This is a genomic window from Nocardiopsis sp. TSRI0078, from assembly GCF_001905145.1.
Lineage (GTDB): Bacteria > Actinomycetota > Actinomycetes > Streptosporangiales > Streptosporangiaceae > Nocardiopsis.
The window spans coordinates 151,707-207,832 of record NZ_LWLB01000032.1 but is presented as its reverse complement, the minus strand read 5'-3'; the positions used below and the strand labels follow the sequence as shown (position 1 = coordinate 207,832).

The 56,126-nt window shown below is 73.3% G+C and carries 53 protein-coding genes (2 of these 53 cut by a window edge); 25 read left to right on the top strand and 28 right to left on the bottom strand.

The features are described 5' to 3' along the window. Together A6A08_RS17985 and A6A08_RS17980 are read left to right on the top strand one after the other, a co-directional pair. Positions 1–369, top strand: partial view of an alpha/beta hydrolase gene (locus A6A08_RS17985; protein WP_073703770.1) — the 3' end only. Its footprint begins 567 nt before the window's first position; only the last 369 of its 936 coding nucleotides appear in the window; the start codon falls outside the window, past its left edge; the stop codon is at positions 367–369. 176 nt (positions 370–545) lie between these two features. Then, the gene (locus A6A08_RS17980; protein WP_073703769.1) at positions 546–1,730 is read left to right on the top strand and encodes an MFS transporter; all 1,185 of its coding nucleotides are present in this window, start codon (positions 546–548) and stop codon (positions 1,728–1,730) included. Between the two features lie 88 nt (positions 1,731–1,818). Here the strand turns inward: A6A08_RS17980 and A6A08_RS17975 are convergent, their stop codons facing one another. Further along, complete coding sequence (locus A6A08_RS17975; protein ID WP_073703768.1) at positions 1,819–3,390, bottom strand: cation:proton antiporter family protein; 1,572 nt, start codon at positions 3,388–3,390, stop codon at positions 1,819–1,821. A gap of 575 nt (positions 3,391–3,965) precedes the next feature. Here A6A08_RS17975 and A6A08_RS17970 point away from each other — a divergent pair. Next, on the top strand, positions 3,966–4,442 hold the full coding sequence (locus A6A08_RS17970; protein ID WP_073703767.1) for a hypothetical protein: 477 nt from the start codon (positions 3,966–3,968) through the stop codon (positions 4,440–4,442). Positions 4,443–4,524: 82 nt separating this feature from the next. Here the strand turns inward: A6A08_RS17970 and A6A08_RS17965 are convergent, their stop codons facing one another. After that, positions 4,525–5,046: a hypothetical protein gene (locus tag A6A08_RS17965; protein WP_073703766.1), complete on the bottom strand. Its 522-nt coding sequence runs from the start codon at positions 5,044–5,046 to the stop codon at positions 4,525–4,527. Between the two features lie 234 nt (positions 5,047–5,280). After that, entirely contained in the window at positions 5,281–6,045 is a 765-nt protein-coding gene (aztA, locus tag A6A08_RS17960) for a zinc ABC transporter ATP-binding protein AztA (RefSeq protein ID WP_083609171.1), read from the bottom strand. A gap of 51 nt (positions 6,046–6,096) precedes the next feature. On the opposite strand from aztA, the gene aztB reads away from it, so the two are divergent. The 4 genes from aztB (at position 6,097) to aztD (ending at position 10,510) form a co-directional block, all read left to right on the top strand. After that, a complete protein-coding gene (gene aztB, locus A6A08_RS17955; RefSeq protein WP_073703765.1) occupies positions 6,097–7,002 on the top strand; it encodes a zinc ABC transporter permease AztB in 906 nt (301 codons plus the stop codon). Further along, positions 6,992–8,191 carry an ABC transporter gene (locus tag A6A08_RS17950; protein ID WP_073703764.1) on the top strand — a complete coding sequence of 400 codons (1,200 nt, stop codon included), beginning with the start codon at positions 6,992–6,994 and terminating at the stop codon, positions 8,189–8,191. The genes aztB and A6A08_RS17950 overlap by 11 nt, the downstream gene beginning before the upstream one ends. Positions 8,192–8,196: 5 nt before the next feature. Then, positions 8,197–9,231: a zinc ABC transporter substrate-binding protein AztC gene (gene aztC, locus A6A08_RS17945; RefSeq protein ID WP_073703994.1), complete on the top strand. Its 1,035-nt coding sequence runs from the start codon at positions 8,197–8,199 to the stop codon at positions 9,229–9,231. A gap of 88 nt (positions 9,232–9,319) precedes the next feature. Beyond that, positions 9,320–10,510, top strand: coding sequence for a zinc metallochaperone AztD (gene aztD, locus A6A08_RS17940; RefSeq protein WP_073703763.1), 1,191 nt, complete (start codon positions 9,320–9,322; stop codon positions 10,508–10,510). A gap of 127 nt (positions 10,511–10,637) precedes the next feature. Here aztD and A6A08_RS17935 read toward each other — a convergent pair whose 3' ends face one another. Then, a complete protein-coding gene (locus A6A08_RS17935) occupies positions 10,638–11,444 on the bottom strand; it encodes a hypothetical protein (protein WP_073703762.1) in 807 nt (268 codons plus the stop codon). A 265-nt stretch (positions 11,445–11,709) separates the two neighbouring features. On the opposite strand from A6A08_RS17935, the gene A6A08_RS29165 reads away from it, so the two are divergent. Then, positions 11,710–12,861, top strand: a complete 1,152-nt coding sequence (locus A6A08_RS29165) for a DUF4232 domain-containing protein (protein ID WP_073703761.1) — start codon at positions 11,710–11,712, stop codon at positions 12,859–12,861. A gap of 7 nt (positions 12,862–12,868) precedes the next feature. Here A6A08_RS29165 and manD read toward each other — a convergent pair whose 3' ends face one another. Beyond that, entirely contained in the window at positions 12,869–14,083 is a 1,215-nt protein-coding gene (gene manD / locus A6A08_RS17925) for a D-mannonate dehydratase ManD (protein ID WP_073703760.1), read from the bottom strand. A 764-nt stretch (positions 14,084–14,847) separates the two neighbouring features. On the opposite strand from manD, the gene A6A08_RS17920 reads away from it, so the two are divergent. The 3 genes from A6A08_RS17920 (at position 14,848) to A6A08_RS17910 (ending at position 19,111) form a co-directional block, all read left to right on the top strand. Beyond that, positions 14,848–15,888, top strand: a complete 1,041-nt coding sequence (locus A6A08_RS17920; RefSeq protein WP_073703759.1) for a LacI family DNA-binding transcriptional regulator — start codon at positions 14,848–14,850, stop codon at positions 15,886–15,888. A gap of 680 nt (positions 15,889–16,568) precedes the next feature. After that, a complete protein-coding gene (locus A6A08_RS28885) occupies positions 16,569–17,123 on the top strand; it encodes a hypothetical protein (RefSeq protein ID WP_242422709.1) in 555 nt (184 codons plus the stop codon). Positions 17,124–17,542: 419 nt separating this feature from the next. Then, the gene (locus A6A08_RS17910; RefSeq protein ID WP_073703993.1) at positions 17,543–19,111 is read left to right on the top strand and encodes a glycoside hydrolase family 10 protein; all 1,569 of its coding nucleotides are present in this window, start codon (positions 17,543–17,545) and stop codon (positions 19,109–19,111) included. 185 nt (positions 19,112–19,296) lie between these two features. Here A6A08_RS17910 and A6A08_RS17905 read toward each other — a convergent pair whose 3' ends face one another. From A6A08_RS17905 to A6A08_RS17885, 5 genes are all read right to left on the bottom strand, one after another. Beyond that, positions 19,297–19,869: a suppressor of fused domain protein gene (locus A6A08_RS17905; RefSeq protein ID WP_073703758.1), complete on the bottom strand. Its 573-nt coding sequence runs from the start codon at positions 19,867–19,869 to the stop codon at positions 19,297–19,299. A 532-nt stretch (positions 19,870–20,401) separates the two neighbouring features. Continuing rightward, positions 20,402–21,001 carry a hypothetical protein gene (locus tag A6A08_RS17900; RefSeq protein WP_073703757.1) on the bottom strand — a complete coding sequence of 200 codons (600 nt, stop codon included), beginning with the start codon at positions 20,999–21,001 and terminating at the stop codon, positions 20,402–20,404. Next, the gene (locus A6A08_RS29400) at positions 20,989–21,318 is read right to left on the bottom strand and encodes a barstar family protein (protein ID WP_378699757.1); all 330 of its coding nucleotides are present in this window, start codon (positions 21,316–21,318) and stop codon (positions 20,989–20,991) included. The genes A6A08_RS17900 and A6A08_RS29400 overlap by 13 nt, the downstream gene beginning before the upstream one ends. Before the next feature lie 72 nt (positions 21,319–21,390). Further along, positions 21,391–21,975, bottom strand: a complete 585-nt coding sequence (locus A6A08_RS17890; protein ID WP_073703755.1) for a DUF4240 domain-containing protein — start codon at positions 21,973–21,975, stop codon at positions 21,391–21,393. A 192-nt stretch (positions 21,976–22,167) separates the two neighbouring features. Further along, positions 22,168–22,641, bottom strand: a complete 474-nt coding sequence (locus A6A08_RS17885; protein ID WP_073703754.1) for a hemerythrin domain-containing protein — start codon at positions 22,639–22,641, stop codon at positions 22,168–22,170. Between the two features lie 147 nt (positions 22,642–22,788). On the opposite strand from A6A08_RS17885, the gene A6A08_RS17880 reads away from it, so the two are divergent. The 6 genes from A6A08_RS17880 to A6A08_RS17855 all read left to right on the top strand — a co-directional run bounded on the left by A6A08_RS17880 (position 22,789) and on the right by A6A08_RS17855 (position 30,124). Next, entirely contained in the window at positions 22,789–23,460 is a 672-nt protein-coding gene (locus A6A08_RS17880; RefSeq protein WP_073703753.1) for a TetR/AcrR family transcriptional regulator, read from the top strand. 207 nt (positions 23,461–23,667) lie between these two features. Further along, complete coding sequence (locus A6A08_RS17875; RefSeq protein WP_073703752.1) at positions 23,668–23,889, top strand: DUF2945 domain-containing protein; 222 nt, start codon at positions 23,668–23,670, stop codon at positions 23,887–23,889. Between the two features lie 5 nt (positions 23,890–23,894). Continuing rightward, entirely contained in the window at positions 23,895–24,482 is a 588-nt protein-coding gene (locus A6A08_RS17870) for a DUF488 family protein (protein WP_073703751.1), read from the top strand. A 291-nt stretch (positions 24,483–24,773) separates the two neighbouring features. Continuing rightward, positions 24,774–28,151 (top strand): pyruvate carboxylase, encoded by a 3,378-nt coding sequence (locus tag A6A08_RS17865; protein WP_073703992.1) that lies wholly within the window; start codon positions 24,774–24,776, stop codon positions 28,149–28,151. A 236-nt stretch (positions 28,152–28,387) separates the two neighbouring features. Next, positions 28,388–29,179 (top strand): hypothetical protein, encoded by a 792-nt coding sequence (locus A6A08_RS17860; protein ID WP_073703750.1) that lies wholly within the window; start codon positions 28,388–28,390, stop codon positions 29,177–29,179. A 51-nt stretch (positions 29,180–29,230) separates the two neighbouring features. Continuing rightward, on the top strand, positions 29,231–30,124 hold the full coding sequence (locus A6A08_RS17855) for an NAD-dependent protein deacetylase (protein WP_242422707.1): 894 nt from the start codon (positions 29,231–29,233) through the stop codon (positions 30,122–30,124). 7 nt (positions 30,125–30,131) lie between these two features. On the opposite strand, the gene A6A08_RS17850 is transcribed toward A6A08_RS17855, so the two are convergent. After that, positions 30,132–31,115, bottom strand: coding sequence for an alpha/beta fold hydrolase (locus A6A08_RS17850; RefSeq protein WP_073703749.1), 984 nt, complete (start codon positions 31,113–31,115; stop codon positions 30,132–30,134). A gap of 287 nt (positions 31,116–31,402) precedes the next feature. Between A6A08_RS17850 and A6A08_RS17845 the strand changes: the two genes are divergently transcribed. After that, positions 31,403–32,359, top strand: a complete 957-nt coding sequence (locus tag A6A08_RS17845; protein WP_073703748.1) for an SDR family NAD(P)-dependent oxidoreductase — start codon at positions 31,403–31,405, stop codon at positions 32,357–32,359. Positions 32,360–32,451: 92 nt separating this feature from the next. Here the strand turns inward: A6A08_RS17845 and A6A08_RS17840 are convergent, their stop codons facing one another. After that, complete coding sequence (locus tag A6A08_RS17840) at positions 32,452–33,018, bottom strand: PadR family transcriptional regulator (RefSeq protein ID WP_073703747.1); 567 nt, start codon at positions 33,016–33,018, stop codon at positions 32,452–32,454. Between the two features lie 648 nt (positions 33,019–33,666). Between A6A08_RS17840 and A6A08_RS17835 the strand changes: the two genes are divergently transcribed. Then, positions 33,667–34,887, top strand: a complete 1,221-nt coding sequence (locus tag A6A08_RS17835) for a cytochrome P450 (protein WP_073703746.1) — start codon at positions 33,667–33,669, stop codon at positions 34,885–34,887. A 94-nt stretch (positions 34,888–34,981) separates the two neighbouring features. Here the strand turns inward: A6A08_RS17835 and A6A08_RS17830 are convergent, their stop codons facing one another. From A6A08_RS17830 to A6A08_RS17795, 8 genes are all read right to left on the bottom strand, one after another. After that, the gene (locus tag A6A08_RS17830; RefSeq protein WP_073703745.1) at positions 34,982–36,244 is read right to left on the bottom strand and encodes a cytochrome P450; all 1,263 of its coding nucleotides are present in this window, start codon (positions 36,242–36,244) and stop codon (positions 34,982–34,984) included. Then, on the bottom strand, positions 36,241–36,879 hold the full coding sequence (locus tag A6A08_RS17825) for an ATP/GTP-binding protein (RefSeq protein WP_073703744.1): 639 nt from the start codon (positions 36,877–36,879) through the stop codon (positions 36,241–36,243). The genes A6A08_RS17830 and A6A08_RS17825 overlap by 4 nt, the downstream gene beginning before the upstream one ends. Then, positions 36,860–37,219 (bottom strand): DUF742 domain-containing protein, encoded by a 360-nt coding sequence (locus tag A6A08_RS17820; protein ID WP_073703743.1) that lies wholly within the window; start codon positions 37,217–37,219, stop codon positions 36,860–36,862. Before A6A08_RS17820 ends, A6A08_RS17825 begins: the two co-directional genes overlap by 20 nt. Beyond that, on the bottom strand, positions 37,216–37,689 hold the full coding sequence (locus tag A6A08_RS17815; RefSeq protein ID WP_338013133.1) for a roadblock/LC7 domain-containing protein: 474 nt from the start codon (positions 37,687–37,689) through the stop codon (positions 37,216–37,218). Before A6A08_RS17815 ends, A6A08_RS17820 begins: the two co-directional genes overlap by 4 nt. A gap of 99 nt (positions 37,690–37,788) precedes the next feature. Next, on the bottom strand, positions 37,789–39,420 hold the full coding sequence (locus A6A08_RS17810; RefSeq protein WP_073703741.1) for a sensor histidine kinase KdpD: 1,632 nt from the start codon (positions 39,418–39,420) through the stop codon (positions 37,789–37,791). Positions 39,421–39,680: 260 nt separating this feature from the next. After that, positions 39,681–40,067: a hypothetical protein gene (locus A6A08_RS17805; protein ID WP_073703740.1), complete on the bottom strand. Its 387-nt coding sequence runs from the start codon at positions 40,065–40,067 to the stop codon at positions 39,681–39,683. Continuing rightward, complete coding sequence (locus A6A08_RS17800; protein WP_073703739.1) at positions 40,067–41,140, bottom strand: serine hydrolase; 1,074 nt, start codon at positions 41,138–41,140, stop codon at positions 40,067–40,069. The genes A6A08_RS17805 and A6A08_RS17800 overlap by 1 nt, the downstream gene beginning before the upstream one ends. A gap of 22 nt (positions 41,141–41,162) precedes the next feature. Then, positions 41,163–41,687: a helix-turn-helix transcriptional regulator gene (locus A6A08_RS17795; RefSeq protein WP_073703738.1), complete on the bottom strand. Its 525-nt coding sequence runs from the start codon at positions 41,685–41,687 to the stop codon at positions 41,163–41,165. 214 nt (positions 41,688–41,901) lie between these two features. Here A6A08_RS17795 and A6A08_RS17790 point away from each other — a divergent pair, with 214 nt between their 5' ends. Continuing rightward, complete coding sequence (locus tag A6A08_RS17790; protein WP_073703737.1) at positions 41,902–42,414, top strand: hypothetical protein; 513 nt, start codon at positions 41,902–41,904, stop codon at positions 42,412–42,414. 639 nt (positions 42,415–43,053) lie between these two features. Here the strand turns inward: A6A08_RS17790 and A6A08_RS17785 are convergent. Next, a complete protein-coding gene (locus A6A08_RS17785) occupies positions 43,054–43,500 on the bottom strand; it encodes a carboxymuconolactone decarboxylase family protein (protein ID WP_073703736.1) in 447 nt (148 codons plus the stop codon). A 259-nt stretch (positions 43,501–43,759) separates the two neighbouring features. On the opposite strand from A6A08_RS17785, the gene A6A08_RS17780 reads away from it, so the two are divergent. Beyond that, positions 43,760–45,115 carry an MATE family efflux transporter gene (locus A6A08_RS17780; protein WP_073703735.1) on the top strand — a complete coding sequence of 452 codons (1,356 nt, stop codon included), beginning with the start codon at positions 43,760–43,762 and terminating at the stop codon, positions 45,113–45,115. Positions 45,116–45,185: 70 nt separating this feature from the next. On the opposite strand, the gene A6A08_RS17775 is transcribed toward A6A08_RS17780, so the two are convergent. Further along, complete coding sequence (locus A6A08_RS17775) at positions 45,186–45,629, bottom strand: nitroreductase family deazaflavin-dependent oxidoreductase (protein ID WP_073703990.1); 444 nt, start codon at positions 45,627–45,629, stop codon at positions 45,186–45,188. A gap of 191 nt (positions 45,630–45,820) precedes the next feature. Continuing rightward, entirely contained in the window at positions 45,821–47,008 is a 1,188-nt protein-coding gene (locus A6A08_RS17770; RefSeq protein WP_073703734.1) for an MFS transporter, read from the bottom strand. 63 nt (positions 47,009–47,071) lie between these two features. Between A6A08_RS17770 and A6A08_RS17765 the strand changes: the two genes are divergently transcribed. Next, positions 47,072–47,653: a TetR/AcrR family transcriptional regulator gene (locus A6A08_RS17765; RefSeq protein WP_073703733.1), complete on the top strand. Its 582-nt coding sequence runs from the start codon at positions 47,072–47,074 to the stop codon at positions 47,651–47,653. Here the strand turns inward: A6A08_RS17765 and A6A08_RS17760 are convergent. Further along, on the bottom strand, positions 47,637–48,272 hold the full coding sequence (locus A6A08_RS17760; protein WP_073703732.1) for a TetR/AcrR family transcriptional regulator: 636 nt from the start codon (positions 48,270–48,272) through the stop codon (positions 47,637–47,639). The genes A6A08_RS17765 and A6A08_RS17760 overlap by 17 nt on opposite strands. 258 nt (positions 48,273–48,530) lie before the next feature. Between A6A08_RS17760 and A6A08_RS17755 the strand changes: the two genes are divergently transcribed. Further along, the gene (locus A6A08_RS17755; protein WP_073703731.1) at positions 48,531–49,706 is read left to right on the top strand and encodes an acyl-CoA dehydrogenase family protein; all 1,176 of its coding nucleotides are present in this window, start codon (positions 48,531–48,533) and stop codon (positions 49,704–49,706) included. Between the two features lie 134 nt (positions 49,707–49,840). Here A6A08_RS17755 and A6A08_RS17750 read toward each other — a convergent pair whose 3' ends face one another. Continuing rightward, the gene (locus A6A08_RS17750) at positions 49,841–50,215 is read right to left on the bottom strand and encodes an FKBP-type peptidyl-prolyl cis-trans isomerase (protein ID WP_073703730.1); all 375 of its coding nucleotides are present in this window, start codon (positions 50,213–50,215) and stop codon (positions 49,841–49,843) included. A gap of 101 nt (positions 50,216–50,316) precedes the next feature. Then, positions 50,317–51,501, bottom strand: coding sequence for a mannose-6-phosphate isomerase, class I (gene manA, locus A6A08_RS17745; protein ID WP_073703729.1), 1,185 nt, complete (start codon positions 51,499–51,501; stop codon positions 50,317–50,319). A gap of 397 nt (positions 51,502–51,898) precedes the next feature. On the opposite strand from manA, the gene A6A08_RS17740 reads away from it, so the two are divergent. Further along, the gene (locus A6A08_RS17740; protein ID WP_073703728.1) at positions 51,899–52,396 is read left to right on the top strand and encodes a GNAT family N-acetyltransferase; all 498 of its coding nucleotides are present in this window, start codon (positions 51,899–51,901) and stop codon (positions 52,394–52,396) included. A gap of 21 nt (positions 52,397–52,417) precedes the next feature. Here the strand turns inward: A6A08_RS17740 and A6A08_RS17735 are convergent, their stop codons facing one another. Beyond that, positions 52,418–52,969 (bottom strand): TetR/AcrR family transcriptional regulator, encoded by a 552-nt coding sequence (locus A6A08_RS17735; protein WP_073703727.1) that lies wholly within the window; start codon positions 52,967–52,969, stop codon positions 52,418–52,420. A gap of 190 nt (positions 52,970–53,159) precedes the next feature. On the opposite strand from A6A08_RS17735, the gene A6A08_RS17730 reads away from it, so the two are divergent. Beyond that, a complete protein-coding gene (locus A6A08_RS17730) occupies positions 53,160–54,944 on the top strand; it encodes an MFS transporter (protein WP_083609169.1) in 1,785 nt (594 codons plus the stop codon). 202 nt (positions 54,945–55,146) lie between these two features. Here A6A08_RS17730 and A6A08_RS17725 read toward each other — a convergent pair whose 3' ends face one another. Next, positions 55,147–56,126: the 3' portion of a molybdopterin molybdotransferase MoeA gene (locus tag A6A08_RS17725; RefSeq protein WP_073703726.1), read on the bottom strand. Its footprint extends 190 nt past the window's final position; 980 of the gene's 1,170 nt are visible here — the last part of the coding sequence; its start codon lies off the right edge, out of view — the gene reads right to left on this strand; the stop codon is at positions 55,147–55,149.

The following is a 56,126-nucleotide window of genomic DNA, read 5'->3' as shown; positions in this document are numbered from 1 at the left end:
GACCTGGACGGAGTCCGCCACTACATGTGGAACAACAGGGCCGACCGCTTCGGCTGGCGCTCCTACCTCGCCGCCGAACCCGGTTCGTCCACCCTGCCGCGGTACGCCGTCCCCGCGCGGCGGGAGGACCTCAGCGGGCTTCCGCCCGCCTGGATCGGCGTCGGCGACATCGACCTCTTCCACGACGAGTCCCGTGAGTACGCGCGGAGGCTGGGGGACGCGGGCGTCGGCACCGCCTTCCACCCCGTGCCCGGGGCGCCCCACGGGTTCGAGTCCTGGGCGCCCGGCACCGGCGTCGCCCGCGACCACCTCGCGACGGCCCGGGCGTGGTTGGGGCGGGCCCTGGTGCGGGGAGCCGGCCGCTCCTGAACGCCGGGACCGGCGGCCGCGCCCCGGAGAGCGGCGACTTCCCGGGGCCGCCGACCGAGCGCGAGGCGGACACCGTGTAGAACCGAGTGGCCACGTCATCGGATGACCCCGGGGCCCCGCAGGTCCCCGGGGCGCCGCGGCGTCGGACGGGGAGCGCACGGACAGGGGGGACGACGTTGGGAAGAGGTCGCGTCACCGGGGCGTCGTGGATCTGGCCGCTGCTGGTGAGCGTCGTGTTCACCCACACCGCCCTCAACCTCGCCCGCCCCCTGGTCTCCTACCGGACGATCGCCCTGGGCGGGGACGCCGTGGCGGTCGGGCTGGTCACCGCCGCCTACGCGCTGCTCCCCCTGCTGGTGGCGGTCCCCCTGGGGCGGGCGACCGACCGGGCCCGGCGAACGGCGTGGATCGTCGGCCTGGGCGCGGCGATCCTCGGTACGGGGTGCCTGCTGCTCGCCCACGGCCCCGGCCTGCTCGCGATCGCCGCGGCCAGCACCGTGCTGGGCATGGGCCACCTGCTGTGCATGGTCGCCGGGCAGGGGCTCATCGCCCGGCTGTCCGCGCCGGAGCACCTGGACCGCGACTTCGGGTGGTTCACCGCTGCGGCCTCCCTCGGCCAGCTCGCGGGCCCCCTGCTGTCCGGAGCGATCCTGGCCGACGCCTCGGGGGACGCGCTGCTGTCGGCCACCTCGTCCGCCCTGCTCGTCGCCGCGGCGACCGGCGGCCTGGGGCTGGTGCCGATCCTGGCCCTGGCCCGGGTGCGCATGCCCCCGCCCTCCCGGAGGAAGGGGTCGGCGAGGACCCCCGCGAGGGACCTGCTGCGCAGACCGGGCCTGCCCTCGGGGCTGCTCGCCAGCCTCGCGCTGCTCTCGGCCGTGGACATCCTCACCGCCTACCTGCCGCTGGTCGCCGAGAACCGGGGGATCCCGCCGGTGCTGGTCGGCGTCCTGCTGAGCCTGCGCGCCGGATTCTCCCTCCTCTCCCGCCTGGTGCTGTCCAGGCTGGTGCTCCGGTGGTCGCGCGAGACGCTGATCGCGGTGAGCACCGCCGCCGCGGGCCTGTCCATGGCGGCGGTGGCGCTGCCCGTCAGCGACCCGTTCGTGCTGGGCACCGTGCTGTCCGTCGGTGGCTTCCTGCTCGGCCTCGGCCAGCCGCTGACGATGTCGGCGGTGGCCACGGCCGCCCCGGAGGGCTCGCGCGGCGCCGCCCTGGCGCTGCGCATCTGGGGGAACAGGCTCGGGCAGGTGGGGATCCCCGCCGTCGGTGCGGGGGTCGCGGGCGCGGTGGGCGCCTCGGGGGCCCTGTGGTTCGCGGCGGCCGTGCTGATGGCGTCGGCGGTCACCGCGGCCAGACGCGTGTGAGCCGCCGTGCCGTGCGGGACCGGGGAGACGCACGGCGGACACCGGCCCCGGAAGCCGTGCGGGACCGCCGCGCCAGCCACCGCCGGGGTCAGGTGGCGGGGCGCCTCAGGGCGTCGTCGACCAGGGCGCGCCCCGCCTCGCCGTACAGGTGGAAGACCGCGTCGGCGCCCCGTTCGTACAACTGCGCGATCTCGTCCTCGTGGGTGACCACTCCCGCGATCCTCGCCCGGCAGTCCGTTCCGCGGAGCTGGTCCAGCGCCGCCAGGTTTCCCCGCTGGTGCGGCATGGCCAGCACGATCAGCTCCACCTCCGGGTCGAGGCTGAGGCGCTCCCAGAAGTCGGAGTCGGTGGCGTCGCCCTCCAGCACCCGGTATCCCCGTGCGCGCAGTCCGGCCACGGTGGCGGGATCGTGCTCCACCCCCACCGCCGGAACCATGTGCTCCTCGACCAGCCGGTCGTAGGCGCCGCGTCCGACGCGTCCCATGCCCAGGACCACCGCACGGGCGTCGCCGATGTCGATGGGCCGGTCGCTCTCCAGGAGGTCGGGGCGCTCGTACCGGCCCAGCCTCGGCGCGGACGCCCGGTAGACGGACTCTCCCCACGTGTTCAGCGGCGCCGAGGCGGCGAAGCTGAGCGCCACCGCGAGGGCCAGCACCACCAGCCATTCGTCCGACAGCCATCCCTGGGAGGCCGCCACCGCTCCGACGATGAGGCCGAACTCGGAGAAGTTGCCCAGGGCCATACCCGCGAGCAGGGAGGTGCGGTAGCGCAGGCGGGAGCGCAGGAACAGCGCCGTGAAGAGCACCGCCTTGAGCGGGACCAGCAGGAGCAGGAGCAGCGCCGCCAGCAGGGTCTCTCCGGTGGGCAGGGCGGTGAGGCCGATGCTCAGGAAGAATCCGACGAGCAGGAGTTCCTTCACCGACAGCAGGGACTTGGCCAGGGGCGCGGCGTTGGCCGACGGAGCGAGCAGGAGGCCGAGGACCAGCGCGCCCAGGTCGCCCTTGAGGCCCACCAGGTCGAACAGGGCGTAACCCGCCACCAGGGCCGTGGCCACGCCGAAGAGCACCTGCACCTCCCCGTGACCGATCCGGTCCAGCAGGTACCGCAGCACCGGGGCCGCGGGCAGCAGGAGGAACAGGAGCAGCGCCCAGGGAGTGGGAGGCGCCCCCGAGAAGGCGGAGAGGAACACGACGGCGAACACGTCCTGCATGACGAGCACGCCGATGGCCAGGCGCCCGTAGAGCGATCCGGACTCGCTGCGCGCCTCCAGGACCTTGACGGCGAACACCGTGCTGGAGAAGGACAGGGCGAAGCCCAGCAGGAGCAGTGTCGGCCAGCCGGTGCCCTGGAGGAGTGACAGCCCCGTGAACTTCAGCGCCCCGACGAACACGGCGATCGACAGTGTGGAGGCGAGCATGTGGACGGTGGCGGTCCCCCACACCTGGCGGTGCAGCAGGGAGCGCACGTCCAGTTTCAGCCCGATGCTGAAGAGCAGCAGGGTGACGCCGAGGTCGGCGACGGTCCCGAGCGCCGGTGTGAGGCCGTAGCCCAGGGCGTTGAGGACGAACCCCGCCGCCAGGAAACCGACCATGGGGGGCAGGCGCAGTGCCAGGGCCGTGAGGCCTCCGGCGAGCGCGGCCACGATGAAGGCGGGTTCCATGTCCCCTTCGCTTCGTCGGTGTCTCGTTCGGGGCGGAAGGGCGCGACCTCCCGTGTGCGTGTCCGCCCTCCGTCCGGCCGTACGCCGGCCTCCGCCCGGGGCCCGGCCTCCCCGCCTGCGACGGGACGGTCCTCCTCCGCGCGGTGCCGATCGCCGAGCAAACGGGAGGGTACACGGTCCGGCGTCCCGCCGTCCGCACCGGGCCCCTCCGTGCCCGCCGTCATCGCTGACCGGCGGTGGGGCGCCGATGCCGCCCCTCCTGGCGATCGTGCGGCGGCGTGGGCGGTCACCGCGGCCGGACGCGGATGCACCGTCTATCATGCGGGGCCGGTGGGGGCACAGGAGAACGCAGGTGCCGGAAGCCGTGCGGGCTGCACCGGGGAGTGGGAGACGCGTGGGACTTATGGGGGTCGTGTGCCCTGGGAGTCGCGTGAGTCCACGGGTTCCGCTGTGTCCGACGGAGTCCTCGCGTCTTCCGTTTCCTGCCGTTCTGCCCTGATCCGAGGAATGGATTGTCGGCGATCAGGGAAGGCCCTCTCCGACAACGGTCAACAAATGGTCAAGAGGCGGAAGTCATGTGGACTTTGGATGGTCCGGATCCGATCGTGCGCGCGCTGACGGCCCTGGGCCTTCCACCGGTCTTCGACCCCGAACACCGGCCCGGCGGCGCCCGGGACGAGGACGAACCCGTGCTGGCCGAGAGCCTGATCGCCGCGGGCGAGATGCGGGCCGGCCCCGCCCCGGTGCCCGGACGCGGCGGCGCGGCGGGCCCCTGGGGCGACACCGTGCAGGACCGCGAATTCGGCCAGGCCCTGCTGTACCGGCGTCTGGAGCGCACCATCGCCGACTGGCAGTGGGCCACCGACGCCGCCCCCTCACGCGCCGGCGCGGCGGCCGAGGCCGCGATGTTCGCGGCCCACGCCCTCGTCGCCGCGCACGCCGACCCGGACTCCGAGCACACCGAGGACGACCTGGCAGAAGCCGAGGAGTCCCTCCAGGCCGCCCTGGTCCTGGTACGGGCCGCCCGGCCCGCACCGCAGAACCAGGACTGAGCGAACCCCCGGTCCTGGCACCGGCCTCCGGAGCGGTCGGCGACGGCCGCATGCTGGGCCGGGGCTCCGAGGCCGCACGGTGTCAGGCCCCGGGGGAAAGCGGTCCGACGTCGGTGTGGCGGCCCGGCCGGACCCGGGCGTGGCGCTGCCCGGGTCCGGGCCCGGAGCGGGCGGCGAGAGCGTCCGCGACGACACCGGTGGTGAATCCGTAGACCGTCTTGTGCAGCAGGTCCACGGCCAGTTCCGGGCGCGGCCAGGTCTGCGGGGGCGCGCCGACGCCGGTGGCGTTCTCCAGGAGTTGGTCGGCGGTCAGCCTGACGACGGAGAACATGGCCGAGGACCACGGACCCCGGAGGCCGGCGTGCGCCATCGCCGAGCGCAGCACCCCCAGCGCCGCCGCCTGGCCGAAGTGCATGGCCCAGTTCACCGGAACCGGTGGGGGCCCGGGCCGCTCGGCCGCCCCCGTCACGCGCTGGAGGGTCCGCGCGGGCACATACGAGTCGGGGCGCCCGGTCAGCCCCTGCTCCGCCTTCTCTCCCAGGGTCATCACCACCGCCCCCATGGACCCGGCGGCCAAGCCCTGCCACAACAGACGTCCGATCATGTCCTGCGCCTACCCCCGCGCACCGCATCCAACCCAGTACCAGCACGGACCCGTGGCGAGCCCCGGTGAGGCGTGCGCAGGCGTGCCCCGCCGGCGGACGTGCGGCGTGGGCCACGGCCGGTGCCGGGCAGCCGCACCACCAGGCGTGTGCCGCGGCCCGACGTGCTCACCGCCGCTCCACCTGCACGCCTTCCGCCGAAAGGCGCCGGAGCCGGCCTTGCGGGGCGTCCTCCCTCATGAGCCCCCGGACACGGGAGGTCCCACGAGGGGCACCCCGGGACCGACCGGCTCCACGGGGTGCGTGCCGCCCCGCCCCCGGGCCGCGTCCCAGGCCCAGGCGACGTCCTCGGGCGGACCGGAGGCCGCGACCAGCCCGTCCGCCAGCACGAGGCAGTGCCCGGCGCCCAGCGCCTCCCGGGGGTCGTGGGTCGCGTGGACGACGGTCGTCCCGTCGGCGCCGACCTGCGCCAGGACGCGGCGGACCCGCTCCTGGGAGCGGTGGTCCAGCCCCGCCGACGGCTCGTCCAGGAGGAGGAGGTCCGCCTCCTGGGCCAGCCCCTGGGCGACCAGGACCCGCTGGCGCTGGCCGCCCGACAGCTCGCCCAGACGGCGGTCGGCCAGGTCCGCGACCCCCATGCGTTCGAGGCACTCGCCCACCACGTCCCGGTCGCGCCTGGTCAGCGGCCGCCAGAATCCCCGGTGCGCCCACCGCCCCATCGCGACCGTCTCGCGCACCGTGACGGGCAGGGCGTCGGAGACCGCGCTGCGCTGGGCCACCAGGGCCGGGCGCGGCCGCCGCGCGGACACGACCCTCCCCCGGCGGGCCCGGACCGTGCCCGCCAGCAGCCCGATCAGCGTGGACTTGCCCGCGCCGTTGGGCCCCACGAGCGCCGTGACCCTCCCCTGCGGGATCACCGCGTCGACACCCCGCAGGACGTCGCGCCTCCCGTATCCCGCGTACACGCCGTCCAGTTCCACCCGGTTCGTCTCGTTCCGCATATCCACCCCCATGTGGAAACGATAATGATTATCGTTGTACAGTGTCCCACCATGGAAGCTCTGTTCGATCCGTTCGGGGTCGTGTTCGTCCAACGCGCGCTGTGGGGCGGGATCCTGGTCTCCCTCATCTGCGCGATCGCCGGAACCTGGGTGGTCCTGCGCGGCATGGCCTTCCTCGGCGACGCGATGTCGCACGGCATGCTGCCCGGGGTGGCGCTGGCCTCCCTGCTCGGCCAGAGCGTGATGCTCGGGGCGGCCCTGGCCGCCGGGGCGATGGCGGCGGGAGTCACGGCTCTGGGCCGCTCGTCACGGCTGTCACAGGACACGAGCATCGGACTGCTCTTCGTCGGGATGCTCTCGGTCGGCGTGATCACCGTCTCCCACTCCGCCTCCTTCGCGGTCGACCTCACGGGCTTCCTCTTCGGGGACGTCCTGGCGGTGCGCGAGCGCGACCTGGTCCACCTGGGCGCCGCCCTGGCCGTGGCCCTGGTGGTCGCGGCCGCGGGGCACCGGGCGTTCCTCGCGCTGGCCTTCGACCCCCGCAAGGCCCACACCCTGGGGCTGGCGCCCCGGACGGCCCACGGGGTCCTGCTCGGCCTGGTCACCCTGGCCGTGGTCGCCTCGTTCCACGTGGTCGGCACCCTGCTGGTGTTCGGGCTGCTCATCGCTCCCCCCGCGGCGGCGGCCCTGTGGGCGCGCAGCGTTCCCGCGATCATGCTGGGCGCGGCCGTGCTCGGCAGCGCCTCCGTCCTCCTCGGCCTCCTCGCGTCCTGGCACTGGGAGACGGCGGCCGGGGCCACCATCACCGCCGTGGCCACGGCCCTCTTCTTCGCCTCGGCGTGCGCCGCCGCCGCGCGCTCCCGCCTCAGGGCGCCCAGACCCCCTTCACCTCCCCCGACCCCGCATCCCCGAGAGAACCCCTACACACGAAAGAGGCCGGTGACGCATGACGCGTGAACACCGCACCACCGCGCTGGGCGCGGCCGGGCTGTCCGCCCTCCTCCTCGCGACCGGTTGCGCGGGCGAGGAGGCCCGCGGCTCCGCCGGGACCACGGAGGAGGCCCCGCACGGCCACGTCGAGGGAGCGCAGGAGAGCGCCGAGCCCCAGTCGCGCCTCGTGGTCGCCGACGCCGGCAGCGGCGAGGTCCGGGTGCTCGACCTGATCACCGGGCAGACCACGGAACTCGATCCCGTGGAGGGCGTCGACGGCATCGCCGGCGACGGCCGCTTCGCCTACCTGTCGTCATCCGATGACCGGACGACCCACGTCGTGGACGGCGGCGCGTGGACCGTCGACCACGGGGACCACAGCCACTACTACCGGGCGGGCGTCCGCTCCGTGGGACCCCTGGAGGGCCTCGTCGCGCTCGGGACGTCCACGGACACCGCCCTCACCGCCCTCACCGGCCAAGGCGGAGCCGCCGTGCTGGACCGTGCCGCCCTGGAGGAGGGGACGGTCGAGACGGCCGTGTCCGTACCCGACGGCTCCGGGGCGGTCCTGCCCTTCGCGGGCCGCCTCCTGGTGGCCGGGGGCGGGCCGGAGGGCGGCGTCAGGGTCCACGACCGCGACGGCTCCCCCGGCCGGCTCCTCGACCACACCTGCGCCGAGCCCCGCGGCCAGGCCCTCACCCGGCGCGGTGCGGTGATCGGCTGCGCCGACGGCACCCTCCACGTCACCGAGGACGGCGGAGAGATCACGAGCGCGGTGCTCCCCCACCCCGACGGCGCGCGGGGGCGGACCGAGGAGTTCCACCACCGCCCCGGCTCCGCGACCCTGGCCTCCGTCTCGACCGAGGGGGAGGTCTGGGTCCTGGACCTGGCCGAACCGGGGTGGAGGCGGCTGGACCTGCCCGGCGCCGTGGCCGTGACCGCGGTCGGCGCGGGCGCCCCCGTCCTGGCCCTGACCGGGGACGGCGTCCTGCACTCCCTGGATCCGCGGACGGGGGAGGAGAACGCCTCCACCGCCCTGCTCGACGGGACCGGCGCCGAACACGCCCCCGTCATCCGGGCGGACACCAGCCGCGCCTACGTCAACGACGCCGAAGGCGGGGTCGTGCACGAGATCGACTACAACGACGACCTGCGCGTGGCGCGGACCCTGGAGACGGGGATCACGCCGCACCTCATGGTCGAGACGGGACGGTGACCCCCATGACCACACCACCGGCACTCCTGTCCAGGATGACCGCGGCCGCACTGGCGGGAGCCGCCCTCCTGGGGTCGGCCGCCTGCACGCCCGGGGCGGACACCGGCGGGGGGATCGTGGTGACCACCAACATCCTGGGCGACATCACCCGGGAGGTCGTGGGCGACCAGGCCGAGGTCACCGTCCTGATGAGGCCCAACGCCGACCCCCACTCCTTCGCCCTCTCCGCACGGGAGGCCGCCGTCGTCGAGAACGCGGCGCTCGTGGTCTACAACGGCCTCGGCCTGGAGGAGGGGGTGCTGCGCAACGTCGCGGCGGCGGAGGAGGCCGGGGTGCCCGCCCTGGAGGTCGGCGCGGGCGTGAACCCCCTCTCCTTCGCCCCCGCGGAGCACGGCCATGAGGGGCACGGCCACGAGGAGCGCGCGCACGGGGAGCACGACCAGGGGGAGAACGGGCACGGGGACGCGTCGGCGGAGGCGGGCAACGAGAGCGCGGGCGAGCCCGACCCGCACTTTTGGACCGATCCGCGGCGGGTCGTCCTGGCGGTCGACCTGATCGCCGAACACGTCGTCGAGCAGGTCGGCGGCGTGGACGCCGACACCGTACGCGCCAACGCCGCGGCCTACACCGCCGAGCTGGAGGAACTCGACGCGTGGATGGCCGCGGAGTTCGCGGCGGTCCCCGAGGAGGACCGCAAGCTGGTGACCAACCACCACGTCTTCGGCTACCTCGCCCAGCGCTACGGCTTCGAGGTCATCGGCACCGTGATCCCCAGCGGCACCACCCTGGCCTCGCCGAGCACCTCCGACCTCAAGTCCCTGTCCGACGCCGTGCACGAGGCGGGCGTGAACGCCGTGTTCGCCGACTCCTCCCAGCCCGACCGCCTGGCCACCGTCATGGCCGAGGAGGCGGGGACGCGCGTCGAGGTCGTCCCCCTGTTCTCCGAGTCCCTGAGCGAGGAGGGGCAGGGCGCGGCCACCTACCTGGAGATGATGCGCGCCAACACCGAGTCCATCGCCACCGGACTGCGTGGCGAGTGACCGGGGCCCGGTCCCCGGCACCCCCGCGGCGGCCGCCCGGCCGACCGCGTTCCCCCCGAGACCCCGAGAGAGCGACGGAGAAGACCCCATGAACACACCATCACCCCGTCCCGCCCCCAGGGCGGTACCGCCCGTGCTGCTGTCCGCCGGACTGCTGCTGACGGCGTGCGGCACCGGGGAGGACGCCCCGCGGGAGCAGGGCGGCGAGGACCGGGCCGCGGCCGCGGCCGTCGCCGACGACCCTGTCGTGACCACCTACGACGGCGGCCTGTACGTCCTGGACGGCCAGACCCTCGAGGTCGTCGGCGACATCCCGTTGGAGGGGTTCAACCGGATCAACCCGGCCGGTGACGAGCGGCACGTGCTCGTCTCCACCTCGGAGGGCTTCCAGGTCCTGGACGCCGTCGGCGCGGAGCTGACCGACACCCTCTTCCCCGCCGACTCCCCCGGCCACGTCGTCCGGCACGCGGGCAGGACGGTCCTGTTCGCCGACGGCAGCGGCGAGATCACCTCCTTCGACACCGGCTCCCTCGGCGACGGCCTGCCCGAGACCGACGTCCGCACGGCCGAGGAGGCCCACCACGGCGTGGCCGTCGAGCTGGCGAACGGCGAGCTGCTCCTGACCCTCGGCGACGAGGAGGAGCGCGTCGGCGCCGTCGTCCTGGACGCCGCCGGGGAGGAGGTCGCCCGCAGCGAGGAGTGCCCGGGCGTCCACGGCGAGAGCACCGCGGGGGGCGAGACGGTCGTCATCGGCTGCGAGGACGGCGTCCTGATCTACCGGGAGGGCGGGTTCACCAAGGTGGACAGCCCCGACGGCTACGGGCGCATCGGCAACCAGGCCGGGAGCGAGGAGTCGTCGGTCGTCCTGGGCGACTACAAGACCGACCCCGACGCCGAACTGGAGCGTCCCGAGCGGATCGCCCTCGTCGACACCGCGGACGCGAGCCTGAGCCTGGTCGACCTGCCCGCCAGCTACACCTTCCGCTCCCTGGGCCGCGGGCCCGGCGGCGAGGCCCTGGTCCTGGGCACCGACGGCGGCCTGCACGTGATCGACCCCGAGGCGGGCGAGGTCGTGGACAGTGTCGAGGTGATGGACGAGTGGCGGGAGCCGCTGGAGTGGCAGCAGCCCCGCCCGGCCCTGTTCGTGCGCGGCGGCACCGCCTACGTGAGCGACCCCGCCACGAAGCAGGTCCACTCCCTGGACCTGGAGTCCGGTGAGGTCACCGCCTCGGTGACCCTGGAGCAGGCGCCCAACGAGCTGAGCGGGGTCACACCCTAGCCGGAGGACCGGATATCCGCGCCGGTGGTGGACGCCGCCGGCCGGGGAGGGGCCTTCGGGCTCCTCCCCCGGCCTTCCCGGCCGTCGGATCCGTCCGGGCCGCGGGAGCGGCCCGGACCGGGAGGGCTCAGGCCGGGGCGGCGTCCGCTCCGGCCGCCGAAGTGCGGAACACCTGGTGCGGCTGGAAGACGCAGATGTTCGTCTCACCCTGGACGTTGGCGTCGGTGATCTCGACGAAGTAGGCGTAGGAGGTGTCCGGCTCCAGGCCGGCTCCCACCTGCACCCGTCCCCGGTCGCGCCCGGCCTCGGCGTGGCCGTGCATGCGCTGGACGAAGATGTTGTCCCACCACGTCAGGTTCTGGGTGTCGAACTCCCGCGCGGAGGCGCCCTTCGAGAGCCGGTGGATGTAGTAGGCGTTCGGCCCCCCGAACCGGTCCAGGGTCTCCCAGGAGCAGTACAGACCGCCCACCTCGGGGACGTCGGCGATCTCCTCCCCGCCCGAGGGGGCGAAGGACGCCAGTACCTCGCCCCGGTGCGCGGTGTAGTGCTCGACCAGGCGCCGCGACACACCGCCGTCCTGGCGGCGCGAGCGGGTCTGCACGCTGCCGTCCGTGCCGCGCACCTCGATCGTGTACTCGCCCTCGGCCAGGAAGCCGGTGGGCAGGTTGACCATGTACCAGTAGTAGTCCAGCGTGCGGTCGTAGACGTGGCCGTCGGTGTTGGCCGGGGTGAAGCGCTGGTTGGTGAACTCCACCTCGTATCCGCCCGGGCCGCGGGCGGTGATCGACTCCACCAGCTCGGGGGTGGGCACGCCGGGCGTGGGGTGGAAGGACACCAGGAACTTGTGCTGTTCCTTGGGCAGCGGGGTCCCCTCGAAGTCCCAGTAGACGTCGCAGGCCATGATGTCGTAGACGCGCAGTGGGGGGTGGCTCACGGTCGGTTCCTTCGCTGTGGGATCGCGTTGTCCCCGTGAGTGTGCGCCCTCGGCGGGACCGCGCGCATCGGTCGAACCTCGGTTCCGCCGGTGGCCGGGCGGGGGAATCTGGTCCGGCGCCGGCCCGCGGGGTCCGGGCGCCGCCCGGGCCCGCGCGGACGGAGGCCGTCCGGCTCCAGCGGTCGGCCCCACGCGGCTGTCGCCCCGGCCCCGTGCGGACGGAGGACGGGCCCCGCCCCGCACGCGCGGTGAGTACTCTGTCCCGATGCCGACCTCCCAGAGGGCCTCCCTCCCCCGGGACGCCCCTCCTCCCTCCGCCTCCTGGGCGGCGAGCCTCGTCGCGGCGCTCCTGTGGGCCGGGTGCGCGCTCTCACGCGAGTACCCCGGGTTCGTCGCCGACCTCCTTCGTGCCGGACGGGGGACCGTGCCGTCAGGGCGGATGACGGTGTGGAACTGGTCGGCGCCGGAGGTGTTCGTCGTGCCGGCCGGATCGGCGCTCGTGCTCCTCCTCGTCCACCTCCTCCTGACACACCTCCTCTCCGCGCACACTCCCCCGTCCGGTGGTGACCGGTTCCTCGTCCTGTGGCTGACGGCCGCCGGGGCCGGTGTGCTCCCCGCGGTGCTGTGGGAGGCCGGACGCGCATGGGTCGTGTCCACGCCCCCGGAGGAGGCCGCGGAGAGCCTTCTCCTCCTGCTCGCCTTCTGGGGGCTGCTCTGGGCCTGGGTTCCCGCCCTCGCCGGGACGCGGTGGCCGCACCGGGCCTCCGCCGTCCCCTTCCCCGGTCCCGCCCTCCTCGCGGGGCTCTGCACGGCCCTGGCCCTGGTGGTCGCCGCGTCCACGCTGTTCGTCACCGCCGGTACCCGGGCGGCCCTGACCCCGGACACCGCGCAGGACCCGGCCGCGCACGCGCAGGACCCGGCGGGGAAGGAGCCCGGCTCCTTCCCCGCGCCCCGGGACGGGGCCACACCGCCGCCGGAGGTCGCCCCTGGCGAGCACGACCCCGACCCCGCATGGTGCGCGCCGGAACCGGGCGGCATCCTCGTGGGCACCCCCGCGAGCGCGACCGGCCACCGCATGCTCGCCCTGCGGTTCACGAACGGCGCGGAGGAGCCCTGCGTGCTGGACGGCTACCCCGACGTGGCCTTCGCCGACCGGGACGGCGCGGAGATCGACGTCGAGGTCACCCATGGAAGCTCCTTCGCGGCCGAGGACCCGGGCCCGGCCGCGGTGACCGTGCCCGTCGGCGGACAGGCCGTGGCCACGCTCGGCTGGGGTGCCATGGCCCTCTCCGACAGGAGCACGCACCTGCTGTACACCGCCCCCTACCCCGGCGCGCCACGCCAGGCCTCACCCGTGGAGCTCGACCTCGCCGACGGCGGGGAGGCCGCCGTGACCGCGTGGCGGCTGGAGGGGTGAGACCCGTTCACCAGTCGTGCATCGAGCCGTCGACCCTGCGGTTGACCGGCAGGTACCGGGGCTCGTAGGGATAGCGGGCCGCGGCCTCCTCGTCGATCTCCACGCCCAGGCCGGGGGCGTCGCCCGGGTGCATGTAGCCGTCCCGGAACGTGTGGGTGGTCCGGAACACCTCGCTCGCGGGCTCCAGGTGTCCCATGTACTCCTGGATGCCGAAGTTGGGCACGGTCAGGTCCAGGTGCAGGGCCGCGGCGAGGGAGACGGGCGACAGGTCGCCCGCGCCGTGCGAGCCGGTGCGCACCCCGTAGAGGTCGGCGAGGTCGAAGACCCGGCGCAGGTGCGTGATGCCGCCGCTGTGCGACACCGACATCCGGACGTAGTCGATGAGCCGTTCGGTGATCAGGTGCTGGCAGTCCCAGATCGAGTTGAAGACCTCTCCCACGGCCAGCGGTGTCGTGGTGTGCTGCCGGATCGTGCGGAAGGCCTCCTGGTCCTCGGCCGGGGTCGGGTCCTCGATCCAGAACATGCGGTAGGGCTCCAGCGCCCTGCCCAGCTGGGCCGCCTCCAGCGGGGAGAGCCGGTGGTGGACGTCGTGCAGCAGGTGGAAGCCGTAGCCGAACCGCTCCCGGACCGCCCGCACCATCTCGGGCGCGAAGTTCAGGTAGGCGGGGGTGTGCCACACGTTGTCGGTGGGCACCGCGGCGTCGGCGGGCTCGTAGGTGGCCCCGGTACCCGGGTGGTGCAGCCCGTAGGTGCTCTCCAGCCCGGGCACGGCGGCCTGCACGCGGACCGCGCGGTACCCCCGGTCCAGGAACCCCGCGACCGAGTCGAGGAGCTCGTCCACGGACCCGCCGCTGGCGTGGCCGTAGACCATGACGCCCTCGCGGGCCGCGCCGCCCAGCAGTGCGTGGACGGGCCTGCCGACCTCCTTGCCGAGGATGTCCCACAGGGCGCAGTCCACGGCGGCGATCGCGGTCATCGTCACGGGGCCGCGCCGCCAGTAGGCGCCCCGGTACAGGTACTGCCAGATGTCGTTGATCCGCCCGGCGTCGCGTCCCACGAGCAGGGGGCAGACGTGGTCGCGCAGGTAGGAGGCGACGGACAGCTCACGGCCGTTCAGGGTGGCGTCGCCGAGGCCGGTCACGCCGTCCTCGGTGGTGATCTTGAGGGTGACGTAGTTGCGTCCCGGGCACGTCACGATGACGTCGGCGGAGGTGATCCTCATCTGTGCTTCCTCGTGTGTCGGTGTCCTCGGTACCGGGCGGGCGGTGGGGTCCCCCGCCCTGCCGGGGTTCGGGGCAGGAGTGCGAAGACCCTCCGATGAACGCGGGGATGGTGTGCATGCCCGGGGCCCGGTGGCGTTCGAGGAGGTCGCCGAACCGCTCCGGCATGCGCGGGTCCAGGGTGTCGGGGGCGGGCTGGAGGCCGGGCCGGTACAGGAAGCCGCGCGGCACGGTGGCACCGTGGTCGCGCAGGACGCGCAACTCCTCGTCGGCGACCGCGCCGCATCAGGGGTCCCCCGGTGCGGGACCAGGAGTCGGCGCCGACCCGGACCAGGGGCTGGCCGACCGTACCGGGCCTGGCGGAGTCGCGCCGCATACCGGCCTTTCCTCGCGTGTGTCCTCGACGTAGGTATATCGTTTTCCAAGGAGGGTGTCGATACCCGGGCCCCGGCCGGTGACGCGTCCGGGAAGGATGCGCCGGCCCATCCTCAAGCGCTACCCGCCCGGATGTCCGCTGCAACGGCGGTGTCCGCGCCCGGCGCACCGGGGGATCCGCACGTGCGACCCGCACGTGTACAACGTTTTCTACCTGTCCGCCTGCCCCGGGGCCGCGCACCGCGGCTCCTGGTAATCTGACCGCCCCGGTCGGCGCCGCCCCTCCCGTGGCGGAGGGCGGTACCCCATGAGCCATGAGCACGAAGGGAGCGGCACTGGTGCGCGAGGCAGCCCCCGTGTCCGGTGTCCCGCCCCGGGCCGGAACACGGTGATGGGCACACGCGGAAGCGGCGGCCGTCCCACGATCTCCGACGTCGCCGCGCTGGCGGGGGTGTCGGTCTCGGCCGTGTCGAAGGTGGTCAACAACAGGGGCGGCATCGCCGAGCCCACCCGCAGGCGCGTCCTGGACGCGGTCGACAAGCTCCAGTGGTCGCCCTCGGCCGCGGCCGTGGCCCTGCGCGGGGCGCGCACCCGGGCCATCGGCATGGTCTCGCGCCGCCCACCGGACCTGCTGACCTCCGATCCGCACTTCACCGTGCTGATCTCGGGGATCGAGCGCGAGCTGGCCCCCATGGACTACGGACTGCTGCTGCACATCGTGGGCGGCCAGGAGGACGCCGAGCGGCGCGCCTACCGCCGCCTGGCCGAGGAGCGCAGGGTCGACGGCGTCATCCTCACCGAGAGCCTGGTCCGCGACACCCGGTTCGACCTGCTGCGGGGGCTCGGGCTGCCCGCGGTGCTGATCGGCACGCCGTGGCGGGAGGACCCCGTCCCCTCGGTGCGGGCGCCCCACCCGGATCGGGGCGTGGCCGAGGCGGTCGGGCACCTGGCGGGGCTGGGCCACCGGCGCCTGGCCTACGTCCTGGGCCCCGAGGACCGCGTGCACACCAACTTCCGCCGCCGCGTCCTGGAGGAGGAGGCCCGGGGGCGCGGGCTCTCCGCCGTCCTGATGCCGGTCCCCGACTTCACCGCGGAGGCCGCGGCGGCCGCCACGGAGGAGGCGCTGTCCCTGGCCGGACCGCCCACGGCGATCCTGTACGCCAACGACATGATGGCGATCGCGGGGATCAACGCGGCGCGCAGGCGGGGACTGGAGGTGCCCCGGGACCTGTCGGTGGTCGGCCACGACGACCTGCCGCTGGGTGCGCTCGTGCAGCCGCGGCTGACCACGGTCGGCCAGGACCTGGTGGGGCTCGGGCGCGCTGCCGCGCTGCGGCTCGTCGCCGAGCTCGGCGGCACGGCGGCCGAGGTCCCCGCCGTGGCCCCTCCCCGGCTCGTGGTGCGCGAGTCCACGGCGGCACCCGGCGTGTGAACGGACGGCGGGACGGCGGTCCGCGACCGGGTTCCGCGGTACCGCCCCCGGGACGGGGCCGTCCGCACCGGAACCGGCTGTGTCGGGACCGTTCGCGCCGGGGCGGCCCCGGGCGCGCGAACGCCGGGCCCTAGTGTCTTCCTCCATGGAATCCGGGCGGAATCGGCACAAGGTACTCGCGGGCAGTCCCCTTCAGGAGGGGCACGGTATCGAGGCGGAGGTCATACAGGGGGTGGTCTCGACCCCCTGGACGCTCCCGCGCGCGGGGAGAGCGAGCGGTCGGGCACCCGGGTACTCCTCGCCGCGCCGCTGTTGAGGGTCGTGGGCCCCGACGGGCGGCGCAGGGTCGTCGTCGGCCAGGTCCGGGTCCGCACCGGACGGGACACCGCCGCGCGGGTCACCCTGGCCGTGCAGGCGGTGTGGTCCGAGACCGGCAGCTGGCACCAGGAGCCGGTCGCCCCCGGGGAAACCGACGAGGCACTCGTCGCCTCGCTGGCCGAACCCGCCCACACGGTCGTCGGGGACGAGCGCTCCACGGCGGTGACCATGGCCAAGGCGTTCGCCGAGTCCTCCCGCAACGAGGTGCTCCGCCTGCGTGAGCTGCGCTACGAACTCGAACAGAGCATGGCCGACCACCTCGCCGGACGGACGGGCCGCTGCGCCCCCTGCTCGCGGCGGCCGTGGAGCTGTCCACCGCCGTCGGCCGGGCACGCGACCAGGCGCTGGAGGCGGCCAGGTCGGGGCTGTGGGTCTGGCTGTGGGACCCGGGGGCCTACCGGCGCGTCCGGGAGCCGGACGCGGACACCGACGGGGAACCCGGATGGACGCCGAGGCTGCGCGCGGGGATCCGGCACTGCGAGGCGATGGACCGGGAGTTGGCCGAGGAGGCCGAGCGGCTGCACTCGCTGTTGAGCAGCATGTCGACCTTCGCCGTGGCGCAGGGCACCGAGGCGCAGGAGCGGTTCACCCTGGCCATCGGGGCCGGGGCGGCCGTGATCGGCCTTCCGGCGCTGGTGCTGTCGCTGTACGGGGCCAACGCCTACCTGCCGATGGACTCCTTCGACCGCGCCTGGCGGCTGCTGCTGCCCGTCGGGACCACCGCCCTGGCCGCCGTGACCGCGGTCGTCGCGTGGATGCCCGGGGCCTCCCGGCCGCGCCACTACCTGGTCGCGGCCGGAACCGTCGTCGCGCTGCTGTGCGTACTCCTGCTCGCGGGGGTGCTCGTCCCCTCCTGAGCCGTGTCCGCGGACCGGTCCCGACGCCCCCCGCCCCGCCGGTACGCGCCCGGCGGGGGCGTCGCCGTACCGCCGCCCCTGTTCCCGCCCGAGCGCCGTTCGTGCTCCCGCGCGAGGGGGCGCCCATTCTCCTGTGTGGCCTGACCTCCCAGAACAATGTGCGCGAACGGGAACGTTCGCGACATCGACGGTGTTGGAGGAAAGAACCCTCAGACAGGCACCTCTCAAGCGGCCGACAGACTGTTCTCCCCGGACAGATGAGATTCAAACCACCAATCGGCCCAACGTTGTCCAAAACGTTACTTCTTCGCCTACCCTGAGGTCCGATACGGCGTCGACCCGACGTCTCCCCAGCTCAAGGAGTTCTCTTGACCCCTGGACGACGAGCCGGCCTCTCACCCCGCTGGCGCTCCCGGTGGCTGGCTGTGGCCGCCGCCTCGGGGCTCATGGTTTCCGGATACGCGATCGTCGGTGCCGCCGACAACCCGGCGGCGCCGGGCACCAGCCCCGGCCCCGGTCCCGGAGCCGCCGGATGCGAGGCGACGCAGGACAAGCGCGAGATGCGCGGCGCGTGGCTGACCACGGTCGGCAACATCGACTGGCCCTCGGAGACGGGCCTGAGCGCGGACGAGCAGAAGAAGGAACTGGACAAGCGCCTCGACGAGGCCGTCGACCTCGACCTGAACACCGTGTTCCTGCACGTGCGCCCCACCGCCGACGCGGTCTACGAGTCGGACCTGGAGCCCTGGTCCAAGTACCTCACCGGTGAGCAGGGCGGCGACCCCGGGTACGACCCGCTGAAGTACGCGGTGGCCGAGGCGCACGAGCGCGGCCTGGAGCTGCACGCCTGGTTCAACCCCTACCGGGTCGGCATGGACTCCGACATCGAGGAGCTCGCCGACGACCACCCGGTCAAGAAGAACCCCGACTGGATGATCCGCTACGGCGGCGAGGGCTTCATGGATCCGGGCAACCCCGAGGTCCGGGAGTGGGTCACCCGCGTGATCATGGACGTCGTGGAGCGCTACGACGTCGACGGCGTGCACTTCGACGACTTCTTCTACCCCTACCCCGACGGGGACGAGAAGTTCGACGACGACGAGTCCTGGGAGAAGTACGGCGGGGACTTCGACAACCGCGAGGACTGGCGCCGCGAGAACGTCAACGCGTTCGTCAGCGGTGTGCACGACCAGATCCAGGAGACCAAGCCCTGGGTGCGCTTCGGGATCTCGCCGTTCGGCATCTGGCGCAACGACACCAGCGACGCCAACGGTTCGGACACCTCGGGCCTGGAGTCCTACGACGTCCAGCACGCCGACACCCGGACCTGGATCAAGGAGGAGATGGTCGACTACGTCGTGCCCCAGCTGTACTGGGAGCGCGGATTCGACGCCGCCGACTACGAGAAGCTGGTGCCGTGGTGGTCCGAGCAGGTCAAGGGCACCGACGTGGACCTCTACATCGGCCAGGCCGCCTACCGCGCCGGTGACAAGGGCTGGGACAGGGACACGCTCAGCAGCCAGCTCCACTACACCGCCGACTACCCCGAGGTCGAGGGAGACGTCTACTTCTCCTTCAAGTCCCTGACGAACGTGGCCGACGAGGCCTACGAGGAACTGGCCGGCGACCACTACAGCGACCCCGCCCTGCCGCCGCTGTCCGACGACTCCCGCGAGGGGGAGCCGCTGGTCGGGGCCGTGAGCGGGCTGACCGCCGAGACCGAGGACGACCGGACCCGGCTGGAGTGGCAGGAGGCCGAGGGGGCGAGCTCCTACGCCGTCTACCGCCTCAACTCCGAGGAGGCCGAGCTGGTGGAGTCGGGCGACGTGGAGGAGTACTGCGACGTGCTGTCCTCCGAGAACCTCGTGCGCGTGACCGGGGAGACCTCGCTGAAGACCGAGGACAAGGGCACCGCGTACGTGGTCACCGCGCTGGACGACCACCGGGTCGAGGGGCCCGCCAGCAACCTCGCCGACCCGCGGAGCTAGGGTCTGCCTCCCCGGCCCCGGGCCGCGCCGGGGAGGCACGGGAGGACTGAAAGGCAGGTCCGCCCGTACCGTGCGGCTCCCGCGGGCGGGCCGTGAGGACCCGCCGCCCGAGAGGGTGGCGGGTCCTCACGCGTTCCGGGGGCCGTCCGGGCATCGTGCGGGGACGGGCCGGGCGGGAGTCCGCCTCACACGAGAGGGGCGCGGTCCAGGTCCAGGACGTTGACGCCCTCCGCCTCCAGGACCTCCTCGAAGGCGTCGAGCGACTCGGCTCCGATGAGGGCCGCCTCGCTCCGGTGGATCGGCAGCAGCCACAGGAACCGCGCTCCCCCGGCCGCCTCCGGGGCCCGTTCGAGCGCGGGGCCGTACGGGTACGGAGGGCTCACCAGGAGGTGGTCCATCTTCGAGCCGTCCATCCACGGACCGCCGGCGTCGATCACGGAGCCGACGTCGAGCCGGTACTCCTCGAAGGAGTGCAGGTGGCTCACCATGGCCAGGGTCCGCGCGTGGATCCTCGCCGCGACCGGCGACATGACGAAGAACTCCGTGCCTCCCCCGGCCTCGTGGACGGACGCGCCCGCCGTCACGTAGACCCAGGCCTCACCGGCGCTCCTGGGTGCCACCCGGTAGGTGGCGAGGTCCGGCACCCGGTCGAGGACGGGCCCCTGCTCCCAGGTGACGGCCTCCACCTCGTGCCCGTGCCAGAACTCCCGGACATGCCGTTCGAGCGCGGCGATCCGCGCGTCCCCACCGATCGTCAAGGAACCCGATCCCCCGCTCCGTCCTCGGCCCCCAGAGCCCTCCAAGCCCCGAGGTGCCCGCTACACCGACATCCTGGGCAGTCAGACTACGGCTTCCCGACTTCACCAGCGCACGGCGTGGGGCGGCGACCGAAGAACCGGCGCCAGACCTGGTAGGGGTAAGACTCCAACAGGGGAGAGACGGGCTCGACGTGGCCACGGCGGAGGACGTCGAAGGGGGCGCCACCGAACTCCACCGAGATCACGTGGCCACCCACGTCCAAGGCCGCGACGGGGTCCTCTTCCCTCCGTTCATCGGCGACCTTCCCCCACCGTCCGGGTCCCCGCAGGATCCTCGGAGACCAGGGAGCGCCATGCGGTGGGGAAGGAACGCCCCGCCAGTCGGCGACCACACCAGGAGTCTCGAACTCCACGTGACGGCTTCCCTGAACGGGAGGCCCTGCTCCCCGCCGGAGGCCCTCAGCGAAGCCCGGTGCGCAGGTGAAAGCCACGCGGAACGTGGCAGGGTCCAGGAGGGAGACCACCGTGATCCTCACCTCGGCGACTCCGGTCCGGACGTGTTGTCCATCCCCAGCGCGGCGGCCTTCCTCCGGTAGTCCTCGGCCAGCTCTCGGGTCCGTGCCTTGTCGGAGTCGAAGTACACCGCCCTCGACAGTCCGTCCATGGCATCGGCCATGTCCTCGTACCAAGCGGCCAGTGCTTTCGAACGCTCATCCGGCGGCCCGCTCCCCCTGACGCGGACGAGCCTCCGGGTCGCTTTCCTGAGTCCATCGCGATCGAAGGTCGTACCGCCTTCGTCCGAGCCCGCAGGAACCTGGTATTCCGCGCCAGGGGCGAATCGGTGGCACTCGGCCCGGACTCCCGCAGGACCGTCGCACTGATAGGCAAAAGCGAAGTCCTCAAAGACATCAACCGATATATTTCTGTGGTTCACCTTCCGAACGAACCCGCCTAGGCCACTCTCCTTGACCAGGGAAATGAAGTTCTGCGCGACCGGGGTGAATCCTGTCGGCTCACCGTCGCTGTCCAGCTGGAGGTTCGATTTCTCCGCCGCCTCGGACAGAGAGGAAACCAGGCCCCCCAGGAACTCAGCCCCCTCAAGCAGCTCGGAGTTCTCGATCAGGAACACCATGTCCCGGCCACCATGCCAGTCCCCGTGGACCCTTGAGAGCAGTCGGGCAAGGCATCCCAGTTGTTTCCGAAGTAGGACGGGAAGCTCAGCTCACGCGAAAAGGTAAGGAAAAAATCCCTGGAAGACCGGAGTTCACCGGCATCCAGGCGGAAAACCAGGCCGCCCCGATCAGAGAAGGACTTCACTTCGTATTCGAGGAGACTGCTCGTACCCGCCAGGAAGAATACCCATGGCCATTCCCCGACCACCAGGGGAAGACCTGCCTCCTGCCAACCCACCCGCCCTCCTGAGGTCTCGGACCACGGCTTCCCCACCATGCCAGGAGCACGCATGGAGGTATCCGCCGACCGCTCCATGGAATATCGCAGAACCGGGCTTTTCCTTCCTTGTCAAGAAGATGGTTTGTCGTCGCCCTCAGGAAGATACAGCGCGGAGAGCCGCGGCAGGCGGCGGCGCATCTCCTGTGGGTCGTCGAAGTCGAAGGCCTCCCCCATGTCGGCGGCATCACGCTCCGAAGCCGCCCCCGCTTCCCCATAGCGTTCCCACGCCTCATGGAAGTCGTCGTCATTCCCAGTGATACGTCCGTAGGCACAGGCGGCGGCGTAGTTGACCGTTTCGCAGAAGAGCGCTTGGTCTTGGGCGCCGGCGGCAGCGGTGACGGCCTGGGGGTGCTCGGCCAGACTGTCCGGTGCGGCGGCCGCTCGCTTGTACCACTCGCGGCCCTGGACGATCAGACCTGCGCGGAAGTCCATGAAACCGTCGTCCGAGCAGCCGCCCCCGATGAGATAGGCGGCGGCCCACACGTCCCAGCGTTCGATGGCGCCGTGGAGTTCGCCAAAGCGCTCCTCGTACTCCAGGATGTCCTGCTTGGAGCGACGCACCAGCAGATCGACCAGGGCCACGTCGAAGGGCCGCTCCTCCGTAGCGTCCACGCGCGCCGCCTCGATGAAACTCCAGAATTCGTCCGTTCCCATGGGACGGCACTCTGCCAGCGGGCTCCGACACCAGGGGCAACGGGGCACGGCCGCCGCTCCTGCCCCGTCTCCCCCGCGCCCCGAGGCACGTGGCGCGGATCAGCGGCTCCCGGCATGGCGTGGCGGACACCGTTGTCGAGGGGGCGCCGGGAATCCGCGCGGACCCCGGTCCGAGCCCTCCGGCGGCACCTCTCACATGACGACGGGGCCGTAGGAGTTCAGGGCCTCCACGATCTGGCGCTCCTCGTAGTCCAGGTGCGCCTCCACCTCGGCGGCGAAGCGCTCGACGTCGTCGCGGACACGGACGGGGTCGCCGCTCTCCACGAGTTCCTGGATCCGGTCCAGCGATCTGCTGATGACCGAGTGCTCCCTGGTCAGGCGCTCAAGGACGGGCGCGAGCCCGGGATGGCTCTCGGCCAGTCCGGGCAGCAGGCGCTCGTCCTCCGCGGTGTGGTGGCCGTGCAGGAACCCGCAGAAGGACAGGCACTTCTTGCGGAGCTGCTGTTCGAAGGACACTCCGTCGCCGGAGGCGCCCTTCCCCGCCGCGAGGTCCCGGCGCAGCGAGGCCAGCTCTGCCCGCAGCATGTCGTGGACCTTGACGAGCTGGTCTCCCAGCGCCTCGACGCGCTGGCCCTGCGGGACGGGGGCGGTGCTCTCGTCGTTCATGTGCTCTCTCTCGGAGGAGGGGGTGACCGGACATCCGGATAATCTGCCAGTGACTGGCATAATGCCTTCATGGGCACTATGCCATCACTGGCGTCAGCGGGCAACGGTTTTTCCGGTCCCGGAGCGCACCGCCGTTATGCTGGCCCGATGACCGTCGAGCCCCTGAGGAACGAGGAGTCCGCCCTCCCCCTGCGCGAGCGCAAGAAGCTGCGTACACGACGCGTGCTCGCCGACACCGCCCTGCGGATGTTCCTGGAACGTGGATTCGACGAGACCACGCTGGACGACCTGGTGAACACGGTCGAGGTGTCGGTGCGCACCTTCTTCCGCTACTACTCCTCCAAGGAGGAGGTCGCCATGGCCGCCGAGGGCGAACTGTGGGAGGCCTACGCCGCCGAGGTGGCCCGGCTGCGGATCAGCGGGCCGGTGTTGCCACGACTGCGCGACTGCTACGCGAACGCGGTCCGGGGCCTGTCCGAGGACTGGGCCGAGCGCTACCTGGCCACCCGGAAGCTGGCGGCCCGCACCCCGGCCCTGCGCGTGCACCACGCGGGCACCACACAGGACCTCCATGCGCGGCTGGTCGAGACGCTGGAGGACGAACTCGGCGTCGACAGCCGCGAGGACGTGCGGCTGCGGCTCATCGGCGAGATGGCCCTGGCCTCGGTGCGTTACGGCACCAAGAACTGGATGCGCACCCGCGGGCACCGGGGAGACGCCGACGACACCGAGACACTGATCACCGAGGTCGGTCGGGCCTTCGACGCCCTCCCCGGCGCACTGGCCCTGTCTCCGGACACGCTCGCGCAGTCCGGCTGACGGGTGGGCCAGAGGCGTTACCGGTGTGGCGCCGGGACTCGCAGACGGCATCCGGGTGCGCGAAGGCCGCCTCCCACACCCGGATGGAGTACACGCCGCGTCTCCCGGCGGGCGCCGAGGGTTCCGTCCGCATACCCTGAGGATGTCCGAGGCAGCCGAGGACCTGTCCCCCAGGCGCCGTTCCGCCACGGCCGGAGGAGGTAGGCGATGACACGTCGTTTCGACGTCGGTGATCACGTGAGCTGGAACTCCGAGGCCGGACGGGTGTCCGGCACGATCTCCAGGGTCCACACCCGCGACTTCACGTTCAGGGGCCGTACGCGTCGCGCCTCTGAGGACGAACCGCAGTACGAGATCAAGAGCGACAGGACCGACCACGTGGCGGTACACAAGGACGGATCCCTGACCCGGGCGTCCGGCGACGGCTAGCCGCGATGGCGCTGCCGTTCTTCACCATCGGTCACTCCGATCGCACGTTCGGGGAGTTCGCCGCCTTGCTGCACGAGGCCGCCGTGGAGGTGGTGGTCGATGTGCGAAAGCTCCCTGGTTCCCGCCGCAACCCGCAGTTCAACGAGGACGTCCTCTCCCAGGCCCTACGGAACGTCGGCGTACGGTACTCACGTATCGCCGAACTCGGAGGGCGACGCCCGGTCGCCGGGAACACCTCTCCCGAGGTCAACGGGTTCTGGCGCAACCGCAGTTTTCACAACTACGCCGACTACGGGCTCTCAGCCGAGTTCGGATCGGGGCTCGCCCGGTTACGTGAGGCGGGCGGAGACCACCGCGCCGCCGTGATGTGCTCGGAGGCGGTGTGGTGGCGATGTCATCGGCGCCTCATCGCCGACCACCTGCTCGCCCACGGCGATGAGGTGTTCCACATCATGGCTGCTCACCGCGTCGACGCCGCCCAACTCACATCGGGGGCCGTGGTGCACAACGATCACACCGTCACCTATCCGGCGCAACCGCCGAACACGAACAGCCACGGAGCCGCTCGGACGGAGGAATCTCGCCGAGGGTGACCAGAATCCGCATCCCCGACGGGTCGGGCCCATCTGTCGGAGCAGGCGCGCGAAGGCCGCGCCCGCCCGTGTGGCCAGGCACACCCGCGCACGCCCCGGGCCGTCGAGTCCTGCAGGATATGCATGACGTGACCAGCGGTGGAGCGCCTCCACCTGCGCGGAGGACGCACCCCGGGTGCTTTTCCCGAACCGTCTTCTGGTTATCGTGCCCCTGACCCGCCCGACCGTGGGCCCCGGCAACGGCGCCGGACTTCCCCGGCATGACGCGTGACCGACCAGGAGGAGACCTCCGTGTTCCAGAAAGTGCTCGTGGCCAACCGGGGCGAGATCGCCATCCGCGCGCTACGCGCCGGGTACGAGCTGGGCGCCCGCACCGTCGCCGTCTTCCCCCATGAGGACCGCAACTCACTGCACCGCCTCAAGGCCGACGAGGCCTACCAGATCGGCGAACCCGGCCACCCGGTACGCGCCTACCTGTCCGTGGACGAGATCGTCCGCGCCGCCCGAGAGGCCGGGGCCGACGCCGTCTACCCCGGCTACGGCTTCCTGTCGGAGAACCCCGAACTGGCCCGCGCCTGCGAGCGCGCCGGGATCACCTTCGTGGGCCCGCCCGCCGAGGTGCTGGAGCTGACCGGCAACAAGGCCAGCGCCGTGGCCGCCGCCCGGGAGGCGGGCGTGCCCGTCCTGGAGTCCAGCGAGCCCTCCGACGACGTGGAGGCCCTGGTGGCCGCCGCGGAGGGGATCGGCTTCCCGCTGTTCGTCAAGGCCGTCGCCGGCGGCGGCGGCCGGGGCATGCGCCGCGTCCAGGACCCGGAGCAGCTGCGCGAGTCGGTCGAGGCCGCCATGCGCGAGGCCGCCTCCGCCTTCGGCGACGCCACCGTGTTCCTGGAGCGGGCCGTGGTCGACCCCCGCCACATCGAGGTGCAGATCCTCGCCGACGGCGAGGGCGGCGTCGTCCACCTCTACGAGCGCGACTGCTCGGTGCAGCGGCGCCACCAGAAGGTGATCGAGCTCGCCCCCGCGCCCAACCTCGACCCGGACCTGCGCGAGCGCATCTGCGACGACGCGGTGCGCTTCGCCCGGAGGATCGGCTACCGCAACGCGGGCACGGTCGAGTTCCTGGTCGGCGCGGACGGCAGCCACGTCTTCATCGAGATGAACCCGCGCATCCAGGTCGAGCACACGGTGACCGAGGAGATCACCGACGTGGACCTGGTGCAGTCGCAGCTGCGCATCGCCTCCGGCGAGACCCTGGCCGACCTCGGGATCTCCCAGGAGGGCGTGTACGTGCGCGGTGCGGCGCTGCAGTGCCGCATCACCACCGAGGACCCCGCCAACGGCTTCCGTCCCGACACCGGCATCATCAGCGCCTACCGCTCCCCCGGCGGCTCGGGCATCCGCCTGGACGGCGGCACCTCCGCGGCGGGCACCGAGATCAGCCCGCACTTCGACTCCCTGCTGGTGAAGCTGACCTGCCGGGGCCGCGACCTGGCCACGGCGGTCAGCCGGGCGCGCCGGGCCGTGGCCGAGTTCCGCATCCGCAGCGTCGCCACCAACATCCCCTTCCTCCAGGCGGTGCTGGAGGACCCCGACTTCCAGGCGGGCCGGGTGACCACCTCCTTCATCGAGGAGCGCCCGCAGCTGCTGACCGCGCGCCCCTCCGCCGACCGCGGCACCCGCCTGCTGACCTACCTGGCGGACGTGACGGTGAACAAGCCGCACGGTGAGCGCCCGCAGCTGGTGGACCCGTCCACGAAGCTGCCGCCGCTGCCCGAGTCCGGGTCGCCGCCCCCGGGGTCGCGCCAGCGCCTGGCCGAGCTGGGGCCGGAGGGGTTCGCACGGTGGCTGCGCGAGTCCCCGAACCTGGGGGTCACCGACACCACCTTCCGCGACGCCCACCAGTCGCTCCTGGCCACGCGGGTGCGCACCCGCGACCTGCTGGCCGCGGCGCCCGTGGTGGCGCACACCCTGCCCGAGCTGCTGTCCCTGGAGTGCTGGGGCGGCGCCACCTACGATGTGGCGCTGCGCTTCCTGGCCGAGGACCCCTGGGAGCGGCTGGCGGCACTGCGCGAGGCCGTGCCCAACATCTGCCTGCAGATGCTGCTGCGCGGGCGCAACACGGTGGGCTACACCCCCTACCCCGCCGAGGTGACCAGCGCGTTCGTGCAGGAGGCCGCGACCACGGGCGTGGACGTCTTCCGGATCTTCGACGCGCTCAACGACGTCGAGCAGATGCGCCCGGCGATCGAGGCCGTGCGCGAGACGGGGACCTCGGTGGCCGAGGTGGCCCTGTGCTACACCTCGGACCTGTCCGACCCGGGCGAGAAGCTCTACACCCTCGACTACTACCTGAGGCTGGCCGAGAAGATCGTGGACGCGGGCGCGCACGTGCTCGCGATCAAGGACATGGCCGGGCTGCTGCGCGCACCGGCCGCCGCGCGGCTGGTCACGGCGCTGCGCAGCGAGTTCGACCTGCCGGTGCACGTCCACACCCACGACACCCCGGGCGGACAGCTGGCCACCTATCTGGCGGCGGCGAACGCCGGGGCGGACGCGGTGGACGGCGCGGCGGCGTCGATGGCGGGCACCACCTCGCAGCCGTCGCTGTCGGCGGTCGTGGCCGCCTTCGACCACTCCGACCGTCCCACCGGGCTGAGCCTGGACGCGGTCAACGAGCTGGAGCCGTACTGGGAGTCGGTGCGCAGGGTCTACGCGCCCTTCGAAGCCGGGCTGTCCTCCCCCACGGGGCGGGTGTACCACCACGAGATCCCGGGCGGTCAGCTCTCCAACCTGCGCACACAGGCGATCGCGCTGGGCCTGGGCGAGCACTTCGAGGAGGTGGAGGCGATGTACGCCGCCGCCGACCGGATGCTCGGCCGCCTGGTGAAGGTCACCCCCTCCTCCAAGGTGGTGGGCGACCTGGCCCTGCACCTGGTGGGCGCGGGGGTGTCCCCGGCCGACTTCGAGGCCGACCCGGGGCGCTTCGACGTCCCCGACTCGGTGGTGGGCTTCCTGCGCGGTGAGCTGGGCGTCCCCCCGGGCGGGTGGCCCGAGCCCTTCCGCACCCGTGCGCTGGAGGGGCGGCCCCCGGCCAGGGACACGGAGGAGCTGAGCGAGGAGGACCGCACCGGGCTGGCCGAGGACCGGCGGGCCACCCTCAACCGGCTGCTCTTCCCCGGCCCGACACGGGAGTTCGAGGAGCATCGGGCCGCCTACGGCGACACCAGCGTGCTGTCCAGCACGGACTTCTTCTACGGTCTGCGCGAGGGCGAGGAGTACGCGGTGGACCTGTCCCCGGGCGTGCGGCTGCTCATCCAGCTGGAGGCGGTGAGCGAGGCCGACGACCGCGGGATCCGCACGGTCATGGCCACGCTCAACGACCAACTGCGCCCGCTGCAGATCCGCGACCGCGCGCTGGCCTCGCACGTGCGCACCGCGGAGAAGGCGGACAAGAACGACCCCGGCCAGGTCGCCGCGCCCTTCGCGGGCGCCGTCACCCTGACGGTCGCCGAGGGCGAGGAGGTGGAGGCCGGTGCGACGGTCGCCACCATCGAGGCGATGAAGATGGAGGCCTCGATCACCGCGCCCGTGGCGGGGCGGGTCACGCGGGTGGTGATCGACCCGGTGCAGAAGGTCGAGGGCGGCGACCTGCTCGTCTGCCTCGGCTGAGCCGACGGCCCGACGCCCGGCTGCCTGACGGACCGGCGGACGCCCCTGGTGCCCGGGGGCGTCCGCCGCGGGTCCCGTCCGCGCGGTGACCGGCACCATGTCCGGGCGGCCCCTCCCGCCACCGCGGACCGCTCCGGACGGCGGCCGGATCCGGTCAGGAAAGAACGGGAACCGTGCGTGTTCCGGCGGAGTCCGAACGTGTCGGCACAGCAACGACACGACGACGAGGCTCTCCCATGGCTCCCCTGTACCGCTACGGCGCCCTGCCCCTCCTCGCGGCCCTGGTCCTGACCACCGGCTGCGGTCCCCGGCTCGACCTCCGGAGCAGCTCGCACCTGGAGGCCCTGCTGCCGTCCTCGAACGCCTACCCCGACGGGCTCACCGTCGAGGACCTGGACGTCGAGGAGATCGAGGGGGTCGACCTCGGCGGGGCGTCGGGCGTGGGCGACTTCGAGCACGTGGAGCCGGCCGGGTGCGGCGCCGTCCTCAACGGGGGCACCGGACCGCTGCCGGAGGGGGCCGTGGAGGGCGCCGCCCAGACCGCGACTCCGTCCGGCTCCTCGACGGGGTCGGCCGTCTACGGCTACGTCCTGGTCCGAGGGGACTTCGGTGACGCCCCGGTCGGGGGCACCGGGTTCGGAGACCTGGTGGACACCTGCTCCAGGATGAGCGTCTCCATGGACGGCACCCACCTTGAGGGCGAACTCACCTCCGAGGACTCGCCCGCCCTGCCCGAGGCCGGGGGCATGTTCGCCATGACCCTGTCCGACAGTGGTGGCCCAGGGATATCGGCGAGGACCGCGTGGGGCCAGGTCGGGGACGTGTACTTCGTCCTGGTGGCGATGAGAACGAGCGAGCCCTCGGATGTGTCGCCCTGGGAACTGGCCGATGCGTGCGAGGAGCACACCGACTTCGACTGCTATGACTCCTACCGGGCCGAGGCCGCCGCCGAGGCGGATGAGCAGATGGCGGAGGACTTCGAGGCCGTCCTGGAGCGCGCCGTGGAGAAGCTGGAGCGCGACGCCTGACTCCGACGGGGTGGCGGCGCCCGCACCGGGGCGCCGCGTACCCTCGAAGGCGTGAGGAACACGCTCGACGCCGACGACTCCCGGGTCCTGGCGTCCCGGATGCGCGAGGCCCTCGGCGAGGGGCCGGTGGTCGCGCTGACCGGGGCGGGCCTGTCCACCGACTCGGGTATCCCCGACTACCGCGGCCCGGACTCGCCGCCGCGCACACCGATGACCTACCAGCAGTTCGTCGGCGACGCCGCCTTCCGCCGCCACTACTGGGCACGCAACCACGTGGGCTGGCGCCACGTGCACCGGACCCTGCCCAACGACGGCCACCGCGCGCTGGCCGCGCTGGAGTCCTCCGGCGCCCTGGCGGGGGTCATCACCCAGAACGTGGACACCCTGCACGAGAAGGCGGGCAGCCGGCGGGTGATCGACCTGCACGGCCGCTACGACCGCGTCATCTGCCTGTCCTGCTCGGAGGTGACCGCCCGCGACGCGCTGGCCGAGCGGCTCGACGCGCTCAACCCCGGCTTCGCCGACGGGGTCCCCGACGTGGAGGTCGCCCCCGACGCCGACGCGGTCCTGGCCGCCACCGAGGGGTTCCGGGTGGCCGACTGCGCCTCGTGCGGCGGCATGCTCAAGCCGGACATCGTCTACTTCGGCGAGAACGTGCCCAAGGCGCGCGTGATGGAGGGCTACGACCTGGTGGACGGGGCGTCGGCCCTGCTCGTGGCGGGCTCCTCGCTGACCGTCTTCTCAGGGAGGCGCTACGTCAAGCGCGCGGTCGAGCGGGGCAGGCCGGTGGTGGTCCTCAACCGGGGCGCCACCCGGGCCGACGACGTGGCCGCGCTCACCGTCGACGCGGGCTGCTCCGAGGTGCTGACGGCCCTGGCGGAGGCCTACTCCGCGGGCCCCGGCCCGGAGCCCGCTCCGTCCCCGGCGGCCCGGGTCACCGGGTAGCGGCCGCTCAGCGCCGCGTCGCGAGGTGGGCGAGGAAGTCGATCAGGGCGGCGTTGACCTCCCGGGGGCGCTCCTGCTGGGTCCAGTGGCCGCAGCCGGGCAGGATGACGCTGTCGTGCAGCTTCGGCGCGATCACCGGCAGGGCCTCACGCAGTTCGGGGATCCCGCGCATGATGGTGACCATGTCCATGTCCCCGGCCATGTACAGGGCGGGGACGTCGATGCCGCGGCCCTGGAAGGGCGACATGAGCCCCTGGTTGCGCTCGATGTTGCGGTACCAGTTTAGCGGTCCGGTGTAGGCCCGGGCGCCGTGCAGGGCGTGGTCGCGGGCGAAGGCCGCCACGTCCTCCTCGGTGAGCCAGGAGGGCAGGCTCTCCGGCTCGGGCAGGGGGTCCAGCAGGGAGGAGCCCTCGGGGACGATCCACAGCTGCGGCTCGTCCGCGTACGGGTTGTCCCCCGAGGCGCCGACCAGGATCCGGCGCAGGAACGAGGCGGGGTCGGCGGCCAGTTCGGCGTCGGCGACGCCGGGCTCCTGGAAGTAGACCTGGTAGAAGCCCTCGCCGTAGACCCTGCGGGTGACCGAGGGCGCGGGCATCATCGCGGGCGGGAAGGGCGGGACGCTCAGGCCCGCCACGCCGCGGACCAGGTCGGGGCGCATCATGGCGGTGCTCCAGGCCACGGGCGCGCCCCAGTCGTGGCCGACCAGGACCGCGCTCTCCTCGCCCAGGGCCCCGATGAGGCCGACGACGTCGCCGACCAGGTGCGGCAGCGTGTAGGCGTCCACCTCCTCGGGCTGGTCGCTGCGGGCGTAGCCGCGCTGGTCGGGGGCGACCACGCGGTACCCCGCCTCGGCCAGCGGAGCGAACTGGTGGCGCCAGGAGTACCAGCTCTCGGGGAAGCCGTGCAGGAGCAGCACGAGCGGTCCGCTGCCCTGCTCCGCGACGTGCAGGCGGATTCCGTTGACCTCGACGTCCCTGTGCTCCACGTTCATCGCGCGCTCGCTCCTCTGTACTGAGGGGGTGGTCGCGATCACGCTATCCCAGTGGTGGCCGGGCTTTCGGAACACCCCCGCGGTGCGGCGGCGGCACGGCCGCGAAAGCGGCGGGGGCCTCCTGCGGACCGGGGGGAGCCCGGGAGGGCACGGGCCCGGGATGCCGCCGTGTGCCCGCCGCTGCCCTCCCGTGCGCGCCTCCAGGCCCGGATCCTGGTCCGGAGTCCGGTCCGGATCCCGGCCGGACGCTTGATCTGGAGCGCGCTCCAGCTCCTAGGGTTCCGGACATGGGCACACCACAGCAGAGAATCGGTTCGGGGTTCGGCGGGCGCAGCACCGCGCGCGAGGTCCTGGAGGGCCTCGACCTGTCCGGGCGCCTGGCGGTCGTCACCGGCGGGTACTCGGGGATCGGACTGGAGACCACCCGGGCCCTCGCGGGGGCGGGCGCCCGGGTCGTCGTCCCCGCGCGGCGCCCCGAGGCGGCCGCCGAGGCCCTGGAGGGCATCGAGGGGGTGGAGGTCGACGGGCTGGACCTGTCCGACCAGGACGACGTGCGCGGGTTCGCCGCCCGCTTCCTGAAGACGGGGCGCGCGATCGACGTCCTCGTCAACGGCGCCGGGGTGATGGCCTGTCCGCGGGCCACGGCCGGGCCCGGCTGGGAGTACCAGTTCGCCACCAACCACCTGGGGCACTTCACCCTGGTCAACCGGTTGTGGCCCGCCCTGGCCGACGGCGGGGCGCGGGTGGTGTCGGTTTCCTCCGCCGGGCACCAGGCCTCGCCGATCCGGTGGGAGGACCCGTGGTTCGACCGGGGCTACGACCGGTGGTTGGCCTACGGGCAGTCCAAGACCGCCAACGCGCTGCTGGCGGTGCACCTGGACCGGCTCGGCGCGCCCTTCGGCGTGCGGGCGTTCTCCCTGCATCCGGGGGCGATCCTCACCCCGTTGCAGCGGCACATGACGCAGGAGGAGATGGTCGACCGTGGGTGGATCGACGAGAACGGCGCGTTGGCCGACCCGGCGTTCAAGACGCCGGAGCAGGGCGCGGCCACCCAGGTGTGGGCGGCCACGTCCCCGAGGCTGGACGGACTGGGCGGCGTGTACTGCGAGGACTGCGACGTCGCCGTGCCCGCCGGGACCGACCCCGACCGGGCCGGCGTGCGCGACCACGCGGTCGACCCCGTCCAGGCCGAGCGCCTGTGGGCGTTCTCCGCCGAGCTGACCGGGGAGGACGCCTTCGCTTGAGCGGCGGCGCGGCGCCCGCCGGGGGCCGAGGGCGGGGGCCGGGCTCCGAGGGCCGGGGCCGGGCGCCGTCGTCCCCGGGCGGGCCGGAGCGCTCAGTCCTGTCGGACGGCGGCGCGGCGGTCCAGGGCGGCCAGGACCCGCTCGCCCCAGCGCACGTTCTCGCGTTCGAGCGCCAGGCCGCCCATGAGGGTGAGATAGGGACCGATCCGCTCGGCACGGGCCAGGTGCTCCTCCTCGGTGCGGCCGTCGAGCAGGCGCTCCCGCAGGCGCTCGTAGCGGGCCAGCTTGCCGCGTGCCCACTCGATCCTCTCGGCGACGGAGGCCCGCACCGCCTCAGCATCCCCGGCGTCGGCGGCCTGCAACTGCACGAGGAGTTCGTCGCGTATGGCGGCCGGCCGGGGCGGCGTGGCGGTGAAGTCGCGCAGGGCGCGGCGTCCCTTCCCGGTGAGCGAGAAGACCCGCTTGTTGGGGCGCCGCTCCTGTTCGACGACGGTGGCCTCGACCAGCCCGTCGGTCTCCATGCGGTCGAGTTCGCGGTAGAGCTGCTGGGGAGTGGCCGCCCAGAAGTTGGCCACGGAGGCGTCGAAGTTCTTCGCCAGGTCGTACCCGGAGGCCGGACCGTCCAGCAGGGCGGCCATCACGGCGTTGCGCAGTGCCATGGCGGCAGCATAACCACCGGTAGGCAACGACGCACCTAGACAACTCGTTGCTGCCCCGGACACTCGTGACCGACCATCGCCGCTCTCCAGCCCACCTCATCAACAAATTCACCATGGGGAGCGCCGTGGCCCACCCCTTCCGCGCGGCCGTCGAGACCGGCGACGACGACCTCATCGACGGCCTCGTCGTCATGGTCCGCCCCTGTCCGCCGCGAACGCCCCGGCCGAGGCCATGGGAGCCCGGTCCGGCCGGATCGCCCGGGAGGGGGCCGGACGGACCGCCGGAGCCCGATCTGCCACCTGACATATCTCCCATAAAGGGAATTCCGGCCATAAACAACTTGCGTCACTAAGAGCGTCCGCCAGTAGGTGCCGGCTTTGGATGGACCGGAGACGCTGCTGATGTGGAACGAGGGGCCTGGCCTGCGTTGATCTTGTACTTATAGCGAGTTTGGGCGCCCAATCTCGCTATAAGTACAAGATCGCGGCGAACAGGGACGCTGACACCGCACGGAGGGTCCTGACCCCGCGTCGAATCACCTACTGGCGGAGGCTCTCAGGGTCGGGAAACACCCTCTCCCCTGGACCCGGCCGGAGGCCGAACCTACTGTGGGAAAGCGCCTCCCCCCACCGGCGAAGGAGACGGACGTGACCGTGGCTCCCGAGATCCCGGACATCCTTTCCCAGGAATTCCTCTCAAACCCTTACCCCGCCTACCGCCTCATGCGCGAACACGCTCCCCTCTTCTGGCACGAGGCCACACGGAGCTACGTCGTCTCCCGGTACGAGGACGTCAGACGCGCCTTCAAGGACCCGGTGTTCACCACCCAGAACTACGACTGGCAGCTGGAGCCGGTCCACGGGCGCACCATCCTGCAGATGGACGGGCGCGAGCACGCGGTGCGCCGGGCCCTGGTGGCACCGGCCTTCCGCGGCGCGCAACTGCGGGAGCGGTTCCTGCCCGTCATCGAGCGCAACAGCCGGGAGCTGGTCGACGCCTTCCGCCACACGGGCGAGGTGGACCTGGTCTCGCAGTTCGCCACGCGGTTCCCGATCAACGTCATCGTGGACATGCTCGGCCTGGACAGGTCCGACCACGACCGGTTCCACCGGTGGTACACGTCGATCATCGCCTTCCTGGGCAACCTCTCCCAGGACCCGCAGGTCGCGGAGGCGGGGCTGCGCACACGCGAGGAGTTCGCCGCCCACATGCTGCCGCTGATCCGCGAGCGCAGGGAGAACCCCGGCGAGGACCTGCTGTCCACCCTGTGCACCGCCGAGGTCGAGGGCACCCGGATGAGCGACGAGGACGTGAAGGCCTTCTGCAGCCTGCTGCTGGCCGCGGGCGGGGAGACCACCGACAAGGCCGTGGCGGGCATGTTCGCGAACCTGCTCACCAATCCCGAGCAGCTGGCCCGGGTCCGGGAGGACCGGAGCCTGGTCCCGCGCGCGTTCGCCGAGACCCTGCGCTACACCCCGCCCGTGCAGATGATCATGCGCCAGCCCCGGCAGGACGTGGAGCTGGACGGCGGGACCGTGCCCGCCGGCGCGACCCTCATCTGCCTGATCGGCTCCGCCAACCGCGACGGCGACCGCTTCACCGATCCCGACACCTTCGACGTCCTGCGCCCCGAGCTGCGGGAGGCCACCTCGTTCACCGCCGCGGCCGAGCACCTGGCCTTCGCCCTGGGGCGGCACTTCTGCGTGGGCGCCCTCCTGGCCGAGGCCGAGGTCCGGGTGGCGACCGACCACCTGCTGGACGCCATGCCGGACGTGCGCCTGGCCGAGGGCGCGGTCCTGGAGGAGACCGGCGCCTTCACCCGGGGACTGCGGGAGTTGCCGCTGCGCTTCACCCCGGCCGCGGGCTGACAGACCGCCGGACCCGGCTCGGCCGGGCCGCCGGGCCGCCGGGTCCGCGGTGCGCGGCGGGGGGACACCTCCTCCCGTCGCGCCACCCCGTGCGCTACCTTCCCGGCGTGAACCGCACCGGCAGTTCGAACAACCCGCGCATCCACACCGACGGCCGCCACTCCAGCCGGTCCGGCGGAACCGCCATCCGCACGTCCGGCAGCCGGTCCAGCAGGCTCTCCACGGCCGTGCGGGCGATCGTCGTCGCCATCTCCGGCGCGGGGAAGGGGCATCCGTGCTCGCCGTGCCCGAAGGACATCTGCGCCCGGTTGCTGCCGTAGACGTCGGGGACCCCGGCGTGCAGGCGGGGGTCGGAGTTGGCCGCCGACAGTCCCAGGACGAGCAGGTCCCCGCGGTGGATACGGCGCCCGCCCAGCTCACAGGTCTGCGCCGCCCACCTGCCGATGAAGTTCTGGGTGGGGGTGTTCTTCCACAGCACCTCGTTGAGGGCCTCGCCGGAACTGCCGCGTCCCCCCTGCAGGGTGAGCGAGAACTGGTCGTCGACCAGCATCAGTCGCAGGGTGTTGCCGATCCAGTTGCCGGTGGGCGCCTGGGCCGCGGCGAGGATGACGAGGAGGTCGATGACCACCTCGGCGTCGGCCAGGCCCGCCGGGTGCAGCAGGAGCCGGGAGGGCACGTCGTCGCGGGGCGCGCGGCGGCGCTGGGCGACCAGGTCCCCCAGCCGGGTGTGGAGGCGCTGGTGGGCCCCGCCCGCGTCGGCGGTGACGTCGAGCGACAGCAGGATGTCGCGCACCATGGCCGGGACCTCCTCCTCCGGGATGCCGTACAGGCGGGCGACCACACCGGCGGGGATGTGGTGCGCGTACTGGCCGATCAGGTCGGCCCCGCCCTCGGCGGAGAAGGTGTCGATGAGCCCGTCGGCGACCTGCTGGCACAGGGCCCTGAGGTCGGTGCGGTCGATGGCGTCCAGGGCGTCGCCGATCGCCCCGGCGCGGCGCTGGTGCTCGACCCCCTCGGTGAACATGACCGAGGGCGTCCACATCACGTAGGGCAGGAGCGGCCAGTCCTCGGGGACGGCGTCCCACTGGTTCCAGCGGCGGCAGTCCCGGGCGAACCACTCGGGCCTGCTGGTGACGTGGTGCAGTTCCCGGTAGCCCAGCACGAACCAGGCGGGGACGTCCCCGTCCAGCAGGATGGGCGCGACCGGGCCGAAGCACCTGCGCAGCTCCTCGTAGAGCCCGGCGGGATCGCGGGCGATCTCGGGGCCGTAGAAGCGGACGGCCTCGGCGTGGTCGGGAAGCGGTGGACCGCTGCTGGGCGGAGCGGCGGTCTCCGTCAGGCCCGGGGTGTCGTTCACGGCGTGTCCTCGGGAGTGGATGCGGACGTGGGCGCGGACCCGTGCACGGGTCCGGACACGTGCTGGACGAGGGTGACCAGGACGTCGCGGCTGGACTCGCGGCTGCGGGCGTCGCAGTCCACCAGGGGGACCCGGTCGGAGACGTCGAGGGCCCGGCGCACCTCGGCGAGGCCGGGTCCGGGACCGAAGCGGTTCACCGCGACGACGAAGGGAGTGCGGTGGTGTTCGAGCCGGTCGATGGCGTACCAGGAGTCGCGGACGCGGTCGGTGTCGACGAGGACGACCGCGCCGAGGCTGCCCGTGAACAGTTGGTTCCACAGGAACCAGAACCGCTTCTGGCCCGGGGCGCCGAAGAGGTAGAGCACGCGCCGCTCGTCGATGGTGATGCGCCCGAAGTCGAAGGCCGCGGTGGTGGTGCGCTTGTCTCGGACCGCGCTGATGTCGTCGACGCCCGCGCCGGCCTGGGTCATGACCTCCTCGGTGCTCAGCGGGCGCATCTCGCTGACGGAGCCGACCAGGGTGGTCTTTCCGACGCCGAAGCCGCCGACGACGACGATCTTGAGGGCGTTGTCGGCCGTCGTGGCGAGCGGGGCCCGGACCGGCACGGCCCGCCGTTCAGAGGCGTTGGAGGGCAAGGAGCACCTGCTTCAGGGTCTCGGGGTCGTGTCCCTCGGCACGCTGGACCGAGGAGGCGGGGTGGCGGGCCGCCACCCGGCCCGCGTCCAGCAGGTCGAGCAGGAGGATCCGCACGACGCTGACGGGCAGTCCGAGTTCCGCGGAGACCTCCACCACGGCGGTCGGGAACACGCACGTCCGCAGGATCGCGGCGTGCTCGGACTGCATTCCGGGCACGGGCTCGCACTCGGAGACGATGAGGGTGACCGAGTCGAGCGCACGGGCGTCGGCGCCGCCGCGCCCTCCGGTCACGGTGTAGAGGCGGTCCGGGGACTCCCGCTGGAGAGGTCCGTGGTTCATCGCGTCCGTTCGGCGCCCGCTTCGGCCCGCTCGGCCCACTCGCCCCGACCGCTTCCGCCGGTCCGGCCGGTCGGACCGGCCGGGTCGATCCGGCGCGGCGCCGCCGTCAGGAAGCCGCCGATCTGCTCGACGAGTTCGTTCATGTTGTGGCCCACGACTCCGACGTCGGCGTCGTGGTCGGTGACGACCGCCAGGTGGGCGCCCTCTCCCGCCCCGATGATGAGCAGGACCCCGCCGCCGAACTCGGCCATGGCCTGGCCCGCCCCGCCGCCGTCCCCGAACTCGGCGGAGGCGCTCAGGGACAGGCTCTGGATGCCCGCGCAGATCGCGGCGAGCTGGTCGGCGCGGTCCACGTGCAGTTCGCTGGTGTGGCACATCTTGAGTCCGTCCCTGGACAGGACGAGGACGTGGCGGATGCCCGGTGTCCTGTGGCGCAGGTTCTCCAGAAGCCAGTCGAGACTGGTGTCCATGGTCTCCATCGGGCCTTCGCTCTTCCCTTCGGCGTGTTGGGCTCTTCGTCGTGTCGGGCGGCCGGCGGGTCCGGTGCGGCCGGGGCGGTGGGACGGGTGTCACCGCGCCCCGGACGGGGCGCCACCGGTGCCGCCCGCGTCGCGAAAGGCCGCGAACCTGGTGCCGGGGTCGCCGGTTCCGGGCCTGTGCGCGGGCTGCTGGGAGAGCTGGCGCGGTTCCTCCCGCAGCGCCGCCGCGAGGGTCTGTCCGCGCCGCCGCCGGGGCAGCCCGGAGGCGAGGCGCGCGGGAGCGGCCGGGTCGGCGTCCACCGCCGGGCCGTGGACGGCGTCCTCGGCGTCGCGGGGGCGCTGCCCGGTGTGGCGGGGGTGCCGCCCGGAGTGGCGGGCGGCGCCGGGCCCGGCGGGCGCGGGCCGGGAGTCGGTGACCAGGTGGGGCGGGACGAGGACGACGACGCCGACACCGCCGTGCGCCGAGGGCCGGAAGCTGACGCTGAGCCCGTACTTGTCGGCGAGGCGGCCCACGATCGCCAGGCCCATGCGGGTCCCGCGCAGGGTGGACAGGTCGCGCGGGTGGGTGACCAGGCTCTCGGCCAGCCTGCGCTCGCGCACGCGCATGCCCAGGCCGCCGTCCTCCACGGTGATGGTCAGGCCGGTGTCCTCCTCCTGGACGTAGACGTGGACCTCGGTGCCGTGGGCGGAGAAGTTGGCGGCGTTGTCCATGAGTTCGGCCAGGGCCTGCATGACGCCCTCGGCGGCGTATCCGGCGATGGCGGCGGTGCTGGTGTTGTGCAGGCGCACGCGGCGGTAGGCGCTGATCCGGCCCATGGCGCCGCGCAGGATGCTCTCCATGACGATGGGGCGGGTCCAGCGGCGGCCCGAGCGGCCCCCGGCCAGGATGACGAAGCCGTCGGCGAGGCGGCCGGTGCGCGACACCCCGTGGTCGATGTCGAGCAGGTCGCCGAAGATGCCGGGGGCGTCGCCGTAGCGGTCCTGGAGTTCGCGGAGCCTGGCCAGCAGGGCGGTCAGGTGGGCCTGGACGCGGGCGCCGGAGGCGGAGGCGGCCTCCATGGCCGCGGCGGAGCGGCGCGCGGACGCCAGCAGTTCCTCCAGGACGTGCCGTCGCAGCCGGGCGAGCGCGTCGTCCACGGGCGGGAGTTCGCCTTGGAGTGCCTCGGCGGCGCCGAGACGGTCCTCGCGGACGCGGGTGACCATGAGCGCCAGCCCGGAGCGGTCCAGGTCGGCGACCTGGTCCTCCAGGTCGGCGCGGCGGGCACGGTCGTGGGCGGCGCGGGCCTCGACGGCGTCGAGTTCGGCGCCGACGGCGTGGGCGAGCCGGTGCAGCCAGGCGTGGGAGGGCTGGGGGTGGCGGGCGAGGACCTCGCGCGCGGGGACGCCCTCGCGGACGCCCTCGGCCAGGGCGGGCAGGATCCGGTCGACCAGGTGGGCCGTCTCGCGTTCGAGCGTCTCGGCGGTGGTGTCGGCCCGGGTGCCGTGGTCGCGGGCCGCGCGGGCGACCGCGGCCTGGTGGGCGGCGACGGCCACGGCCGCGCACAGGGCGATTCCGGCCGTCCCGGCGAAGAGGGCCACGCTCTGGCGCGCGTCGGCGGGTGCGGTGATCACCGCCCACGACCAGGCGGGGGCCGCCAGGGCGGTCACGAGGAGGAGCGCGACCAGGGCCTGTTGTCCGGGGCGGGGGCCGTGCCGTGTGCTGCCGGACGCGTGTACTGACATGGGAGGAGTCCTCGCGGGGCAATCGTGCGAAGGGGGCGGGGCGGCTCCCGACCCCGTCGCCCGGTCTCCGGGCAGGGGAGGTCCACCCGGATATCCCTCGGGGTATTCGAAGGCGGACGGAATTCACCGTAGACCACATGGGAAAGGCACGTGGACTTTCTGGCCAGGAATACCTCCGGCCCCGCCGGGAAAGATGGCGCATCGGCGTTTCTGGATTCTGACATTCCTTGCATCCAACGCTTTTCGCCCATCATTTCCCCTCAGTCGAAGACGCCGAGAACGAGGAGCGCGGTGACGGCCGCCGCGAGGAACACCAGCGTGCCGACCGCGGAGACCCGCCTCGTGGCCGCGCCCTGGTCCGCCGCCCGCGCGGGCAGCCCCGGCAGGCGCAGCACCGCGCCCGCGGCGGCGGCCGCCGCCAGGGCCACGTCCAGGTACCACACCGCCACGGGAAAGACCGCCCACGAGGTCATGAGCAGGGCGATCAGCAGGTAGAAGAACGTGCCGGACAGCCTGGCCAGCACGTCCCAGCGGTCCAGGAGCCGGTACCGCCCCCCGTTCCGCCGGGCCCGCAGGAGGGTGTCCGACGCGCTCAGGGCGCAGACGCCGTTGAGGAACACCCCCACGGCGTAGGGGACCAGGTCCATCAGGAGTCCTCCCCCGTGAGCAGCTCCAGGGCCAGCGGCTCCAGGCCGGTGGTGGTGTTGCCGAAGGCGAGCACGGCCCGGCCGCCCTCCCGGTCCAGGGCGACCATGGCGGCGAACCCACCGGTGCCGCCGTTGTGCCAGGTGACCTCGGTGCCGCCGTGCTCCTGCACGACCCACGCGAAGCCGATCCGGCCGCCCTGCCCGTCGTCCCAACGCGGCTCCAGGGCCGCCATGCCGGGGGCGGCGCCCTCCAGCAGGGCGCGGACGTAGCGCTCCATGTCGGCGGGGGTGGAGCGGACCCCGCCCGCGGGTGCGTAGGCATGGGCCAGCCAGGGCTCGGCCAGGCGTCCGCGGTCGGTGTAGCCCACGGTCGCGTCCTCGGGCAGGTCGTCCCGGGAGTCGGGCAGGGTCGTCTCGTCCATCCCCAGCGGGTCGAGCAGCCGTTCCCGCACCAGGGTGGCGTAGTCGGTCCCGGCGGCGTTGGCCAGGGCGTGGCCCAGGACCGCCGTGCCCATGTTGGAGTAGTGGGACTCGCCGCGGTCGGACAGCTCCGCCGCGGCGACCTGCGCGACCAGGGTGTCGTAGTCGTACGGATACGGGTCGCGGCCCAGGTTGGAGGCCACCAACGAGGTGATGTGGTCGGTCAGGCGGCCGGGCAGCTTGGGCAGGCCGGAGCGGTGGCTGGACAGCTCGGCCAGGGTGGCGTCGGCGGCCGGGGCGCCGTCCAGGCCGACGAGCTCGCCGAGCCGGGTGTCCTCGGTGACCTCGCCCCGCCCGATCGCGTCGGCGAGCAGCGCACCGGTCATGGTCTTGGTCACCGACCCGATCTCGTAACCGGTGTGCTCGTCCGCGCCGAAGTGGGCGTGGCGGCTCCGGTCACCGTCGATCTCGATAACGCTGACCCGGTCGTGGGCGGCCCCGGCCAGCAGTGGCCGTGCCCGGTCGAGGAGCCCCGGGTCCCCGGCCTCCTCGGCGGACAGGGTCGGCGTGTGCGGCCGCACGGCCACCCCGACGGCGACGACCAGGGCGGCCACCGCGCAGGCGGCCGCGACGGCCCGTGTTCTGGATCTCACGGGATTCCCTCTCCCTCCCCTCCTAGGGCGCGCCGCCCGCCGCCGTCAGGATGGCGAGCAGGGGGACGACGCGTTCCGGGGGGACGACGTAGTGTCCGCGCCGGACGGTGGTGAGCCATCCGGCCGCGACGAGCAGGTTGACGTGGTGGTAGATCTGGCCGGTGGTGCCGAAGTCGGAGCGCTCGGCCAGTTCGGCGACGGTGCTGGTGCCGTTCCAGACGGCGTGCAGCAGCTGGAGGCGGACGGGGTTGCCCAGGGCGTCGAGGCCGGCGGCGCACCGGGACCAGTCGGCCCCCTCCAGGCGCTCGACCGGCAGTCCCTGCTGCCACTCCAGCCCGCTCTCCCCCTCCTCTGCGCGGACGATCCCGGCGAAGACCACGCCGCCGCGCCCGGTGGCGTGCTCCCGCAGGGCGTTGAGCGCGAAGAACGCGTCCTCCGACGGCCGCGCCGCGGCTCCGCCGCGCGAGAACCGCTCGTCCGCGTCGGCCTCCAGGGCCGCGACCCGCGCCTCCAGGTCCGCCAGCCGCTCCTCCGTCGTTCTCTCCATCACGCCTCCACGATACATGTATTTACGTAATTACGTACTAGCGTTCCCTGGCGGCCGCGCTCCGGGAGCTTTGCCCGATCCGGAGACGGCGCTGAGGTGCCGCTGACCCGCCGGATCCGATGATGGGGGCAGGGTGCGCGGCCCGCGCACCCGCAGGGGAGACCCGAGCGGCCGTTCCCGCGTCCCGGACAGGGGCGGTCGGAAAGGAGCGGACATGCGAGCGCAGGGAGCCGGCGGCTGGCAGTTCTTCGTCGCGACGCTGCTGATCGTCATCGGTGCCGTCAACATCGTCCAGGGGCTGGTGGCGTTCTTCACCCCCGTCTTCTACGCCGCCACGGGCGCGGACGTGCTCCTCCTGGAGTACACCTCCTGGGGAGTCCTGCTCGGCCTGTGGGGCGTGGTCCTGGTGGTCGCCGGCCTGGCCGTGCTGTCCCACAGCACGTGGGCCCGGGCCTTCGCCCTCGTCCTCGCCGCGGCGAACGCCATCGCCCAGCTGGGCTTCGTCATGGCGATGCCGCTGTGGTCGATGGTGGCCATCGCCGTGGACATCCTGGTGATCTACGGCCTGACCGCGGGCTGGCCCTCCCGGGAGCCGGCGGACACCGAACGCCCGCGGGAGGGCGAGGCCGCCTACCGCAGCGGGTACGAGGCCTCCCACGCGACGCCCCATCCCACGCGCTCGCCCGAGCAGACCAGCGGATCGCACCAGACCACCGAATCGCAGTAGACGGCGGGCCGGGGACGCGAGTGCCCCTCCAGACCGCCTCCGTTCCCAGGACGGGGGCGGTTCTGCTTGGCCGGACCCTCCCCGAGTCCCCGGAGGAGCATGCCGATGGGCGCCCACGCCGCGCCCGATCCCCTCCGAACGCGCGTCCGGCCCCCTCAGGAGCACAGCCGGCACCGCGGCGGGGCGAGTGCGAAAGGCCGCCGACGCGCTCGGCGCGGGAGAGGGGGAGTCCCCGCTTGACGCGGGGTGCGACACGGGCGGCTTCTTCGGCCACCTCCGTGCCCGGGGACGCGGGGGCGGTTCGTGTGGCTGGACGTCTCGGCCGCCGCCCCGGAGCGGGTGCGCGGGGAGGGCCCGCGTGGCGGCGGTGTTCGGCGACGTGGAGGCGCCGGGACGACGCGCCGGTCCCGCCCGAACCGGGGCCGGTCGTCCGCCACGCGGTCCCGGTCCTGGGCCTGTACCGGATGCCGCCCGGGGCCCGGGGTATCCGGAGGTCGTGAAGGCGCTGGAGAGCCGGGGCCGCGACCGGTTCGCCGGGAGCCCTGGTGCGACCCCGAGGGCCACACCGTGTGCGCGGGCGCGCGGTCCCGGGCGTGACGGGGGCGCGGGGGACGTGCTCCGTGTCCCCCGTCACCGGGTTCAGCGCTTGCGCGGGTGCACGTGGCTGGAGATGGCCAGCCGGTTGTAGAGGTTCATCACCGAGGCGGCGGTGATGAGCGCGGCCAGGGCCTCGTCGTCGAAGTGCTCGGCGGCGGCGCCGTAGGCCTCGTCGGACACCCCGTGCTCGCCCAGCCGGGTGATCTCGTCGGTGAGCGCCAGGGCGGCCCGCTCGGCGTCGGTGAAGACCTCGCCGGCCTCGCGCCATGCGGAGACCAGGAAGAGCCGCTGCTGGGTCTCCCCCTCCTCCAGGGCGACCCGGGTGTGCAGGTCGACGCAGAAGGAGCAGCCGTTGAGCACCGAGGCGCGCAGTTTGACCAGTTCCAGGAGACCGGCGTCGAGGTGCCCGGCGATGATCTTGTCGATTTCGTCCAGTTTTCCGTAGACCTCGGGAAGTTTCTTCGCCCAGATCACGCGTTCTTCGGCCACGGGGACAGCCCTCCTCGTCGGACGCCTTCGCCGCCCCGGTACGGGAACCGGGGTTCGGACGACCACGCTACCAATGCGGCGTACTCCCGAAGGGCCCGGGATCCGTACCGGAGGTGAAAGGCCGCTTCCGGACGTTCTCCGGCTCCTCGGGAAAGGCCCCGCATGGCGAAAAGGCGATTTCCCGGATTTCGGTATCGCCATTGTCGTCCGGGAATGCTAGGTTCTGCGGCGCCCAGGAAGGATTCCCGGAGGAAGAGCGATGTCCACCGTCCCCAGCCCCGGAGGCACCGCGGAACCGGTGGGCGCCACCGGAACCGTGGGTGCCCTGGTCCGAAGGATCGCGGGCAAGGCGGGCCCGCTGTACCTGTCCATGCTCGCCACCATGGCGGGCGGCATGGTCACCGCGGGAGCCCTCGGCAATGCCGGAACCGCGCAGCTCGCGGCCTACGCCCTGGTCATCGCGGTGTTCAACCCGGTGCTGATGGTAGTCCAGGGCGCGCTGCGCGGGTCGGTGCCCTTCGTCGCCGAGAACGAGGGGGATCCCGGGAAGCTCGCCCCGGTGGTCCGCGACAGCCGGTGGCTGGCCCTGGCCCTGGGCTCGCTCGGCGGCCTCCTGGTCGCCACCGTGCCCCTGTGGGGGCGGGCGGCCGGGGCGGCCGCCCCCACCCTGGCCGCGCTCGGCCCCTATCCGCTGCTCATGGGCCTGTACGTGGTCGTCGCCTCGGTACAGGCATCGGTGACAGTGCTGCTCGTCGGACTCGGGCACAACCGCGCCGTCCTGGCGCTGGGCCTGGTCACCGCCGTCCTCGCGGTCGTCCTCGTCCCCGCGCTCGTGCTGGGGCCGGGCCCGGTGCCCGCGATGGGCCTTCCCGGCGCCGGGCTGGCGGTGCTGGCCCATGGGAGCGCCACCGCCTGCCTGTCGCTGTACGTCGCGCGCCGCGTGACCGTCCTGCGCGGATGGCCGGTCGGGCTCGGCGCTCCCCGATGGGCGGGTGTCCGGCGGATCGCGCGGGTGGGCCTGCCCACCGGCTCCACCCTGTTGGTCAAGTTCGGCGCCATGGGCGTCCTGGCGCTGGCGGTGGCCCGGATCGGCTCCGTCGAGGCCGCCGCCCACCAGCTGCTCTTGGTCGTGGCCACCTTCGTGTTCCTCGCGGCCACGGCCACCGGCCAGTCCACCGTGCCCTTCACCGCCCGCGCGGCCGGCAGGGGCGACCGGGCCGGGGTGCGCCGCTCCGTCCTGGCGGGCTACCTGGTGGTGGTCCCGGTGGTCGCGGTGAGCGCGGCGCTGGTGTGGGCCGCCTCGGGGACGGTCGTCGGCCTGCTCACCGACGACCCGGAGGTGGCGGCTGCGGTGACCGCGCTGCTGCCCGTGCTGTTCCTGGTGGTCGTGGCCGACGCCGTGCAGGTGCTGCCCGGTATGGGCCTGCTGGGCCTCAAGAACGCCAGGCCGTCGATGTACACGTTCGCGGTCTGCTACGGGCTGCTGGCCCTGGTGGCGGTACCCGTCGCCGGGGCCGGAGGGCTGGCGCCGGTGTGGACCGTGTACGCGGTGGCGACCACGGGGCTGGTGGCCGGGCAGGGCCTGGCGTTCTGGCGGCTGTCCGCGCGGGTCTGAGGACGCGGGAGCCCGGCAGGGCCGACCGGGTCCGCGGTGCTGCCCGGCCGACCGACGGCCCCGGAACGGCTCACTGCTCGTCGACGGGTTCCAGGACGAAGACCGGGATCTCGCGGTCGGTCTTCTTCTGGTACTCGGCGTAGTCGGGGAACGCCGCCACGGCGCGCTCCCACCACAGCGCCTTCTCCTCGCCCGTGACCTCACGGGCCGTCATGTCCTTGCGCACGGTGCCGTCCCGCAGCTCCACGTGCGGGTGGGCGAGGGCGTTGTAGTACCAGACGGGGTGCTTGGGCGCGCCGCCGAGCGAGGCGACGGCGGCGTAGCGGCCCTCGTGCTCCACCCGCATCAGCGGCGTCTTGCGCAGCTTGCCGGTCCTGGCCCCACGCGTGGTGAGCAGGATGACGGGCCGGCCCTTCAGGGTCATCCCCTCGGTCCCGCCAGAGCTCTCGATCTGCTCGACCTGCTTACGCACCCACTCCATCGCGTTCGGTGCGTACTCACCTTCGAGCGGCATGTCACCCATCCCATCGTCGTGTCCCGTCTCGCCACAGGACACTACTCCCCGCACCGCCGCCTGTGGAGTACGAACCGGGGCGGCATGGCGGACGGACGGAACGCCCCGCCCGAAGGGCCGCAGGCCGGGGCGGCCGGCTGGAGTACACCACGATGCGAGACGGCTCCAGGAGCAGCCCCGCCCGTGGAGGCTCAGCGGTGAGCGGTGTCCCGCCCCGCCCCGCTCCCACGGTGAACGGCCATGAGGACGATGAGCAGGGCGAGGGCGGCCGGGACCGCGGCGGCGACCGGCACCAGGCCCGTTCCCACGGCCACGGCTCCGCCGCCGAGCGCCCCTCCCGAGGCGGCCCCGACGTGGACCGAGGCGCTCTGGACGGCCATCGCCTGTGTGGCGGCCCGCTCCCCCACCCGGTCGAGCATCAGCGCCTGGAGGACGGGGGGCACCGCCCACGCGGCGGCCGACCAGCACACCAGCAGGACGGCGACCACCGCCACCGTGACCGGCCTCAGCAGCCACAGCAGTGCCAAGGCCGACATCGTCGCGCAGAAGGCGCTGAGCGTGTGTTCCAAAGCCCGTACCGGGCCGAGCCGGTCAACGAGGCGGCCGGCCGTCCGGGTCCCCAGCAGGCCGCCCGCACCGGAACAGACCAGGAGCAGAGCGAGCACGCGCGGGGTGACCCCGGCCAACGCGGCCAGGACAGGTGCCACATAGGTCTGGAAGGCCAGGTTGCCCGCCACCGCCAGAACGGTGACCGCCAGCAGGACGGCGACGGGCCCCTGGGCCAGGGGCCGCAGCACGTCGGCGGGTGCGACGCCTTCCCTAGCGGGGCCTCGGGAGGCAAACGTCCGGGCGATGAGGGCCAGGGCCGACGCGCCGAGGACACCGCAGAGCAGGAAGGCCCCCTCCCAGCCCAGCACCGCGCCGGCCCAGGTACCCGCGGGCACGCCGAGCAGGACGGCGCAGGTGAGGCCGGTCATCACGGTGGCGAGGTAGCGCCCCCGGCAGCCGGGCGGCGCCTGGTTCGCGGCCGTGGCCAGCGCGGCGGGCATCACCACGGCGGCGGCCAGGGCGGCGGCCACGCGCAGCGCGACGAGCTGGGTCCAGCCGTCGGCGGCCGGGACCGCCAGGTTGGCGGCCGTGAACACCGCGAGGGCGAGGATCAGGGCCCGTCGCGCGGACACGCGGGACAGCAGGAGCGCCCAGATCGGTGCGGACAGGGCGTAGGTCAGCGAGTACACGGTGACCAGCTGGCCCGCGGCGGCCTCCGAGACACGCAGGTCGGCGGCGAGCCCGGGCAGCACGCCCAGGATGACGAAGTCGTCGGTCTGGACGGCGAGGGCGGCCAGGGCCAGGGCGGACAGCCAGATCGGACGGCGCATGAGAGTTAAGGTAACACTTGTTACCCTTATTGACCGTGCCAGGGTGGGGGCGGAGGTGGTGTTGTGCCTAGACCAGCCGATCCCGAGCGGCGCCGCGCGGTCGTCGACGCCGTCATAGACCAGCTGGCCCGCACCGGCGTGTCCGGTTTCACGATGCGCGGTGTCGCCCAAGGCCTCGGCCGGAGCACGCGCGTGCTCACCCACCACTTCGCGGACAGGGAGGCCTTGGTCACGGCGGTGCTGGAACGGTTGGACGAGCGCCAGCACGCGGCGCTGCGGGCCACGCCGGGCTGGGACGATCCGTCGGTGCCGGTCAGCGCGATCGTCCGCGACTCCTGGCGGCGCCATCTGGGGCCGGAGCTGGAGATGACGCGTCTGCTGCTGGAGATCGAGGGCCTGACCGCGGGCGGGCGCCTGAGCACACGCGCCGGCTTCGCACGCGGGCGCGCCGAGTTCGTCGCCCGGTGCCTGCGCCTGCGCGGGGTCCCCGGCGAGGAGGCCCTGACCCGGGCGACCCTGCTCAACGCGGCCTACTCCGGCCTGGAGGCCGACTACCTCACCACGGGCGACCGTGAGCGGGTCGAGGCCGCACTGGACGCGCTGTGCGCCTGGCTCGACTCCCCCTCGCTCAGTCCCGGACCCTGACGCGGTCGAAGACGTTGGTGAGCCCGTCCAGGAAGGCCGACAGCGCCAGCTCGAAGCTCGCGTCGTCGATCTCGGTGGCGTGCTCGGGCAGGCGGTGGGCCTGCGACAGGTTGGGATAGCGGTCCCGGTAGACGCGCACGTCGTCGTCGAAGCCGCGCGCGAAGGAGTTGGTGGCGGCCCCCACGACCAGGTACTTGGTGGAGGCGCCGATCATCGTGGCGTAGCGGGGCGGCCATCCGGCGCCCACCAGGCCGCCGTGCACGGCGTCGGCGCGGCGCAGCGCCTCCTCGCGGCGCCCGGGCCCGGAGGAGACCACCGGCAGCAGGTGGGGGTGCTCGGTGAGGGCGTCGCGGTAGGACCGGGCCCAGACGGTGAGCCCCTCGCGCCAGTCGCCGCCCTCGAACCCCGAGACGTCGATGTGCGAGGTGACCTCGTTGGCGACGTCGGTGAGCAGCTCCTCCTTGGTGCGGTAGTGGCTGTAGAGGGAGGCCGCCTGGACGTCGAGTTCCTGGGCGAGCTTGCGCATGGACAGTCCGTCCAGCCCGGCCCGGTCGATGAGCGCGAGCGCGGATTGGCGGATGGCCGGTTTGCTCAGGATCGGCGTCTTGGGTCGGGCCACGGAAGGATCCCCTTCTCCACTGCGGCGGACGGCCGGTCCCTCCGGCGTCCGGCCTGATCATCGCACGTCGGTGCGCCGTGCGCGGCCTCCTGGCGGCCTTCGCGCGCACGTCCCCGCCCGCGCCCCGGGCGTCTCGCCGGCCCGCGCGGCCTCGCCCGCGCCCGCTCCCACCTGCTCGGAACCCCGCTCTTGCACGCACCGCCCCGAACACCGTACCCTCAACTAACCGAACACTGTTAGGTTACTGGGGAGGCAGCCGTGATCGATTTCTCACTGAGCGAAGAGCAGCGCGCCGTCCGCGACTGGGTGCGGACCTTCGTCGAGCGGGAACTGATGCCGCTGGAGAACGAGGTGCTGCGCCGCGAGCGCGAGGGGCACCCGCCCGGGCTCAACACCGAGGAGCGCACCCGCCTGCGCGAGCTGGCCCGCAAGTCCGACTTCTGGGGTGTGGAGACCCCCGTGGAGTACGGCGGCATGGGCCTGGACCCGGTCACCGCCGCGATCATCGAGATCGAGCTGGGCAGGACCTTCCTGACCTTCAAGTTCGGCGGCGAGGCCGACAACATCCTCTACTACGCGAACGAGGAGCAGAAGGAGCGCTACCTCCTGCCCACCATCGCCGGTGAGCGCCGCTCCTGCTTCGCCATCACCGAGCCCGGCGCGGGCTCCGACGCCAAGGCCATCCGCACCCGCGCGGTCCGCGACGGCGACGAGTGGGTCATCAACGGCGAGAAGACCTTCATCACCGGCGGCAACGAGGCCGACTTCACCATGGTCTTCGCCGTCACCGACCCCGAGAAGGGCGCCAACGGGGGCGTGACCTGCTTCCTGGTCGACCGCGAGGCCGGCTGGACCTCCGAGCCCATCGACACCATGGGCGAGCGCCGCCCCGCAGCCCTGGTCTTCCAGGACGTGCGCGTACCGCACGAGAACATCCTGGGCGAGGAGGGGCGCGGCTTCGAGCTGGCCATGAAGTGGATCGGCAAGGGCCGCTACCTGCTGCCCGCCCGCGCGCTCGGCGGCTGCGAGCGCCTGCTGGACATGGCGATCGAGTACTCCCGCACGCGCGAGACCTTCGGCGCGCCCATCGCCGACCGGCAGGCCATCCAGTGGATGATCGCCGACTCCCAGACCGAGATCGAGGCGCTGCGCCTGCTGGTGCTGCACGCCGCCTGGCAGGTGTCGGCGGGCAAGGACTCGCGGCACGCGCAGTCCATCGCCAAGCTCTTCGGCGGTGTGAAGGCCAACGAGATCGTCGACCGCGTCATGCAGATCCACGGCGGCATGGGCTACACCCGTGAGCTGCCCATCGAGCGCTTCTACCGCGACGTGCGGCTGCTGCGCATCTTCGAGGGCACGGACGAGATCCAGCGCCGCACGATCGCCCGCGACCTGCTCAAGGGCCACGTGAAGGTGGGCGCAACCTTGGGCTAGGAGCGGGGGAAGGGGCCCGTCCGCACGTGGGAGCGCGGCACGGGCCCCTTCGTGTGCCCGGCCCTTCCGTCCGGCCGTCCGCGTGTCCGAACGGCCGGGCAGAGGGCCCGTCGGCGGAGGCCGGCGGAGGCTTCCTAGCGCACGCCGACCAGGTCGCAGACGAAGATCAGGGTCTCGTTCGGCTTGATGGCGCCGGGGGCGCCCCGCTCGCCGTAGGCCAGGTGCGGCGGGATGACCAGCTTGCGGCGGCCGCCCACGCGCATGCCCATGACGCCCTGGTCCCAGCCCGGGATGACCTGGCCGGCTCCGAGGCGGAAGCTCAGCGGGGCGCCGCGGTTCCAGCTGGCGTCGAACTCCTCGCCGCTGGAGAAGGCCACACCGACGTAGTGGACGTCGACGGTGCTGCCGTGGCCGGCCTGCGCGCCCTCGCCGATCTCGATGTCGGTGGCCTCCAGGTCGGCGGGCGGCGGTCCCTCGATGAAGTCGATCTCCGGACGCTCAAGCGCCATGGTGGTACCCCTTGTGTCGTCTATGGGAACAGAGGGGCCCAGGGTATCGGCGCGCCGGGGTGCCCGGTGCTGCCCGACGCGGCGCGGGTCCGGGCCGCCACTCAGCGGTCCCCGACGGTCGCGGCGACGACGTGCCCGTGCCCCTCGACCTTGATCGGCCCGCTGTCGGCCTGCACGAACACCGACTCGCCGCGCTGCAGGGTCAGTCCCTGGCCGACCTCGGCGACCAGCTCCACCTGCCCGTGCAGGACGAGCACGACGGTCGGCCCCTCCCCCGGCAGGTGGGCGGTGATACGGCCCGGGCCGATCTCGTGCAGCGCGAACTCGGGCGCGGCCGGACGGAACTCGCGGCGCCCCTCCAGGTGGTCGGGCCGGGCGTAGGGGATGGGCAGCACCGAGAAGTCGACCACGTCCAGCAGCTCGGGCGCGTCCACGTGCTTGCGGGTCAGCCCGGCGCGCAGCACGTTGTCGGAGCTGGCCATCACCTCGACCGCGGTGCCCTGGAGGTAGGCGTGCATGTTGCCCGCGGGCAGGAACAGGGCCTGTCCCGGCCACAGGGTGACCCGGTTGAGCAGCAGGGCGGCGACCGCGCCCGGGTCGCCCGGGTAGCGGTCGGCCAGGTCCGGGACGATGCCGCCGTGGGGGCCGTGCCCGCCGGAGGCCGACCACTCGCGCACGAACTCGCCGATCAGCCGTCCGCGGTCCTCCTCGGGGAGGGTGAGCAGGCGGGTCAGGGCGGCGCGCAGGGCGTCGTGGGTGTCGGGCAGGGCCAGGTCGGCGCGCAGCGAGGCGGCCAGTTCGCAGGTGAGTCCGCCCAGGTCGGCGCGGGCGGCGGAGGGCTCGCGGAAGCCGCACAGCGCCTCGAAGGGCTCCAGGGCGAGGAGGAGTTCGGGCTTGTGGTGGGGGTCGCGGTAGTTGCGGTGGGGGGCGTCGAGGGGGATGCCCGCGCGCTCCTCGGCCTCGAACCCGGTTCGGGCGCGGGCGGCGTCGGGGTGCACCTGGAGGGACAGGGGCTCCTCGGCGGCCAGGACCTTGAGCAGGAAGGGCAGCCGTCCGCCGAAGCGCTCGGCGGTGCGCGGCCCCAGCACGCGGTGGGGGTTGTCGGCGATGAGGCCGGGCAGGGGGCGCGGGCCGTCCTCGCAGTGCGCCGTGCTCGGCGCGCCGTGGTGGGCGCCCAGCCAGAGCTCGGCCTGGGGTGTGCCGTCGGGGTCGGTGCCCAGCAGCCGTGGGATGGCCGTGCGAGCTCCCCAGGCGTAAGGTCTGACCTGGTTGGTGAGCCTGTGCATCCGCCCCCCGCTTTCCCGTCTGCGTGTCCTCACCCCGTGGACGCCTCCGCGAGGTGGCAACAGTCTCGCGAAGGGAGCCGGTCGGGGTCGATACGGCGCGCCCCACTCGTGGCGGTAGTGCACACTTCACCTCGCGGGGTGGGCGGGCACCCTACGAGCGCGGGGCCCGACTGCGGCAACGAAGTTACCGGGAAGTAAATCACGATCCGGGACACGGGAACAGCACCGCATGATCACCTTCCCGGGACGCGGACGCCGGTGGGGGCGCCGACGGACTTCCCCTGCTGTGTTCATTCCCCCAGGGGCGGGGCGGACACATGGGAGCGGCGCCGAGCGGGCCGCCGAGCGGCTAACGTGTACTGGTTGTGCTTGTTCCCCCGACATGTGAGGCGGACACATGAGGCTGCGCCAGGGTGTACCGGAGGACCTGTCGGCGGTGCTGGAGACGTTCGACTCCACCGTGGCCTGGCTGGCCGCGCACGGCCGCTCCGGCCAGTGGGGCGACCAGCCCTGGTCACGCGACCCGGCCCGGATCGCCCTGGTGGAGGAGCTGGTCTCCGAGGAGCTGTGGGTGGCCGAGATCGGAGACGACGCGGCCGGGTTCCTCAGCTTCACCGAACGGGCTCCCGAGTACGTTCCCCCGGTGGCCGAACGCGAGATCTACATCCGCCTGCTGCTGGTCTCCCGCGCCTACACCGGGCGCAACGTGGGCGGCACGCTGCTCGCGCTCGCCCGCAGGCAGGCGCGCGAGCGCGGCGTCAAGCTGCTGCGCGTGGACTGCTGGGCGGGCGGCGACGGAGCCCTCGTGCGCTACTACGAGAGGCAGGGCTTCACCCCGGTGGAGCGGGTCCCCTCCGGGGCCAAGGAGGTCCAGGTGTTCAGGCAGAGGGTCTGAGCCCGGGCCGGGGCGGCCGCCTCAGCGCTCGCGGCGCACCTTGTCGGACTCCTCGGCCAGACGGTCGATCATCCGCCGGGTCAGCTCCGGGTCGGGCTGGGGCAGCCCGGCGATCGCCGACATGTACAGCCCGTCGCCCGCACGCAGGATGATCTCGGCCAGGACGGGGTCGTCGATCTCGGCGCGCAGCAGCTCGCCCCAGCGGCTGAAGAGGTCCTGGACCCTGCGGGTGGCCTCCTCGGGCAGGTCCTCCTGGCCGCGCAGGGCCGCGATGACCGCCCAGTACAGCTCGCGCTCCTGCGGGCTGCGCGGCAGCGAGGTGCGCAGGAAGACGCGGACCACGCCCTCCCCTCCCTCCACGGCCTCGCGGAACTCCTCCTCCGCCAGCGCGCTCAGACGCTCGATGAGCCCCGTGAGCATCGCGGCCTTGGACGGGAAGTGGTACAGCAGCCCGCCCTTGGACACCGAGGCGTCACGGGCCACGGCCTCCAGGGTCACCCCCGAGTACCCCTCGTTGACGAGGATGGCCTGGAGGGAGTCGAGGATGCGGTCGCGGGTGTTCGAGGTGTTCACGATTGACACTGTACCGTCTGGACGGTACTGTACCGTCCGGACGGTCGAAGAGTCCCGGAGTACGTCCTCCGGTCGACCAGACTTCCCGTCCCCGCCCGCCCGGCCGTTCGCCTCTTCGCCTCCCGCCGGGCCGCGGTCGCGCCCCTACGATCCGAGCGGCGCGCCACCAGCGATCACGTAACGAGGAAAGATGAGTTCCGCCAAGGCCGGAAACGGCACCACTGGCGTGCACGGCCGCGACGGCGCGGCACCCGCCCTCGCGGGTCCGCGCGAATGGGCCGCACTGGCCGTCCTGGTCCTACCGGTGGTCCTGATCTCGGTCGACTCGACCGTGCTCGGGTTCGCCGTCCCCGAACTGAGCGAGCAGCTGCGCCCCACGTCGGGCCAGCTGCTGTGGATCGTCGACGTCTACGGCTTCGTCCTGGCCGGGCTGCTGGTCACCATGGGGTCGCTGGGCGACCGCATCGGCCGGCGGCGCCTGCTCATGATCGGCTCGGCCGCCTTCGGCGCGGCCTCCCTGCTGGCCGCCCTCTCCCCCACGGCCGGGGTGCTGGTCCTGGCCCGCGCCCTGCTCGGGATGGCGGGCGCGTCACTGATGCCCTCCACCCTGTCGCTGCTGCGCAACACCTTCCTGGACCCGCGCCAGCGGCTGCTGGCCATCGCCGTGTGGGGGTCCGGTTTCTCCGGCGGCGCGGCGCTCGGCCCGATCCTGGGCGGCTGGCTGCTGGAGCACTTCTCCTGGGGGTCGGTCTTCCTGATCAACCTGCCCGTGATGGCGCTGATCCTGGTGCTGGCCCCGCTGCTGGTGCGCGAGTCGCGCAACCCCGAGCCGGGCCGCCTGGACCCGCTGAGCGTGGTGCTGTCGATGGCCGCGATGCTGCCCGCCGTGTACGGGGTCAAGAAGCTGGCCACCGAGGGCTGGGACGTCGTCGCGGTGGTGTCCCTGGCGGTCGGTCTGGCCCTGGGCTACGCGTTCGTCGTGCGCCAGCGGGGGCTCGACGACCCGCTGATCGACGTGGGCCTGTTCCGGTACCGGGTGTTCGGCGTGGCCGTGGCCACCAACCTGATGATCGTGTTCTCGCTGGTCTCGTCGCTGTTCTTCCTGACGCAGTACCTGCAGCTGGTGCTGGGCGTCTCCCCGATGCGCGCCGGGTTCGTGCTGGTCCCGGGCCTGGTGATGTCGGTGCTGGCGAGCCTGGTCGCGGTGCGGCTGTCGCGCCGCCTGAGCCTGGCCACGGTGATCGGCGGGGCCCTGCTGGTGACCGCGACGGGGTTCGCGGTGCTGGTGTTCGCGCCGCAGGGCGGCGTGGTCACCGGCGTGGCGCTCGTGGCGGTGGGTTTCGCCCTGATCGCCACGGGTTCCGGGTTCGCCGAGACGCTGACCAACGGCGCGATCATGTCCGCGTCCCCGCCGCAGCGCGCGGGCGCGGCCTCGGCGATCTCCGAGACCGCCTACGAGCTGGGCGCCGCGCTCGGCGTCGCGGTGCTGGGCAGCGTGCTGACCGCGTCCTACCGGGCGAACCTGGACGCGGTGGAGGGCGTGCCCCCGGGTGCCGTGGACGCCGCGCGGGAGACGCTGGGCGGTGCCGCGAACACCGCCGCCGACCTGGGCGGCGGAGCGGGCGAGGCCCTCATGGGCGCGGCGCGCACGGCGTTCACCGACGGGATGCACCTGACCAGCGCCATCGCCGTGATGATCGTCCTGTACGCCGCCGCGCAGGCCTGGGTGCTGCTGCGCGGCCGGGGCAACCCGGCGGTGGATCCGACGCCCGCCGAAGACGCCGGGGACTCCGTCGAGGCGGTCTCGGAGGAGTCCTCCGGGGAGACCGGTGGGACCAAGGGGACCGGTGAGACCGGTGGGCCTGTCGGGGGATCCGGAGAACCCGGAGAGTCCGGAGAGCCCGGGGAGTCCGGGGGCTTCGAGGAGTCCGCGACGTCCCCGGGCGCGCGGACCGCTGGGCGGGACGAGCGGTAGAACGGCGTGACGCGGCCCCGGAGGGAGTGGCCCCTCCGGGGCCGACGCGTGTCCGGAGTGCTCCGGGCCGGCCGGGAGGGCCGGGAGGGCTGGGAGGACTGGGAGGGCCGAGGCCGCGGAGTGGTCGAGACGTCCGGGAAGGCCGGAGGCGTCCGGGCGCCGGAACGTCCTGGACGCCCGGGACCGGCCGCCCCGGGGGCGCTCAGGGAAGGCGGAGCAGGTCCGCCTCGGCGCCGCCCCAGTCCGGGGGCACCACCGCGTAGGCGTCGGCCAGGGCGGCACCGCGCAGGCTGCCCGGCCGGTCGTGGCCGACGGGGCGGGCGCGGTCGCCGTCCAGGCGGACCGGGACGAGCCTGGTGTCCCTGGGGTGGGCGCTCACCTGCCCCTCCAGGACGGCCGGGGGCAGCCCTCCGCAGGGGTCCGCGCGGCCGGCCATGGCGGCGAGCAGGGGGACCAGCAGGGTCACCGCCGCGACGAGCGCGGCTCCGGGGTTGCCCGGAAGGCCCACGAACACGGTCCGGTCGGTGTGCGCCAGCAGTTGCGGGTGGCCCGGACGGCAGGCGACGCCGTCCACGACGACGGAGGCGTCCAGCTCCGCCAGGACCGAGCGCAGGTGGTCGGCCGGTCCGCGGGAGGAGGACCCGCACACCGCGACCACGTCGCGGTCCGCGCCCGCCACGGCGCCGAGCAGCGGCCGCCGGTCGTCGCCCAGGTGCCGTACGTCCTCGACCCGGCCGCCCGCGCGGTCGACGATCCCGGGCAGCATCGGGCCGATGGCGTCACGCACGCTCCCGTCGCCGGGCAGGCCCGAGGTGGTGACCTCGTCCCCGGTGACCAGCACCGAGACCCGGGGCCGCAGCACGGGCAGGGTCTCGTGGCCCAGGCTGGCGGCCAGGCCCAGCGCCGCCGGACCGACCACCGCCCCGCGCGTGAGAACGGTCTCACCGGGGGCGGTCTCCTCCCCCGCCCAGCGCACGTGGCGGCCCTCCTCGACGGGTCCGTCCACCCTCCCGTCGCGGACGGCGGCCAGCTCGTAGGGCAGGACGGCCTCGGTGTCCTTGGGCACCCGGGCGCCCGTGGCGATCTCGACGGCCTCGCCGGGACGCAGGGCCGCGGCCGCCGGGGACGCTCCCGCCAGCTGCGTGCCGACCAGCCGCCAGGGTCCCCTGCCCGCCACGGCGA

Coding starts and splice junctions, on each gene's coding strand:
- A6A08_RS17975 (WP_073703768.1), bottom strand. CDS start 3,390: ATGGAACCCGCCTTCATCGTGGCCGCGCTCGCCGGAGGCCTCACGGCC.
- A6A08_RS17970 (WP_073703767.1), top strand. CDS start 3,966: ATGTGGACTTTGGATGGTCCGGATCCGATCGTGCGCGCGCTGACGGCC.
- A6A08_RS17965 (WP_073703766.1), bottom strand. CDS start 5,046: ATGATCGGACGTCTGTTGTGGCAGGGCTTGGCCGCCGGGTCCATGGGG.
- aztA (WP_083609171.1), bottom strand. CDS start 6,045: ATGCGGAACGAGACGAACCGGGTGGAACTGGACGGCGTGTACGCGGGA.
- aztB (WP_073703765.1), top strand. CDS start 6,097: ATGGAAGCTCTGTTCGATCCGTTCGGGGTCGTGTTCGTCCAACGCGCG.
- A6A08_RS17950 (WP_073703764.1), top strand. CDS start 6,992: ATGACGCGTGAACACCGCACCACCGCGCTGGGCGCGGCCGGGCTGTCC.
- aztC (WP_073703994.1), top strand. CDS start 8,197: ATGACCACACCACCGGCACTCCTGTCCAGGATGACCGCGGCCGCACTG.
- aztD (WP_073703763.1), top strand. CDS start 9,320: ATGAACACACCATCACCCCGTCCCGCCCCCAGGGCGGTACCGCCCGTG.
- A6A08_RS29165 (WP_073703761.1), top strand. CDS start 11,710: ATGCCGACCTCCCAGAGGGCCTCCCTCCCCCGGGACGCCCCTCCTCCC.
- manD (WP_073703760.1), bottom strand. CDS start 14,083: ATGAGGATCACCTCCGCCGACGTCATCGTGACGTGCCCGGGACGCAAC.
- A6A08_RS17920 (WP_073703759.1), top strand. CDS start 14,848: ATGGGCACACGCGGAAGCGGCGGCCGTCCCACGATCTCCGACGTCGCC.
- A6A08_RS17900 (WP_073703757.1), bottom strand. CDS start 21,001: ATGGTGTTCCTGATCGAGAACTCCGAGCTGCTTGAGGGGGCTGAGTTC.
- A6A08_RS29400 (WP_378699757.1), bottom strand. CDS start 21,318: ATGGTGGGGAAGCCGTGGTCCGAGACCTCAGGAGGGCGGGTGGGTTGG.
- A6A08_RS17890 (WP_073703755.1), bottom strand. CDS start 21,975: ATGGGAACGGACGAATTCTGGAGTTTCATCGAGGCGGCGCGCGTGGAC.
- A6A08_RS17885 (WP_073703754.1), bottom strand. CDS start 22,641: ATGAACGACGAGAGCACCGCCCCCGTCCCGCAGGGCCAGCGCGTCGAG.
- A6A08_RS17880 (WP_073703753.1), top strand. CDS start 22,789: ATGACCGTCGAGCCCCTGAGGAACGAGGAGTCCGCCCTCCCCCTGCGC.
- A6A08_RS17875 (WP_073703752.1), top strand. CDS start 23,668: ATGACACGTCGTTTCGACGTCGGTGATCACGTGAGCTGGAACTCCGAG.
- A6A08_RS17870 (WP_073703751.1), top strand. CDS start 23,895: ATGGCGCTGCCGTTCTTCACCATCGGTCACTCCGATCGCACGTTCGGG.
- A6A08_RS17860 (WP_073703750.1), top strand. CDS start 28,388: ATGGCTCCCCTGTACCGCTACGGCGCCCTGCCCCTCCTCGCGGCCCTG.
- A6A08_RS17850 (WP_073703749.1), bottom strand. CDS start 31,115: ATGAACGTGGAGCACAGGGACGTCGAGGTCAACGGAATCCGCCTGCAC.
- A6A08_RS17845 (WP_073703748.1), top strand. CDS start 31,403: ATGGGCACACCACAGCAGAGAATCGGTTCGGGGTTCGGCGGGCGCAGC.
- A6A08_RS17840 (WP_073703747.1), bottom strand. CDS start 33,018: ATGGCACTGCGCAACGCCGTGATGGCCGCCCTGCTGGACGGTCCGGCC.
- A6A08_RS17820 (WP_073703743.1), bottom strand. CDS start 37,219: ATGAACCACGGACCTCTCCAGCGGGAGTCCCCGGACCGCCTCTACACC.
- A6A08_RS17815 (WP_338013133.1), bottom strand. CDS start 37,689: ATGGACACCAGTCTCGACTGGCTTCTGGAGAACCTGCGCCACAGGACA.
- A6A08_RS17810 (WP_073703741.1), bottom strand. CDS start 39,420: ATGTCAGTACACGCGTCCGGCAGCACACGGCACGGCCCCCGCCCCGGA.
- A6A08_RS17805 (WP_073703740.1), bottom strand. CDS start 40,067: ATGGACCTGGTCCCCTACGCCGTGGGGGTGTTCCTCAACGGCGTCTGC.
- A6A08_RS17795 (WP_073703738.1), bottom strand. CDS start 41,687: ATGGAGAGAACGACGGAGGAGCGGCTGGCGGACCTGGAGGCGCGGGTC.
- A6A08_RS17790 (WP_073703737.1), top strand. CDS start 41,902: ATGCGAGCGCAGGGAGCCGGCGGCTGGCAGTTCTTCGTCGCGACGCTG.
- A6A08_RS17780 (WP_073703735.1), top strand. CDS start 43,760: ATGTCCACCGTCCCCAGCCCCGGAGGCACCGCGGAACCGGTGGGCGCC.
- A6A08_RS17775 (WP_073703990.1), bottom strand. CDS start 45,629: ATGCCGCTCGAAGGTGAGTACGCACCGAACGCGATGGAGTGGGTGCGT.
- A6A08_RS17770 (WP_073703734.1), bottom strand. CDS start 47,008: ATGCGCCGTCCGATCTGGCTGTCCGCCCTGGCCCTGGCCGCCCTCGCC.
- A6A08_RS17750 (WP_073703730.1), bottom strand. CDS start 50,215: ATGGCGCTTGAGCGTCCGGAGATCGACTTCATCGAGGGACCGCCGCCC.
- manA (WP_073703729.1), bottom strand. CDS start 51,501: ATGCACAGGCTCACCAACCAGGTCAGACCTTACGCCTGGGGAGCTCGC.
- A6A08_RS17740 (WP_073703728.1), top strand. CDS start 51,899: ATGAGGCTGCGCCAGGGTGTACCGGAGGACCTGTCGGCGGTGCTGGAG.
- A6A08_RS17730 (WP_083609169.1), top strand. CDS start 53,160: ATGAGTTCCGCCAAGGCCGGAAACGGCACCACTGGCGTGCACGGCCGC.